Here is a 57671-nt window from a genome sequence, read left to right as displayed (position 1 = left end):
GAAGAAGACCGCCTTGATTTATTTGCACTCATTAAACATGAAGCTGATGTGTTTTCATGGGAGATGGGCATACGTTGGGAGTCAACAGATTCTAGTATTACCGATACCAATGAAGGCGTTACTGCAAAAAATGACTATGACTTTTTCTTACCTTCAGCTCACTTTCGTTACAGCGTCAGTGATAATGGACGAGTAAGCGCCTCTATTGCACGTAGCTTACGTCGCCCTGACTTTGACTACATTACACCCGCCCTACTTGAAGAAGAGCTTGCTGATAATGACTTTTTAGGTAACCCAAACCTTAAGCCAGAATCTTCTTGGGGTATCGATTTAGGTTATGAATATCGTTTAGGTAAAAGTGGTGTTGTCGGTGTGAACGTATTTTACCGTGATGTTAGCGACCTAATCGAAATTGCCAGCACAGGCGTTGAAGGCTCAGAAGGTGAAGGCACATTTGTACTGCAGCCTCAAAATACCGGCGATGGCACAGTTCAAGGTATTGAATTTGATTTATCAACCCCGCTTAGCGCCTTGAACATGCCTAATACAGGTATCTTCTTGAATTACTCTTGGCTCGACAGTGAAGTTGAAGACAGTTTTGGCAAACGTAAATTTAACGACCAATCTGATTATGTTTATAACATTGGCTTTATCCAAGATTTACCAATACTGCGTGCATCATTTGGTGCAACTTACCGTAACCAAGGTGATGCATACGGACGCTTTGTAGGTGAAGAAGTTACAACCTCTTACGGTGCTGATTTAGAGCTTTTCGTTGAAAAGCGCTGGGATGACGTAACCCTTCGCCTAGTTGGTTCAAACTTACTTGATGCCAGTAAAGATGAGGTATTTAACAAGTTTGATTCACTTGATGACCAAAAAAATCGTGACTTTGATGAGTACGAACTGGAATCTGAAGAAGCCGGTCCTGTTATTCAAGTCATGTTGCGTTACGCATTTTAATAGCAGGCATAATCATATTAGGCACGTAATCGCTTGCTATTACGTGCCTTTTGGAGTTAGAACATGTTTAAATTGTCTTTCATAATGGCCGCCCTACTAAGCTCATCAGCACTCAGTGCTGACGAGTCTGTTATTTATAAAGATGAGCTTTATCAACAGCAAAAAATAGCTAAGTTAAATACGCTACCTGATAGCCTTAACTTTATGGTAATTGGTGATTGGGGACACAATGGCCACTTTTATCAAAAAGAAGTGGCTCACCAATTAGAAATAGCCATGTACCAAACTGATGCGGACTTTATCGTCTCAACTGGCGATAACTTTTACCCAAATGGTGTGGCAAGCGTGAACGATCCGCTTTGGCAATCAGCCTTTGAGAACATATATCATGGCCCGCATACTTTTGAAGACTGGTATGTTGTGTTAGGTAATCACGATTACTTGGGTAATGCCCAAGCACAAATTGACTACACAGAAAAAAGCCAGCGTTGGCAGTTACCTGCAAGGTACTACAGTAAAACATTTGCGCTTGAAAACAACGAGCAAGTGTTAATGGTTTTTTTAGATACCAATCCGATCCAGCCTGAATATAAAGACCGTGATAAATACCGTTCAACCCAGGGGCAAGGCTATAAAGCCCAGCTTACTTGGCTTGAAACCCAACTTGCAGGCAGTAAAGCAAAATGGAAAATTGTGGTAGGCCATCACCCGCTTTATTCAAGTGGTAAACGCTTTGGCCGTAACCAAGGGCTTCGCGACATTTTAGAACCTATTTTGGAGCGTCATAACGTGCACGCTTATATCGCTGGACACGAGCACGACTTGCAATACAACCAACCAAAAAATAGCAAAGTGGCTCACTTTGTCTCTGGTGGAGGCAGTGAAGCACGGTTTGTAAAACAACGTGAATTTACCCGCTACGCAGAAGCAACACCTGGTTTTTTAAGTGTATCTATCAGTGGCGAAACACTCAGTGTAAGTGCGATTAATCACCTTGGTGAAGTACGCTTTAGCACTGAAAAGCACATAGATAAGTAAAGGATAAAATAATGAACTTTAAACTAAATACAATTTCAGCGGTGCTTGGCAGTGCACTCCTAATAACTGCAATAAGCGGTTGTACAAGTAATGACGATAAGCAAAATAATACAGCCATTGCAAAGCCATATATTAAAAAAACAGATATTAAGACTAAATTATTCGGCCCACAACAAAACATGCAAGGCTCACAAGCTGCTGCACTTGGCAATAATCAATGGTTAATGGCGAGCGAAAGCCAAGGTTTATTAATTGCCGATAACGAGCAAAGCAGTGTGCTGTTACCCGGTCACTTTGAGTCAATTTCACTAAAACAATTATCAGCGCAGCAATTTTTACTCTCAAGCATTGATAAAAGCCAAGACAACGTCGTCATCTTTGAACTTGAAAAAAATGGTCAAACTTGGCAGCTAAATGAACTATCGCGTATAACCCCGCCTCAAGCTCAGCCTGATGCCGTGTGTTTATATAAAAGCACTGATAACGAGACTATCTCAGCGTTTGTGCCAGATGTTAGAGGTTTGATCAGCGAAACCATCATTTATGATTTAGCCACTAAGCAAGCTAAAAATATTGCAGTGCGTGAGTTCTCTGCAGTCACTGAGGCTTCAGGCTGTGCTGTTAATGATGAAACTAAAACTTTGTATGTGGGTGAAGCTGAGCTAGGTGTTTGGTCCATTAATGCTGATGCCGAATCAGGTGCTAATAAACAACCTGTGGCTTTAGTACAACCATACGGTGAATTAAACAGTGAAATTGGCGCATTATCAGTATCACAAGATGGTACTTTATGGCTTACTGCCACTGATGGCAATATGATCTATGCTTACCATGAAAATACTGAAAAACTAAGTCAGTGGTCACTTTTTGGCGATCATACAATTGAATCTGTTGCAGCGAGTTTGATCAATGACAATGAAGCGCAGCTGGTTTTAATTGATGATGAAACAGGTGCCTATATTCAAGCAAACGTTAACTACACTGCGCAGCCTGCGCCTTCAAAAAATAAAGTTGCCATGACGCATATTCACGCCAATGCACAAACAACACCGGTTGCAGCATTTGGTGATGCAGCAGATGACCCTGCAATTTGGATAAACGAACAAGACGCTAAAAGCAGCTTAATTTTAGGCACAGATAAACGCCGCGGCTTGATGGTTTATGATCTTGATGGCAACAAAATACAATCACTTAATGTTGGGCGTTTAAATAATGTTGATGTACGCCAGCATCAAAGTATAAACAACGAAACCCATACTTGGATCACAGCCAGCAACCGCACGCTTAACAGTATTAGCGTGTTTACTGTCGATAGCGAGAACAAAGTAAACCATATAACAGAAGTAGCGACTAACCTGACTGAGATTTACGGTATGTGTATGTATTCGTCCGAATCAGGTCAATACGTGTTTGTTAATGATAAATCAGGTTTATTCCAGCAATATAAACTCACCGGTGAGCAAGATAACCTAAGCGGTGAACTGGTTAGAGAGTTTAGCCTACCAAGCCAGCCTGAAGGCTGTAGCGCTGATGATAAACTAGGACAATTATTTGCCGGCGAAGAAGATCAAGGCATTTGGTATATCGGTGCTGAACCCAGTGCTGGTAACAAAGCGCTCATGCTACAAGGTGTAAATGAGCAACTTGTTGCTGATGTTGAAGGCATGGAAATTTATCATGCTGATGATGCTCGTTATTTAGTGGTATCAAGCCAAGGCGATAATAGCTACGTGCTTTACAAAATCTCAGATGATACACAACCTAGTCTAAGCTTTGCAGGTAAGTTTAATGTGATTGCTAATCTAGATAAAGGCATTGATGGCGCAGGTGAAACAGACGGCTTAACCGTTACAGCAAAACCTTTACCAGGCTACCCTGAAGGTATACTTATAGTACAAGACGGCTATAACCGTATGCCGCTACAACCCCAAAACTTTAAAATTGTTGACTGGCGTGAAGTTAAAAAAGCGATTAAGTAATAACCTACTAAATGTAAACACAATAAGGCTCTTACGAGCCTTTTTGCTATATGTATTTAAATAAACCTATTAAATTTAGAGTTATTAAAGCTATATACTACAATATAAGCTTATAAATTAATTGAGGTTATTATGCGTTTATTACTTACTTTGTTGATCATTACTATAAGCGGATACGCTTTTGCTGAGGAAGAGCAAGCAGAATTGCCCCCCCTCAACCCTAAATACAATGCTGAGCACGCTATGGCTTTAGTTAACAAAGGTTCGGGAATTTATGCACTAAATTTACCAAGCTATAAACTGCCACATGATGTGCAAGTGGTTTATAGAATCAAAAATCCAAACGTTGCTTTTTTAGAGTTTGTACGCAACGCTGAGCTTATAACCTTAAAGCCTCAACCTTTTAATATTCAACGTTTAATGCGCGGTGAAGAAATAACAATTACCGCAGATGTTTTTGAAGGCGATTACAGAAAAGATGGATCTTTAATTTATTCAAATATTGCAATAGAAATGAGTAAACAGCTTTATGCACGACAATTAAAAGACTTAACAGAGCCAACTCAATGGCAAGAATACGACATGATTGATTTAGGCAGCACTGAACGTATTTATATTCATAAAATTGAGCAAGCCCCTAGTTATAATCACTTAATTTTTGTTGATTTAGTTAATGCGTGCATGCAAAAATTTAGATCGTTTAAGCTTATTCCTACACAAAATGAGCTTACTTATAAATTTATAAACTGCGGTACATTAAAGCCATTATTTTATGATGCTGAGAGCTTTAAAAAGTAACCTAATAAACGTTTTTGGCTATTAATGAGAGCCCTGTTTGCATTGTCTCTATTGATTGCCCTGCAAAACCTAACCGTGAATAACTAAAACGTTTAGGTTTTAAACTTCGTACTGAACCTGAAAAATAAAATTCATGCTCTACTTGTAGATAAATACTTTTATTTTGCAATATTGGTTTTAGGCCTGCTGTATTTATATTTAAATTAACCCACATAGCCATACCACCATCAGGCTTTACATATTCTATTGGTAAGCCCTTTGATTGCATAAGGTTTAACTCGTTGTCCATTGCCTCAAATCTTTGCTTGTAGAGCTTGGTCATTCGTTTTAAGTGCGCCTCAAAACTCCCTTCCTTCATAAAGTGCGCTACAGCTAATTGCATAACCACATCGTTTTTATGATTCATTAACTGTTTCCAGGCACTTAGCTGTGCAATAACCTCTTCCGGTGCACATATGTAGCCTATGCGGGCTGCCGAAAACATAATTTTAGAGAAAGTAGAAAGGTAAATTACAATACCGGCTGGGTCATCTGCTGCCATAGGCTGAAGTGGCTGGCACTTATAGTGAAACTCGTGATCGTAATCATCTTCAATGATCATCACGCCATACTTATAACACAGCTGATAAATTTGCATACGCCGTGTAGGCGATAAAGTTACGGTTGTCGGGTATTGATGCAGTGGAGTTAAGTATAGCATTTTAATTGAGTAGCGACTAAGTTGCGCCTTTAAATCGTCAACACAAAGACCATACTCATCTTGTTTTATATCTACTAATTGTGCACCGCATGCCGCAAAAGCTTTACGAGCAGGCGGATAACCTAACGTCTCAACAGCGACAAAATCACCTTTATTTATAAAAACCTTTGAAATTAAAAATAATGCTTCCTGAGAGCCATTACATATTAGTAAATCAGTTACTTTAAGGTTGCGTGCTTTGTGTAAATAGCTGCTTATTTGCTGCTTTAACTCACTGACTCCGCTTATATCACCATAGTGAAACTTACTGGTATCTACATTATTAAATACATAACTTAAAGAGCGTTTAAATTGTTTATATGGGAAGCAATTAAGATCAGGAAGCCCTCCTGCAAAGTTATATTTGAAATCATTTAGGTTCATAGCAGGCGCAGGCACTGCTAACTCCTTGGCAAATTTGTAGGGTTTAGGCGTTACAACAGGTACTTGCTTAGTATTAGCACTGCTTTGAATTGGTAGGGTTTGAGTTACCTTATATCCTGAGCGCTCATGAGACTCAACCCAGCCTTCAGCTACTAATAGTTGTAAAGCATTCATTATTGTATGACGGTTTAACTGGTAAGTTTGCGCCATTTCTCTGGCTGAGCTGAGCTTAGTGCCTACCGCAATATCGCCTTTAATAATTGCGCTACGAAGTGCTTGCGCTAGCTGCAAATACTTTGCTTTGCGTTGCTCATTAAACTCAATATAAAGCGGCTGCATATGTTTCCTTAATCTGGTATAGGTAAAAGTTGCATTCTGGTTGTTTTTACCAGCCCAAATAAGCGTACATTTGTTGCTCACAAATAGCAAAAATGGAGCCATTAATGTTTACTCTGCAAACACATAAAACAAACAAGGTCATTTTAGAGCCATTAAACCATAAGCACCTAAATGGATTATATAAGGCGGGCCAGCACCCTAATGTATGGCAGTGGGTATTAAGCAATTACACTAAAAGCCCTGAAATACTAAACGAATGGTTTTTAACTCAGGCGCAATTTAATAAAAACGAACAAGTTGTTTTTGCCATTATTGATAAAAATACGCAGCAAGTAGTGGGCACAACACGGTTATTTAAGTTAGATACACATAATTTAAGCGCTGAAATTGGTCATACATTTATTAGTAATGACTGGCAGCGTACTTACATAAATTCACATGCTAAATACTTATTACTTAATTACGCATTTGAAAAGCTAGGTTTAGTGCGTATTTCATTTAATACTCACGAAAATAATAAAAAATCACGTAATGCAATAACGCGTTTAGGCGCTCGTTTTGAAGGTGTGGCCCATAAAGATAGATTACTAAGTGATGGCAATTTTAGAAGCACAGCAAAATTTAGCATAGTCGATGATCAGTGGCCGGATATAAAATTACAACTAGAGGGGAGGCTTTAATGTACCCACCGATGCATTTTCAAGAGCATAATATTGAACGTTTGCAGGCTTTAGTTGAGCAATTTCCTCTAGCGAGTATTTTAACGCCATGCTTGCAAAGTGACTTAAATAATATATGCCAAGTACCTGTATTATATGAGCCCTCACGTAATGTATTTATTGCACACGTAGCAAAAAATAATCCGTTAACGCAATGTGATAAACGCTCTGTAAAATTACACTTTACTGGTGACAGCTGTTATCTATCTCCGTCGTATAGTAAGAATAAAACACTCCCGAGCTGGCTTTACTCATCTGTACAAGTTACTGCAAAGGTAGTGATTATTAAAAGCGGCATCGAGAAAGAAAAAATAATGAGTCAATTAACAACCCATTTTGAGCAAACCTTTAAGCCAATGTGGAATATTAATGGCGTGCCCATACACAGTCGCCAAGTAATGTATCAACAATTAAGCTTTATAGAGTTTACTCCCACTCATTGGAGTGGAAACTTTAAGCTAAGCCAAAATAAATCACCTGATGTAAGAGCGCTTATAAAACAAAGCCTAGAACTTGCCAATAAGCGCTCTATTGCAAAGTTATTTTAGGCATAAAAAAAGGCTCTTTCGAGCCTTTGGATTAACTTTGGAAAGCTAAATTAATTAAACTATATAAGTGCAAATAGCTGTGGTGCTGCACTGTGGTAGTCAACTGCCATGGCAATACTTAAAGCTGTAATATTAACAATTGAAAAGGCAAACACTTGGCGAGCCCAGCCTGTTAAATCAATATTACGACGATAACCTCGAAGCGCCATTAACAGCCACCAAAAGCTGGCAATACACGCCACAGCCATAAACGCTGCACCCGTATAGCCACTAATTGGTAAAAGCATGACGACTAAAGCGTACACAGCAATATAAAGGACAATATGGCGCTTGGCTTTATCTATGCCTTGTGCAACGGGTAGTACAGGAATACCTGCTGCTTGGTAATCTTTAAAGCGAAAAATAGCAATGGCATATGAGTGCGGCATTTGCCATAAGCTAAACATGACCAGCAGTATTAATGCGCCCATATCGAACTGCCCTGTTACGGCGCAGTAACCTACTACTGGCGGTACAGCGCCAGAAAGGCTTCCTACAAATGTGCCATAAACAGAGTTGCGTTTCATGTAGAGGCTATAAACCCCTACATAAATTACATAGCCAAACGCTGCAAAAAATACCGCGGCTTGAGTGGTGTAAGCAATGAGTAAACCAAAGCCAACAACACCCAATAAAACACCGTGACTCAGTGCAGCAAAGGCCGACATTTCGCCCGTTACTGTAACCCGCGTACGAGTACGTGCCATGGCTACATCTATATCTCTATCAATAACATTGTTGATAGCACAGCCCGATGCAACCACAAGCGACAAGCCAATTAAAGTAGCAATCATTAACCAAGGATCTACATCTCCTCGTGAGGCAAGTAAAAACCCACCTGCAACGCTAATAAGATTACCCATAATAATGCCTGGCTTAGTCACTAATAAATAACGACGAAACATTTTAAACTCCTAGTACATCATCATTGCGTTAGATTCGTAAATAATCCAAACAGATAGCCCAACAACCATTACGATGATCAGGGCACTGAATAGGAATGAGAACGTACTTGCACGGCCATCTTCTGTCGTAAAATTAAGATGTAAAAAGTATTTCAAATGCACCCAAATTTGTACAATAGCTAAAGTAACAATGCTCCAAAGCGTAGTTACTTTAGAAAAGTCGCCTTCCATTACCATGTAAAACGGTATGGCGGTTAAAATTATTGATAGCACAAAGCCTATTAAGTAAGTTTTAACGCTGCCATGAGATTCATCATGGTGATCACTTTGCATTTGCTTTAACGCATGTGTTTCGCTGTGGCTCATTACATTGCTCCCATTAAATAAACAACGGTAAATACACAAATCCAAACAATGTCTAAGAAGTGCCAAAATAGGCTTAGGCAGCTTAAGCGCGTTACGGTTGGTTTACCTAAACCACGTTTAGCCACTTCTATCATCATAATTGTCATCCAAATTAAACCCGCCGTTACATGTAAACCATGTAGGCCAACTAACGAGAAGAACGACGTTAAAAAGGCACTTTGTTGTGGGCTATTACCATGCACAATTAGGTGATGAAATTCGTATATTTCCATACCAATAAACGCAGCACCTAAACAAAAGGTAATAAATAACCAAGTAAGTGTAAGTGCCTTTTTTTGCCCTTGAGCAGCAATCATGGCAAAGCCAAAGGTAATACTACTAATAAGTAGCGCAGCGGTTTCTACTGCAACAAAGTCGAGTTCGAAAATATCTTTACCCGATACACCACCGGCAGTGTTCATAAACAGCACTGCGTAGGTGGCAAAAAACGAGGCAAATAATAGGCAATCGGTCATTAGGTATAACCAAAAGCCAAATATCGTATCGCCCGAGGTGTCGTGATGATCATGCGCGTGGGCATGATCATCGTGCGATACAGAGTCTAAATTTGCAGATTCTAGATTTGCAGAAAGTGTACTCACGCGTTTAGCTCCTTATTTCCACTTGAATTATACGCAGCTTCAGTGCGTGCAATTTCATCTGGCTGTATGTAGTAATCAACATCATTGGTGTAACAACGCTTAATAAATATGGCAATTCCACCCACTAGCCCTACTACAGCTAACCACCAGATGTGCCAGATCATTGCAAAACAAAATACCGTTAGGCTGGCTGCCATAAATACACCCGCAGAGGTATTTTTAGGCATATGAATTGGGCTATAACTTGCTTTTGTTTGATAAGCTTGGCCTTTTTCTTTCGCTTCGGTCCATGCATCAATGTCATCAACGTGAGGAATAGTTGCAAAGTTATACACTTGTGGAGGTGAGCTAGTTGCCCATTCAAGTGTATGGCCGTTCCACGGATCGCCGGTTGTATCGTCAAGTGCTTCACGGTCTCTAAAGCTTACAAATAGTTGAATTGCTTGACTGATAATACCAAACATAATAATTACAGCACCGCCTGCGGCAATGTATAACCACATGTTCCAATCTGGATTATTGGTATGGTTTAAACGACGTGTCATACCTAAGAAACCAAGCACATACAACGGCATAAAGGCAACGAAGAAACCGATAATCCAACACCAAAATGATGCTTTACCCCATTTTTCGTTAAGCTTAAAGCCCATTGCTTTAGGGAACCAAAATACAAAACCAGCAAGGTAGCCAAATACTGCGCCACCAATAATAGTGTTATGAAAATGCGCAATTAAGAATAAGCTGTTATGCAATACGTAATCGGCACCCGGAATCGCAAGTAATACACCGGTCATACCGCCTACTGTAAAGGTAATCATAAAACCAAGCGTCCAAAGCACCGGAACGCTAATACGTAAACGGCCTCGGTAAATGGTAAATAACCAGTTAAATAACTTAACCCCAGTTGGTACGGCAATAACCATGGTCATTACCCCAAAGAACGCATTAACGTTTGCACTGGACCCCATGGTGAAAAAGTGATGTAGCCAAACAATAAAACCTAAAATTGAGATAGCACCGCTGGCATAAACCATCGACTTGTAACCAAATAAGCGCTTACCAGCAAACGTTGAGATAATTTCAGAAAAAATACCAAAAGCAGGTAGTACTAAAATATAAACCTCAGGATGACCCCAAGCCCAAAACAGGTTGATGTACATCATGGCGTTGCCGCCCGCTGCATTGGTAAAAAAGTGAAAGTCAAGGTAGCGGTCAAGCGTAAGCATGGCCAGCACAGCAGTTAAAATTGGGAAAGAGGCTGCAATTAAGATATTTGCCCACGTACATGCCCATGTAAAAATTGGCATTTTCATTAGGGTCATGCCTGGAGCACGCATTTTAAATACAGTAACTAAAAAGTTTACTGCCGTTAAAAGCGTACCGAGCCCGGATATTTGTAGCGCCCAGATATAATAATCGACCCCCACCCCAGGGCTAAAGGTCAGCTCCGAAAGCGGCGGATATGCCACCCAACCTGTTTTTGCAAACTCACCAAATACAAGCGATAAATTAATTAAGATGGCGCCGCTGGCGGTAAACCAAAAACTTAAATTATTTAGAAATGGGAATGCAACATCACGTGCACCAATTTGTAGAGGCAACACAATGTTCATTAAACCAATCATAAATGGCATCGCCATAAATATGATCATAATTACGCCGTGAGCGGTAAATATTTGGTCGTAATGCTCTGGTGGCAAATAACCCGGCGCACCACTGGTAGCAAGTGCTAACTGCGCTCGCATCATTATGGCATCAGAAAAACCACGAAACAGCATTATTAACGCTAAAAGGATATACATCACGCCTAAGCGTTTGTGATCGACAGAAGTGATCCAGTCGCGCCAAAGCACGCCCCATTTTTTATACTTTGTAATAAGCCCGGCAATAATAAGCCCAGCTATCGCAATAACCGACATCGTGAACACAAGAATTGGCTCATGAAACGGAATTGCGTCGAGTGAAAGATTACCTAAAAACGACATTATTATTCCTCGCCTTGGCTGTGAGATGAAGGCATTGAGTGCTCAACCATTTCATGATGCTTTTTGCTCATTTGCCCATGTTCGCCCATTGCATGGTGCTTTTTGTTCATATCGCCATGCGCTTGCATATACTTCATAACAATGGTATGAAATAAGCCGTCATCAACTTTACCGTAATAAGAAACGGGGTTATTTTCGCTTGCTTTTGCAAGCTCAACATAATTTGCATGAGTAAGGTTATTAGCATTAGCTTTAACGCTAATTACCCACTTATCAAAATCTGCTTGGGTAGGAGTAGCAATGGCATTGAATTTCATACCAGTAAAACCTGCGCCACTGTAATTAGCCGAAAACCCTTTAAAAGTACCCGGTTCATTTGCAATTAAGTGAAGCTTGGTTTCCATGCCAGCCATTGAGTATATTTGGCTGCCAAGCTGAGGAATAAAAAACGAGTTCATTGTACTTTCTGACGTGATTTTATATTCAACAGGTACATTAGCTGGAAATACCAATTCGTTTACCGTAGCAATACCTTGCTCTGGGTAAATAAATAACCATTTCCAATTTAATGACACTACTTCAACAGTTAGATGATCACCTTTACCTTCAATCGGCTTATAAGGGTCTAGCTCTTGGGTAGATTCCCAGGTAATAACACCTAAGATAATCACAATAACAATAGGAACAGCCCAAACTGCAGCTTCAATTTTATTTGAATGAGCCCATTTTGGCGCATAAATTTCTTGGTTTTGAGTATCTCTGTATTTCCAAGCGAAATACAAAGTCATCACAATAACGGGAACGACTACAAGCAACATAAGCACGGTTGCGATGATGATTAAATTTTTCTCATCAATGCCTATTTGCCCTTTTGGATCGAGTATCCCGCCTTTACAGCCTGACAACGCCAGCACTGTACTAGCTAAAGCAATATTACAAAGGTTACGAATTAACAAGGGAGTATCCTACAAACCTAGAGTTTTAATTTGCTGCTTAAATGAAAACCAAAGCAACGATTTTTCAATAAAAACCCAAGTTAACTAGAATTAAATTATAAAATAAGGGGGCTATTCAAAAGTTAAAGCTCATGCCAATTATGACCTAGCAACAAACCCAGCTTTCTAAACGCATTTATATAACGTAATAAAAGTTAACTTGGGTGAGTGTTGGTTGGCTGAATGTGTTTAAAAACACAGAGCTACTTTGTATACGCTAACTTTAATTATTTACAGCAAGAACAAATAATTAAAACCAGCAACAAAATGCAGCCTTACAGACAACCTGTAAAGCTAGGTGGAGCACGACAACCGTGTGAAGAGATCACAGGTTGCTGAACTTTAGCCTCGCCAAAAGCAAAGGCTGCTTTACGGAGGGTTATTCCAGCACGACGCGCTGGAAAAATATGGAACAATAACCAACAAAGGCCGATTAGTAACTGACTTGATATGATCGGATGAGCTAAAAATTGCGCAAGACTAAGTAACAGTGGCTCTACAATAAACCCATCACTTAATAGCGCTTCAAGCTTAAAAGCATCCTCTAGTGCACCGCTTAGCAACATTACAGTATTAAACACTAATAAAGTTATAGCTACACACACTCCCTTGCCTGCTTTATTCAAGCGCACATACGTCTGCGGCTCGCCAGAGGCAAGTTCCGTATTTGTATGTTGCAAAGAAAGTGTGTTCAAAGACATTAACCTACTAAAATGACTATAACAAAACGAGAGTTATACAGTTTGCAATGGAAAAACTTAAAAGACATTGCAGTTGTAAGCCCTAAAACCGGGTGCTAAATACAATCAAATCCGCCTAGCACAAATTGACCTAGTGGAAATTGATCCGTATCAATTAAACTTTCAAAACTTACTGAAAGTTCGAATGTGAGTATAACAAAGAGAATATTCTGTTCAACTAAAAAACATATTTTTTGAGTTAAGCTTTAGAAGCTATTTTGTTAATAAAAAATAACACAATAAAAAATAAAGGTTTAGCTTATAGATATTTGATATTTAAGAGGCTTGAGGAGTAGAGATAAGGATATTAATGAGGTTAAAAATAAAGGAGTACAAATAAAAACAGCCCAAATTCAGTCACCACCGAAATTGAGCCGCCTTTCACACTGACAACATCTTCACACACAATATAAAGATTCTTGGTTTACACTGCGTGGCAATTGTAGGGAATAAAAACAACTCAAGCTAAGTCACCACCGAACTTGAGTTGCCTTTCACACTGACAACATCTTCACACACAATATAAAGATTCTTGGTTTACACTGCGTGGCAATTGTAGGGAATAAAAACAACTCAAGCTAAGTCACCACCGAACTTGAGTTGCCTTTCACACTGACAACATCTTCACACACAATATAAAGATTCTTGGTTTACACTGCGCGGCAATTGTAGGGAATAAAAACAACTCAAGCTAAGTCACCACCGAACTTGAGTTGCCTTTCACACTGACAACATCTTCACACACAATATAAAGATTCTTGGTTTACACTGCGCGGCAATTGTAGGGAATAAAAACAACCCAAGCTAAGTCACCACCGAACTTGAGTTGCCTTTCACACTGACAACATCTTCACACACAATATAAAGATTCTTTTAAGCGAGGCCAACTTATGCCTCAAGCTTATGACTAGAGCCTTGCTCTGTGTCTATGGTTAAACTTTAGAGTGTTAGCTCCAATTTGACAAACGAGAAAAATAAACCTAATGGATGAAAAAAACTAACTTATAGACTTTGGTCTAATACATTAAGGTTGTGTTTATTTAGAAGCTAAATGCATACACAAATAGCAGGCACAAAAAAAGCGCTTTAAAAGCGCTTTTAATAAAATTGATATGGTTATTTTACAAATTTAAATAATTTGATTTTCTTTCCAGGCTTGCTCTTTAGCCATGCGGTTTTTACGTTTATCGCATGGGTCATCACAATCACAGGCTTTATCAATACCTACAGAGCCTAGACCACCACAGCTACTTGCCATCGATTTTTTTTGCACGATCATACCAACGGCCATCGCCGAAACTATTAAAATTAGTAAGCCAAAAGTAAGAAGAAAAAGTGACATTGCTTAGCCCCTATTGATCAGCAATAAATTATGCTCAAGCATTCTTGAGCGACTGCTAAATTATACACTAAAATACAATTTAGATGCGAGTAAAGTCTATTCTAAAAATTAGGTTAGAATATTACTCTAAACTTAAACCAACCTAAATTAAGATTAATTATATTACAAGTATGGCTTAAATGCAGGGCTTGAATACGTTATTAGCCCTTCTTGTGATTTAGCTATTAGATAAACGGGTAAATCATGTTGCTCAGCATATGCTTGTGCTTTATCCATTCCCATTACAGTAAGCGCTGTTGCTAGACCATCAGCAGTCATTGCACTTGGGTGTAATACAGTAACCGATACTAAATCGTGTTTAATTGGCATACCTGTTACCGGATCAATTAGATGGGTATAAATCTCACCATCCATCTCATAAAAAATACGATAATCACCCGATGTAGCAATACCGTTTGTGCCAGGCGATAGAACACGGTGCACTTTACGCTCGCCAGGCTTTGCATCTGGTTGCTCAATAGCAATTTTCCAATCTTGGTTATTAGGTTTTTCGCCACTAATACGAAGCTCACCGCCAATCTCAACCATATAATTAGTAATACTGTGGCTTTCTAATAGCTGCGCTACTTTATCAATACCATAGCCTTTAGCAGTAGCCGAAAATGACAGTTCTAATCCATCAACAGTTTTACTTAAGCCTTGCTCATTTAAAATAAGTTTATCAACACCTATTTTTTCGACCATTTTTGTAAGTTCAGTGTCGCTTGGGCGATTAGTCGGTTTTTTATCAGGGCCAAAACCCCATAAATCAATAAGTGGGCCCATTGTTACATCAAGCGTGTTGGTTGATTTACCTAAGCGAATTGATTCACTTATTACAGCTCTAAAGTCTTCACTGATAGGCATAACTTGATTTGCAGGAAGCCTGTTAAATGTGTTTATTTCAGAGTCGTCAATATAAGTAGACATTGACTGGTTTACATTTTTTAGCACGTCGTCTATTTGTGTTTGTAATACTTTAGATGATAACTGCGCTTGCTCATCATAAAACTTAATATGATAAGTAGTGCCCATTGTTCTACCCTCTAAAAAAACACCTTCTGGAACTGGCTTTTCGCCACAACCAGTGAGTAATAAAGTCAATGTAATTAAAAATAAAGCTATAAAGCTTTGAAATGTACCCACTCGATTCATGAAAGCCTACTTATAAAATAAAGAATAAAAAAAGCCTCGTAACACTAAGTGCAACGAGGCTGGTATTTTAACCAAAACTAATGTGTTTTGGTATGGGTGTTAGCCACCGAAATCATCTAATAAGATATTTTCGTCTTCTACACCTAAATCTTTAAGCATTGTGATAACTGCCGCGTTCATCATTGGAGGACCACACATGTAGTACTCACAATCTTCTGGCGCTTCGTGATCTTTAAGATAGTTCTCAAATAACACGTTATGGATAAAGCCTGTATAGCCTTCCCAGTTATCTTCAGGCTGTGGATCTGAAAGTGCAGTATGCCATACGAAGTTAGGGTTTTCAGCCGCTAGGCCGTCAAAATCTTCAACGTAGAACATTTCACGTTCAGAACGTGCACCATACCAAAAGCTCATCTTACGTTTAGAGTTCAAACGTTTGAGTTGGTCAAAGATATGTGAACGCATTGGAGCCATACCAGCACCACCACCAACAAAAATCATTTCTGCGTCAGTTTCTTTAGCGAAGAACTCACCAAACGGACCAGAAATAGTTACCTTGTCGCCTTTTGTTAGTGACCAAATGTACGATGACATTTTACCACAAGGCAAGCTAAGGTTTCTTGGTGGAGGCGTAGCGATACGCACGTTAAGCATGATTATGCCTTCTTCTTCCGGGTAGTTAGCCATTGAGTAAGCACGAATAGTCTCTTCGTCTACTTTTGACTCCAGGTCGAAGAAACCAAAGTGGTTCCAATCGCCACGATACTCTTCAGGAATTTCAAATTCAGAGTATTTAACGTGGTGAGCAGGTGCTTCTATTTGGATGTAACCACCCGCACGGAAAGGCACTGACTCGCCATCTGGAATTTGCAGCTTAAGTTCTTTAATGAACGTTGCTTTGTTATCATTAGAGATAACTTCACAATCCCACTTCTTAACACCGAAAATTGACTCTTCAAGTTCAATTTCCATGTCGTTTTTAACATTTACCTGACACGCTAAACGACAGCCTTCACGGGCTTCACCTTTAGAAATGTGATCAAGTTCAGTTGGTAAGATATCGCCGCCACCTTCTTTAATGTGAACACGACACTGACCACAAGAGCCACCGCCGCCACATGCAGATGATACGAAAATACCTGACTCAGATAGCGCGCCTAAAAGCTTACTACCTGCTGATGTTTTAATGGCTTTGTCTGGGTCGCCATTAATGCTGATGATGATGTCACCGCTCGCAACTAACTTAGATTTAGCACCAATGATCACTAAAACTAGTAGTACAACGATAGCGATGAAAACACCAACGCCTAAGAAAATCTGATAATCCATGATTTATCCTCGCTACCTTTACAGTGAAATACCAGAGAATGACATAAAGCCAAGTCCCATTAAACCAACAGTGATGAAGGTAATACCTAAACCACGTAGGCCGTCTGGCACGTCTGAATATTTCATTTTCTCACGGATACCTGCAAGTAAAGTAATTGCAAGCGCCCAACCAACACCAGCGCCAATACCATAAACAACAGACTCGCCGAAGTTATAGTTACGCTCAACCATGAATGATACCGCACCAAATATTGCACAGTTAACTGTGATAAGTGGTAAGAAGATACCTAATGCGTTGTATAGTGCAGGGAAAAACTTATCTAATGCCATTTCCAAAATTTGCACAAGTGCTGCAATAACACCGATGAAAGTTAAGAAACGTAAAAAGCTAAGGTCTGCATCTGGGTAACCTAACCAAGCTAGTGAGCCTGGTGCAAGTACCGCATGGTAAACCAAGTTGTTAACTGGTACTGAAATACCTAATACAACTATAACCGCTATACCTAGGCCAATTGATGTAGTTACTTTTTTAGATACTGCTAAAAAAGTACACATGCCTAAGAAGAATGACAACGCTAAGTTCTCAATAAAAACGGCTTTTACAAATAAACTAATATAATGTTCCACTGTTTGCCCCTTACGCTTTAGCTTCTACTTGGTCTTTCTTAAAGGTACGAAGTACCCAAATGAATAAACCAATGATGAAGAATGCACTCGGTGGTAAAATCAATAGACCCATAGGCTGATACCAACCGCCATCTTGTACTAATGGGATAATATCAACACCGAATAGTGAACCCTTACCAAATAGCTCACGAATAAAGCCAACAGTAAGAAGTACTACAGAGTAGCCTAAGCCATTACCAATACCGTCAAGGAATGACATAAGTGGTGGCGATTTCATCGCGTATGCTTCAGCACGACCCATTACGATACAGTTAGTAATAATTAGACCAACGAATACAGAAAGCTCTTTTGCCGTAGCGTAAGAGAATGCTTGTAATACTTGGTCAACAACGATTACCAATGATGCAATAATTGTCATTTGTACGATGATACGTACAGATGATGGGATCTGATTACGAATAAGCGAGATAAAGAAGCTCGAAAATGCAGTTACTAATGTCAATGCGATTGACATGATTAACGCATTTTTTAAGCTAGACGTTACCGCTAGCGCAGAACAAATACCAAGTACTTGTAGTGCGATTGGGTTGTTAGCTAAAACCGGACCAAACAGGACCGCCTTCATTTCTTTAGTATCAGCCATTATTTCAATGCTCCTTTACGTACTTTTGCAAGGAAAGGGCCAAAGCCATTTTCACCAGTCCAAAAGTCAACTGCATTGTCAACACCGTTAGACGTTAATGTAGCACCTGAAAGACCATCGATCTTATGCTCATCACCGCCTGCAGTACCTTTAACAATTTGAATTGGCAGTTCTTTGCCTTCCCATGTAGCAGTCCACTGTGGGTTTTGAATTTCGCCACCAAGACCAGGGGTTTCATTATGCTTGTAAAAGATAATACCTTTAACAGTTTCACCATCGCTTTCAAGCGAGATAAAACCATACATTAAGCCCCATAAGCCGTAGCCTTGGATAGGAAGAATGATTGCATCAACTGAACCATCTTCTTTTTTAGAGATATACACCGGCGACTCTTTAGTCACACGTTGAATACCAGCAATGTCTGTTACGCCTTTCTCTTTAAGAGAAACGCTTAATTCAGCATCATATTTGCTTTTTTCAAAATCGAAGATTGTTGGGTCTGTATCTACAAACTCACCCGTAGTCATGTTTACAACACGTGCTTCGATTTTAGCGTCAAATGTTTCTAACACATTTTCAACTTTATCGATGCCCGCAGCAGCTAAGATATTGCTTTGAATATCTTTGTTTTTATTAGCTTGCTGTAAAGGACGAAGCTGTACAGAAGCAAACGATACAATGATTGCACACACTAAACATAGTGCTACAACAACCGTTAACGTTTTGCCGATTGATTCGTTATTACTAGACATTACGTGCCAACCTCCGCTTAATATTAGCTTGCACTACAAAGTGATCGAACAATGGAGCGAATAAGTTAGCAAATAAGATTGCTAGCATCATACCTTCTGGGAAAGCAGGGTTCACAACACGGATCATAACTACCATAAAGCCAATAAGCGCGCCGTAAGCGAACTTACCTTTATCGGTAAATGCAGCAGAAACAGGGTCAGTAGCCATAAAGAACATACCGAACGCAAATCCACCTAGTACTAAATGCCAATGCCAAGGCATTGCAAATACTGGGTTATTTTCTGAGCCAACAGCATTTAATAAAAATGCAGTTGCTACCATACCTAGGAATACACCTAGTACGATGCGCCAAGAAGCGATACGAACGTATATTAAGAACAAACCACCTACTAATAATGCAAGTGTAGATGTTTCACCTACAGAACCTTGAATGAAACCGTAAAACGCATTCCACCATAATTCCATGTTTGCATAATCAAGTGTGCCAGCAAACGCTTGGCCTAGCATAGTTGCACCAGAGAAAGAATCTACTGCTGTCCATACTGTGTCACCTGAAATTTGAGCTGGGTATGCGAAGAATAAAAATGCACGGCCCGCTAAAGCAGGGTTTAAGAAGTTACGGCCAGTACCACCAAAGATTTCTTTAGCGATTACAACACCAAACGTAATACCTAACGCAACTTGCCATAAAGGAATTGTTGCAGGCAGTATTAGTGCAAATAAAACAGACGTTACGAAGAAACCTTCGTTAATTTCATGTTTACGCACTGAAGCAAATATAACTTCCCAAAAACCACCTACCGCAAACGTTACTGCGTAGATAGGTAAGAAGAAACATGCTCCGTAGAACATTTTAGCGCCCCAGCCTGATTCAGCAGTTAATTCACCACCAAATAACTGGAACAGACCAACCTGCCAAGAATTTGCTAGTTCAAAACCTTGTGCTAAAGCACCTGCGGCCTGATGACCGATATTGAACATACCAAAAAACATAGCTGGGAACGTCGCCATCCACACTAAAATCATCATGCGTTTTAGGTCGATGTTATCGCGTACGTGTGTCGCGCCTTTATTTACATAGCCTGGTGTATAAAAAATTGTTGCTGCTGCTTCATACAGAGCGTAGAACTTTTCATATTTACCACCGGCTTCAAAATTCGGCTCGATATCTTCTAGATATTTTTTTAAACCCATCTCTCTAGCCTTCCTTCTCGATCGTAGTTAAGCAATCGCGCAGGATAGAACCATACTCGTATTTGCCTGGACAAACGAAGGTACATAACGCTAAATCTTCTTCATCAAGTTCAAGCGCGCCTAATGAAATTGCACTGTCTAAGTCACGTGCGATTAAGTCACGTAATAATAGAGTTGGCAAAATATCTAACGGCATTACGCGCTCGTAGCTACCAATTGGTACCATGGCACGTTTTGAACCACCTGTAGACGTTGTCATTTTAAATAAACGACTCGGTGCAAGGTGAGAAAGGAATGTACGCGTTACAGAGAATTTATTACTACCTGGTGCAATCCAGCCAAACAATTCTTTTTCGCGACCTTCAAGTAAAACTGATACTTGAACGTGGTAACGACCTAAGAATGCATGAACACCGTTTGAAATAGAACCCGATAAAACAGAACCAGAAATAACGCGGTTATCTCCGTCTTCTAATTCACCAGCTACTAAGTCATCCAATGAAGCACCTAGTTGTGTTTTCACTAAACGTGGGTTTTTAACGCGAGGACCTGCAAGCGAAATAACACGGTCTGCGTTAATTTCACCAGTAAGGAACAAGTGACCAAACGCAATAACGTCTTGGTAACCAATGTGCCACACTTTTTTGCTAACAGATACAGCATCAAGATGATGGATATGAGTGCCAACGAGGCCAGCCGGATGCACACCACCAAACTCATGTACTTCTACTTGAGCGATAGATGAGCTAGGAACTTGGCTGCCTGCTTTTTTACACACAAATACTTTACCATCGGTCAAACGCGAAACAACAGCAAGACCCGCTTCAAATGCAGCTGCATTTTCGGCAATAATCACTGCAGGATCTGCAGCTAATGGGTTTGTGTCGATTGCGGTCACAAAAATAGAACTAGGATTTTCATCCACAGCCGCTACTTTGCTAAATGGGCGAACACGAAGTGCCGTCCACTGACCTGACTGGATAAGTACTTCTTTGGCTTTTTCACGATCTAAGCTCGAAAGCTCATCTGCACTGAAAGAGTCAAAGGTGATTTGCTCACTGCCTGCTACTTCAATAACAACAGATTGCAGCACACGTTTAGCACCACGATTTATTTCTTTTACTGTGCCAGAAGCTGGAGCAGTAAATAGGACGCCTGGGTTCTTTTTATCTTCAAAAAGAACTTGGCCTTTTTTGACTTGGTCATCCACACGAACATGCATGGTTGGACGCATACCGATAAACTCTTCGCCAAGCACAGCTACACGTTTGACAGCAGAACCGTCATGTATAACTTGCTGTGGCGCGCCCTCTAAGGGTAAATCCAGACCTTTTTTTATGTTGATCATACGCACTTGCATTACATTAAAGGAAAGAAACTGAAAAATCGTATCAACCACGTCGCCATTTGAGTTATTCCAAGTTATATCAAGGTGCAAAAGAGCAGCTTGCTCGGTTTATCAAACAAGCAACGTAGTAAAACTCATCACATATTGCCCAGATTTTAACATCATTTTGGACGACTATGCGAGTGTATTTATGAAAATTATACGACAGAAACACTTATTTGGTTTTGTTAAGTGATTTTAATAAAAATCAAGTTAGACCAAAGTGGTAGCCTGAGCAAGTATAGTCCATTATTTAACTGCTCAATTAACAAACCATCGCATACAAAAAAAGCCGCGAATGCGACTTTTTATAATTACAAAGTATGATTAATCAACCATATTTGCGATTGGCTTAACTGAGTCTACGTCTTGATCGTAATCAACACCGTCAAAACCAAAACCAAATAAGCGTAAAAACTCGTTATGGTAACCAACATAGTCAGTTAGCTCATCAATTGAGCTTGTATCTACACTATCCCATACAGCTTGAACACGCGCTTGCACATCGTCCTCTAGCTCTTTGTAATTTTGGAATAAGTGACCGCACTCATCAAAGCGCGGCGTTTCACCATAAAGGTTTTCACTAAATAATGAGTGAATTTGCTCAATAGTTCCTTCGTAAGTGCCATCAGCTTTCATTACTTTAAATAAAGCTGAAATATATAAAGGCATAATAGGAATAGCAGAACTTGCTTGAGTTACTACTGCATTAAGTGATGAAACATACGCTTCACCATTTAACGCTTTAGTTGACGCTTTTATAGCCGCGGTAGCACGATCTAAGTCTTCTTTTGCTTTACCAATCGTAGCGTGTCCGTAAATTGGCCACGTTAACTCTTTACCTATATAAGTATAAGCAGTCGTTTTAAAGTTATCAGCAAGTACATCTGCTTCTTTTAAAGCGTCAATCCACATTTCCCAATCTTCACCACCCATTACTTTAATGGTGTTGTCGATATCTTCTTGGTTTGCTGCTTCTACCGTAATTTCATCAATTTCACGCTTTGATGTATTTAGGTTTTTAGTAGTAACGGCACTGCCAATTGGTTTAAGGGTAGAAGAAAACACTTCCCCCGTGTTTGGATCCTTACGACGAGGTGATGCAAGGCTGTAAATAATGCAGTCTATTTTACCTAAATCAGCTTTGATGGTGTCGATTGCTTTTTGCTTAATTTCGTTAGAGAACGCATCGCCATTAATATTTTTTGACCAAAGGCCTGCTTCATCAGCAGCGTTTTGGAATGCCGCTGTATTATACCAACCAGCAGAACCTGTTTTACGCTCTGTACCCTCTTTTTCAAAGAAGATACCTAATGTTTTAGCACCACCACCAAACGCAGCTGTAATACGCGATGCCAAGCCGTAGCCTGTTGATGCGCCAATAACTAGTACATTTTTTGGTGCACTTTTTAATGCGCCTTGTTGTTTTACATAGTTAATTTGTTCTTGAACATGCTCTGCACAACCTGCTGGGTGTGCGTTAGTGCAGATAAATCCACGAATTTTTGGCTTAATGACCATTGATCATCCTATATCTTTTACTATAAAAATTAGCGCTAGTTTAAAGGCTAATACTAAAAACACTGATCTGATCAGTTAAATACCGACCAAAGACCCTATTTATTATAATTAATTTACATTTTTCTTAGTCAAGCTTTGAGCCGCCTAAACAATTAGGAGAGTCAGGGGCTTCGCCGCCGTGCTCTGTAAATTCATCAGGTGTGTAGGTATGAATAGCGAGTGCATGTATATGATTCGCTAATTCATCTTTTAATATTTCATTAATTTGGCGATGGCGTTGTAACAAACGCTTACCTGCAAAATCTTCACTCACTACTATTACTTTAAAGTGTGATTCAGTACCTTTGCTGTGCATATGGCTTTCGTTTATTACATTTAAATGCTTACACGCGATAGCACTGCTGATTTTTTCTTGAATTTGTTGCTGCATAGACATAAAAGACCATTTTATATAGCTAGTTTATTAACTCACTATAACAACTTAATTTAGCTAACTAAATTGCTTTTGCTTAATGTGCTCAATAAATCGATAAGTTAAACTAATTCGTGGATGTGCAAGTGTTGTTTGCTTTGGTATCGCGTGTTGATAATCGCGCTGACTATGTCCACTCATCACTAAGCAACTGCCACTATGAAGCTTTAAATCGGTCACTTTATTAGTCGCTTTTTGTTTGAGCTTTAATATTCGCTCAGCACCAAGCGATATACAAACAATAGTAGGCTCTGAGCCAAGTTCTATTTCGTCATCGCTATGCCAGCCCATTGTATCGTTTCCATCTCTGTAATAATTAACTAATAACGAGTTAAGTGGCTTATTTAAATGACGCTCTAGGCGTTTGCGCATATTTAAAAGTATGTCATTCCATGGTTCTACTATTTGTTTACTATGCGAATAGCCGTATTCAATATTTAAATCGCTCATAAAACATTGCAACCGAGGGATAGGCCCTGTTTTACCGTAAACAGTTACATTCGGTTGCTGCCAGTGTAAATTTTTTTGAAGATAATAAAACAGATCGAGGCTTTTTTGTTCACTAAGTGCCCTACTTTGATAAGAAAAGCCATTTGGTAACTGTTGGGGGTTGGCGTTTTGCCGTTGCATGTTAGAATTTACCTACATTAGATTACTGATCAACAAACCATTATGACGACGCAAGCCCAGCTAGGCGATAAAACCTTTACTCTTGAACGCTTCCCTTTGGATCAAAAAAACCGCAGTTTACAAGCGTGGGATTCTGCCGATGAGTACCTTATCAATTATGTTAACGAACATCACCCTGAATGTCGCTCTTTGCTTATTTTGAATGATAGCTTTGGCGCGCTTGCTTGTTATTTTAATCAATTAACGGTTTGTTCAGTTAACGATTCTTATATTAGCCACCAAGCTGCGGCTTACAATTTAAAAGAAAACAAACTATCTACAGCAGAATTTACACAGCTTGATAGCTTGTCTGCTTTGCCAGAAGGTGTTGATTTAGTACTTATTAAAATTCCTCGTAATGTTGGATTTTTACAGTTTCAGCTTAGTGAATTAAGCGAAGTGCTAACGCCAGGTACACCTGTTATTGCTGCAGGTAAAACAAAAGAAATTCATAATTCAACAATAAAGGCTTTTGAGCAATATATTGGTGAAACGAAAACAAGTTTGGCGGTTAAAAAGTCACGCCTAATCTTAAGCACTGCTAAAGGTGGTTATAAAGCGGCTGATTTCCCTGTAACGTGGGAACTTGAAGGCACAGAATTTAATATAACGAACCATGCCAATGTGTTTTCGCGTGATTCGTTAGATATAGGTGCGCGATTCTTTTTTAATTATTTGCCACAAACCCCCAAAGCTAAAAGCATTATTGACTTAGGCTGTGGTAATGGTGTGGTTGGTTTAATGACACTATCTCGTTGCCCTAACGCATCGGTTACGTTTGTTGATGAGTCATACATGGCTGTGGAATCTGCAAGGTTAAATGTAGAGCTTAACCAAGGTGATAAATTTGATAACTGCGAATTTATTGAAAATGACTGTTTAACCGGTTTTGAAAGAGACAGTGTGGATATGGTTTTATGTAATCCTCCATTTCATCAAGCTCAAGCTGTTACCGATCACATAGCTTGGCAAATGTTTAAACAAGCAAAAGACACGCTAAAAGAAGGTGGTGAGCTGCGTATTATTGGTAATCGTCATTTAGATTATCATGACAAGTTAAACCGCATGTTTGGTAACTGTAAGTTATTAGGTTCAAACAAAAAGTTTGTCGTTTTAAGTGCAACTAAAAATAGTGGAATGCTATAAATGAAATTAACACACACTATAGTCACGTGCTGCGCACTACTTATACTTGCCGGTTGCGCAAAGCAACCAGGCCAAGTAATACTTAACCCTGTGTATAAAAATGGCCAAATTAGTACTATAGATAGCAGCTTAAGTACTAGTGTAATTGATTTACGTGGCGATACATCAACACTTAAACTCATTGAATCTGACAAAACTAAAACCTTTGCAAGCCAAGGTTTAACTGACTCAGTTAAAAGTGTTTTAGATAGCGCCCTTAATCGAAACGGTGCAAGTATATCTAACTTAGCCACAGTGCGCTTTGAAGTCGACATTCATGCGCTGCAAGCCGTTGTAACTGAAAAATTAATGAGCCATACCAGTGAAGCGACTATAGAGCTTGGTGTACGTGTGATCCGCTCTACTAGCAATTTTAGTAAGGTATATCGAGGAAGTGCAAACCTTGAAGGCCCACTTAGTCACGAGCGTGCAAAAATTGAAGGTCAGCTCAATAAGTTGACTGAACAGATTATTACCCGCATTGTATCTGACCCTGAATTAATAGAATTTTTAGAAGGTTAACTATGAAACGACTTTTTTTAATCTGCTTAAGCCTATTTGTAAGTGTAAGTAGCTATGCAGCCCAAGAAGGCCGCTTTGTGCAAAAAGATAACATTTTTCCGCGCGTTGAAATTGTCACTTCAATGGGCAGCATAGTGGTTGAACTTGATCGCTCTAGAGCACCTATTACGGTAAATAACTTTTTAACGTACGTATCTGATAAAAGCTACCAAGGGAGTGTTTTTCATCGTATAGAGCGCGATGTAGAAAACGACCGTGACTTTGTTATTCAAGGTGGTGGCTATGACAAAGATTACGACGGTCTTCACGAAAACGACCCTATATTTAACGAAAGCGGTAACGGCATGAAAAACGATATGTATAGCATTGCTATGGCGTATCAAGATCGCGAACCTCACTCAGGCACTCGTCAGTTCTTTTTTAACATGGACAATAACGATCACTTAAACCCTGGCAAAGATTGGGGTTTTGCAGTTTTTGGTAATGTTATGGAAGGCTACGAAACTCTTGATAAAATTATGGCAGTTGAAACTGATTTTAATGAAAAAATTGGTTACGATTTTGTGCCTAAAAAACCTGTTGTTATTTTAAATATTAAAGTGCTTGAGCAAGTACCATTATAATTAATGAGGTGCAGCCAACCGCCAATGAAGGCCTTATGAGCAAATCTCTCTCTGTTAGCGAATACTTTTCTTATTTTAAAGATAAGCGCTTAATCAATATTTTTATATTTGGTATGAGTAGTGGTTTCCCGTGGGTTTTAATTGGCTCTGTTATGTCGGCGTGGCTAAAAGATGAAGGCTTGAGCCGCAGTATGATTGGCCTATTTGGTATTGTTTTTGGCGCTTACAGCATCAACTTTTTATGGTCACCTCTAATAGACCGCTCAAAACTCCCCTTTTTATATAAATGGTTAGGTCAAAGGCGCAGTTGGATTCTATTTTGCCAAAGCTTTATGTTCATTGGCACGGTGATGTTAGCTGGCCTTGATTTAAAAGCTAATTTAGCAATTGCGGCGGGCATATGTTTACTAATCGCAGTAGCCTCAGCGACCCAAGACATCGCCATTGATGCATTTAGAATAGATACCCTAAACGAAAACGAATCGCACAAAGCCACTGCTGCTGCAGCCATGGCTACATCGGGTTGGTGGACAGGCTACGCGTTATTAGGTGCCATTCCTTTTTATATGGCCGATATTCCCTCTTTAGATTGGCCACAAGTGTATTATTTTTTAGCAGTTGTAATGTTGCTACTAATGAGCGGGGTGCTATTTGCTAAAGAGCCAAAATCAAACCGAGAAGCCGTTCATGCAGAGCTTGAACGTGTATACATAGAAAAACTCGCCAATATAAAACAAACACCTTTTACCAAAGTTATTGCTTGGCTTGGCGTAACAGTAATAGACCCATTTAAAACCTTTTTTGCTAAAAATGGGGTTAAAACAGCCCTCGCGCTACTGGCGTTTATATTCTTATTTAAAATTGGCGAAGCGTTCTTAGGGCGCATGTCTATTGTTTTTTATAAAGAAATAGGCTTTAGCAATAGTGATATAGCTACTTTTTCGAAAGTAGGCACGGCAGTTTTAACCATCGCCTTTACGTTTGTAGGCAGCTTGTTTAATCAAAAATATGGCATTGTTAAGGGGCTATTTATAAGTGGCATTGCTATGGCGGCCTCTAATTTAGCATTTTCAGCTATTGCGCTTGTAGGGCCAAATCTAGGACTATATGCATTTGCTATAGTGATTGACGGTTTTACGCAGGCTTGGTCACTAGTTGCTATGGTCGCGTTTATATCAATGCTGTGCGATCGTGCTTTTAGTGCAACACACTATGCATTATTAGCTTCACTTGGTAATTTAGGCCGCACGCTGCTTTCTAGTTACAGTGGTGTGGTTATTGATGATTGGCTATTAGGAAATTGGGCGCTGTTTTTTGTTTTAACAGCTTTAATGGTTATACCGTCGTTGATATTTTTATATCTTATTAGGCATAAATTGTACGAGCTTGAGAAGAATTATCATAAAAATATTTAATGCATCCCTGCATTAACATATTGCTTAGCACTTTCAAGTGCCCCTTAAAGTGTACTAAGCAATGATTCAGTTAATCTACTTTTAATAAGCTTAAAGCTTCATGTGGATCAACTTCTAAGGCAGTACAATAGCGAACAAACTCAATAACATCTAAACGGCGCTCTTGGTTTTCAATTTTGCCGATAAACGAGTGAGGCGTTCCAAGCACTTGCGCTAGGCTTCGCATTGTATGACCTTTTTCGTGGCGCTTACTTTTAAGCCACTTTGTTAGCTTTGCATTTTCTTCAGAAGAAACTGTTTTGCCCATCATTTTACATCTCCTACTAGATGATTTGACTTACCCGTTAAAGCAGTAGTCTATCAATAGCTGTAGGCAAGTAAGCAGCCGCACTTATTTTTACTTCAATAGCAAGCTATCGCTTTATAAAGCACTTGTTGCTACTCCCACCCACATAGCTAAAAACACTACGCTACAAACGTGGTACATATTTTTATTAGGAATGAAATTTTGCCCGTCTCATTCTTGGATACATTATATACTATTAACACTTTGGTTAAATAACTAATTACATACTCGGTACAGATTTAACCACTAACCAATATTTATAAACGCTGAATATTAACTCTAAGTATGCAAAAATATTAATAAATTTACTTTTTATATTAAAAAAATAAAAATATTTTTTATAACAATTTTATCGTTACATGTTTATGATTAAGCAATAATTAGCGTTAATAAAGGTTAAATAATGTTCAGACTTTTGTTTTTATTACCTATTGTACTGTGTTTAGGATGGTACTTTTTCCTACGACAAAACGGCGTACCTATTAAACAAGGTAAAAAAGGGTTCATGTATATATTAGGTTTTTCGGCTTTTGTACTGGCTTTTTTTATATTCATAATGCAAATCACCGAATACAGCCCGAGTGAATTGTAGGCATTAAAAAAGCCGCAAATGCGGCTTTAATATAAGCGTGTAGTTAATTAAACGCTAAAGCTTGCACCACAACCACAGGTTGTTGTTGCATTGGGGTTAGATACAAAAAAGCGTGCGCCTTCTAACCCTTCAGTGTAATCAACTTCACCATCTACTAAGTACTGTATACTCATAGGGTCAATAACCAGCGTTACACCATTTTTAACAATTTCTAAATCGCCAGGGTTCGCTTTTTCATCAAAGGTAAAACCATATTGAAAACCTGAACAACCACCACCTGTTACATAAACACGTAGTTTTAGCTCTGGATTTTCTTCTTCGTCGATTAACTGTTTTACACGTACAGCAGCTGCATCGCTGAACTTAATTGGTAATTCTTCAGACATTTTAAAACCCTCAATATCGCAATGGCGTGATTATCTAATACCCGAGTGTTTTAATCAAGTATAGTAAAACAACTCTTTCATCTAAGTTATACAGTTTAACAAGCTAAATTTTTTGTATATTTCGAAACTATTTTGCTTTTGCTAAGTGTAAGACCATACACAGTAATGATTGTTAATATAAGTTACAAAAATTTCAAAATCACAAGGACTTAGCTGAACTCTTTTGCTAAAATGTTCGCTGAAAAAATGTGGCGGAGAATACAGCATGTGGCTTGAGCGGCTCAGGCGTCGATTAGCAAAACCAAAAACATCCGTACAATTATGCCTATTAGGCGTAAGTGCCGGATTAATTGCTGCATTTTTTATCATTTTATTTCGCTTAACTATTCTGTTTTTTCAAAGCTTATTTTTAGAAACCCCAGACAACTTTACAACCTTACCTACGCTTGAACGTGTATTAATGCCTTTAATTGCAGCGCTACTTATTGCTATATTTGCAGCACTTACAGGTTTTAAGCATTACCGTTTAGGTATTCCGTTTGTTATTCACCGTATTAAACGTCACTACGGGCAAATGCCGCTATACAACACGGTAAACCAATTTGTTGGTGGCGCGCTTGCACTTATTAGTGGTTTTTCAGTGGGCCGCGAAGGCCCCTCTGTACACATGGGTGCTACTGGCGCGAGCATATTGGCCGATAAACTTCATTTACCGCATAACGCCATGCGCACTTTAAGTGGCTGTGGTGTTGCAGCAGGAATAGCAGCTTCATTTAATACTCCCCTTGCAGCCGTTATTTTTGTTATGGAGGTAGTACTTCGTGAATATAAGGTGCATATATTCGTACCTATTATGTTAGCAGCCGTAACAGGCGCACTAGCTACACAGTTTGTGTTTGGCGAAGGCTCAGAGCTTGCGCTTATTACAATAGCACCGCTAAGTGGCTGGCATTATCCATACTTAATTTTATGCGGAATGGCCCTAGGTGCTATTGCGTTTAGCTTTAATCAAAATTTAATGTTAATTATTAAAACATTTAAACCTTTAAGCATGTTCCCTCGTTTATTAATTGCAGGTTGCATTGCGAGCTTAATAGCATACGCAGTACCTCACGCTATGGGCTCTGGTATGAGTGCAATTACCATTGCAGTTGAATCTCCTGATAACGTAAAGCTGCTAACGACTATTTTAATCGCTAAATTATTGGCCACACTATTTGCTATTGGCTTGGGTATTCCTGGCGGCTTAATTGGCCCAGTAATTGGGCTTGGGGTACTCATTGGTACACTAATGGCGTTTTTAGCTCAGTATATAAGCCCAGGTACTGATATTGCTGGTACGTATGGTGTTTTAGGTATGGCTGGTTTATTAGCCGCGACACTGCACGCTCCCCTTGCGGCTTTAACGACAGTAATGGAACTTACCTCTTCGCCTGAAATAATAGTCCCAGCAATGATAGTGATTACGACTGCTTATGTAACTGCCCTGCAATTTTTTGGTAATCGCTCTATATTTTTACAGCAATTGGATTTTCAGGGATTGCCCTATCATGTATCCCCAGCTACTGAAGCACTTCAAAAAGTAGGCATAATGGATGATATGGATGAAGACTTTAAGCTGCTGTACTCAGACGATAAAGAACAGATAAAAAACACTCTAGATGCTATGGACAGCCAAACACCACTAATAGTGTTTGACGAAGAAAATGGCTACCGACTTGCTGAGTATGATTTAACGCTTATGTCTGACCAAACCATAAATATTAACTACATTAGCCTGCAAGGTATAAGTAGCCAAGCAACCCTAGCTGATGCCTTTGATATTTTAAAAGACAAGCGTAGCGGTGCACTTTACGTCTACAACTTATTAGATAACCAACAAATCATGGGCTTATTACGCTGGGATCAAATAAATAATATTTTAACCATTCGTAACAGCTTACTTTAAACAGTTAGGAATTTTATGAGCGCTTTATTAATTTATAAAACACTGCACATTTTTTTTATGATTGCCTGGTTTGCCGGTATTTTTTATTTACCACGGCTATTTGTGTACCACGCAATGAGCGAAGAAAAAGCCTGTAACTCTATGCTTAAAGTGATGGAGCGTCGGTTACTCTTTTTTGTAACGCCATTTGCCATTTTAACGGCCGTTTTTGGTGTGCTCACCATTGTAGAATATGGCCGAGAATGGTTTAGATACAGCATGTGGCTGCACTATAAACTAGTCCTCGTTATCATTTTATATATTTATCATGGTTACTGTTTTAAATTACTAAGCGACTTTAAACACGATAGAAATACTAAAACAGATCGGTTTTATCGTATTTTTAACGAGCTCCCGGTTATCGCGCTACTTATTATTGTTGCTCTTGCCGTAATAAAACCTAATTTATAAGCGTTTCGGTGCATGGTAAACTGCGCCGCAATTTACAATATTTGTTATAACACGCGCGATTGCGTGCCCCATTTTTTTGGATTATCGCGCCCTTTTGATTGATTAGGAATAACCCCATGTTAAGTTTCCAAGGTGAGCATATACTGTCGGTAAATCAACTAGACAGAGACTGCATTGAACGTATTTTTGCAGTAGCAAAAAAAATGGAGCCTTATGCTAAAAAGCAAAAGCAAACAACAGTGCTTGAAGGCGCTATTTTAGCGAATTTGTTTTTTGAACCAAGCACGCGAACACGCGTAAGTTTCGGCACCGCCTTTAATTTACTTGGTGGTGGTGTACGCGAAACAACCGGCATGCAAAGCTCTGCACTTGCAAAAGGTGAATCGCTTTACGACACAGCTCGCGTTATTTCAGCATACGCTGATGCCGTCGCTATGCGCCACCCTGATGCAGGCTCTGTTAGCGAGTTTGCAGACGGTTGTACCGTACCAGTAATTAATGGTGGTGATGGTCCTAACGAGCACCCTACTCAAGCTTTGCTCGACTTACTAACTATTGAGCGTGAGCTAAATCGCTTTGATCAAAATATTGATGGCATGCATATAGCCCTTGTGGGCGATTTAAAATATGGCCGTACAGTGCATTCATTATCAAAACTATTGTGCCATTACAAAAACGTAAAGTTTTCGATGGTAGCGCCAGACGGCTTGCAAATGCCAACGAGTATTTTAGATGCCGTAGAAAATGCAGGCCACAAAATTGAGCTAGTAAACAAAATGGAAGGCAATCTAGCAGCCGATATCGTTTACCAAACACGTATTCAAGAAGAGCGTTTTCCTTCACAAGAGGAGGCAAATAAATACCGTGGTGGTTTTAGAATAAGCCAATCTATTTATAATTCGCACTGTAAGCCAAACTCTGTACTGATGCATCCGCTGCCACGTGATAGCCGTTTAGAAGCTAACGAGCTTGATAACGACTTAAATAGTAACGACAATTTAGCAATATTCCGCCAAGTACAAAATGGCGTATTAATTCGTATGGCACTGTTTGCTTTAACACTCGGCGTAGAAAACAAAGTCGAGCAATATGAAGTAGACGTACCTTGGTTTAGCCGCAAACGCGACAGCTAAACACTTTTACCAAGCGACAATTTATAGGATTTTTCATGACAATTAGCCAAGATTTATTTAATCGTGCACAAACTTCAATTCCTGGTGGCGTAAATTCACCTGTACGTGCATTTAACGGTGTAGGCGGCACGCCACTATTTATCACTAAAGCCGAAGGTGCCTTTACTTTTGATGCCGATGGTAACCGTTATATCGATTATGTAGGTTCGTGGGGCCCAATGATCATGGGTCATAACCACCCAGCTATAAAACAAGCTGTACACGAAGCTGTAGAAAACGGCTTAAGCTACGGTGCACCTACCGAAGCTGAAATTTTAATGGCTGAAAAAGTAAAAGAGCTTGTCCCATCAATCGAAAAAGTACGTATGGTAAGTTCGGGTACCGAAGCCACTATGAGCGCAATTCGTTTAGCGCGTGGTTTTACTAATCGTGACAAAATCCTAAAATTTGAAGGTTGTTACCACGGCCATGCTGACTCATTATTAGTAAAAGCGGGCTCAGGTGCTTTAACAATGGGCGTGCCAAATTCACCAGGTATTCCTGAAGACTTTGCTAAGCACACGCTAACAGTATCGTTTAATAACCTTGATGAAGTAAAAGCTATTTTTGAGAAATACGCAGACGAAATTGCCTGTATTATTGTTGAGCCAGTAGCGGGCAACATGAACTGTATTCCACCTGTTGAGGGTTTTTTAGAAGGCCTACGCGCAGTATGTGATGAATACAAGTCAGTGCTTATTTTTGACGAAGTAATGACGGGCTTTCGTGTTGCATTAGGTGGCGCACAAGCGTATTACAACATAAAACCTGACTTAACATGTTTAGGTAAAGTCATTGGCGGCGGCATGCCTGTTGGCGCATTTGGCGGTAAAACCGAAATAATGGATTACATTGCGCCGGTAGGCCCTGTTTACCAGGCGGGTACTCTTTCTGGTAATCCTATCGCAATGGCTGCTGGTTTAAAATCACTTGAGCTATTAAGTGAGCCTGGCTTACACGATAAGCTTGAAGCAATTTCTAAAGCAATTTGTGAAGGCTTTGAAGCAGGGGCTAAAAAAGCGGGTATTCCATTAACAACTAACTATGCTGGCGGCATGTATGGCTTTTTCTTCACTGATGCTGAAAAAGTGACAACTTACCAGCAAGCAACAGAATGTGATTTAGAACGATTTAAGCGCTTTTTCCACTTAATGCTTGAAGAAGGTGTTTACCTAGCACCTTCTGCATTTGAAGCAGGCTTTGTGTGTGCAGCGCATACAGAGCAAGAAGTACAAGCAACCATTGAAGCAGCTGAACGCTCATTTGCTAAACTTTAGGATAATATAAATATTAAACGCTTGTTTTACCTATAATATTAAGACTAAAGATTGAAAAAAGCCCGAAAGGGCTTTTTTTATTTGTAAAGTAATATAAATGAATGATAATTAAACGTAACAAGGTCTATATATCTTCATCCCCCTTTACAAAAAATAAGAGAGTCTTATGTCAGGATTACGCCAATTTGCCTCCGCTGCAATTCAGCTTATGGCAAATTTAAAATATAAAACAAAAATAAGCCTGATGTTTGGAATACTATTACTACCTCTTGCCTTAAGCCTATTTTTTTTAGTGTCGTTATTAAGTGAAAGTATTGCCGTTTCAAAAATGCAGCAACAAGGCTTAAAAGGCTACAGAGCAATACTTTCAAACCAGATGCAAGCCGATACCATTAAAAATATTAAAGTAGCGCGCGCCCTAGGCTTTAACATAAATGACGACCAAGCTGATGAAGTACTTGCACTTGTATCTATTCAATCTAACTTAGCGCTTGATAACCAACTTGCAAGTGCATATGTAAATCGCTCCTTAGTAACACCAATTCCTGCACTTATAATGCAAATAAATGCGACAGCAAAAAGTGCAAATACGGTATTGGCAAGTAATCGCTTTACGCCAGATACGTTTATCGCCCTTTCTAATTTAAGTAAATCTTTACCTTTATACGAGCTGCAGCTTGATAAAATATTGAGTGTGGCAACGAATGCAGATAAATCGGTTAATAAAGCACTAACGCCCTCACTCACTAATTTACACAGTGCAGTTGAGGCATTCAAAACAGCTATTGATAAAAAACTACTTGAGCCTGACGATATACTGCTAACGCAAGCCGAATTCACTCAATTAACAAACCAAGTGCACAACAGTATTAGCAAACTTGTTGATAAAAGTATTCCTACCCTTGAAACCCTTATTGAAAATAAACTTCAAACACAACAATGGATCAGAAACCTTGTACTAGCAGCATCTGTCGTAAGTTTACTCTTTGCGTTTTACTTGATGATAGGTTTTTACTTTGCAGTGGTCGATACCATTAATCGCTTTGCCGAAGCTGCTCAAAGAGCAGCAAATGGCGACTTAAATGCTGTTATCAACTCAAGTACTAATGATGAAATGGATATTATCGCAGCACGATATAATGCACTCCTTAATGCCTTTTCAAAACTTTTAGAGAATGTAAAAGCAAGTACTGTGGAACTATGTGGCGCCACTAAATCGCTTTCTCAGGCAAGTAGCCAAACGAGTAACGATGTTGAAAAGCAGCAAGTACGCGTAAACGCGATTCATGATGCACTGAGTAATATGGAGCAAAGTGCGCTAAGTGTTGAAGACTCTGCTAATCAAGCAATGTTAACAGCACAAGATGCAGCGCAGCATGTAAAGCAAGGCTCTAACAACACCATGGAACTTGCCAAATACATGCAAGACCTTCAAGTTGAGTTTACCGAAAGCCAACAAGCCTTAGATAGACTCGCTCAAGATAGCCAAGAAATTAGTAAAGTAAGTAAAGGCATTAGCGAAATAGCCGATCAAACTAATTTATTAGCCCTAAACGCAGCAATAGAGGCCGCACGAGCCGGTGAACATGGCCGTGGTTTTGCCGTGGTAGCTGATGAAGTAAGAACCCTTGCACAGCGTACACAAACCCAAACGCAAGAAATTCACCAAATTATTAGCTCACTCCAACAAGCTTCTGACGATACACAACAAAAAATGCGCTCAAGTGTCCAGAAGATGGAGCAATCGGTAAAAGCCGCCACCGAAACAAACGATGTTTTACAAAGTGCAGAGCAAAGCATGGGCGATATAAAACACCAAGGCGAGGAAATAGCGCTTCGCGTTAAAGAGCAATCTAACGCAACCACACAAGCATTAAGCGATTCGCAAGAAGTAAGTAACTTAGCAGATCAAACTCTTCTCTCTGCGCAATCTACACTGCAAGACGCACAGCAACTCAGTCAGCTATCTGATGACTTAACTAAATCAATGCAGTTTTTTAAATCTTAATCTAATTAGTACCCCATAAAAAAGCCGCTAAACAGCGGCTTTAATATTTTATATAGCTTTATAAGCTAGCGTATACATTGCGGTCTTGGTTCAAACTCACTGGCTCTCAGTGGTAACTGAATGACCTTGCCACACCCTGGAGGGGCTTGCTTAGCGGTTTGTTCGTTCACAAATGCCCAGCGTATTGAAGGTGGGCGTGTATCTGCTATTGCTTGCGGGTTAAGAGGTTTTAAATAACGAATATACGCTTCTAGTGCCCCTACACTGCCTGTTAAACCAGTGCTCTTGTTATCATCTCGGCCTAGCCACGCTACCGTAACTGTATTTTGATCAAACCCTGCAAACCAGCTATCACGTAAATCATTACTGGTGCCAGTTTTTCCTGCTAACTGGATTGATGGAAAGTGTAAATTTAAGCGTTTTGCAGTGCCGTCTTTAGTTACTCGCTTCATCGCATATTTAGTCATATACATTGCTGCAGTGTCAAAACGAGGCTCGGCTTTTACCTCATGCTTATAAAGTACTTTACCCACTGAGTCAGTTAAGGCTGAAATTGCAGTAAGCTCTTTGTACTTACCATCACCAGCTATTGTTGTATAAAGCTGAGCCACTTCAAAGCTCGACATTTCTAAAGCGCCTAGTAATAACGATGGGTACTCGCCAATTCTCCCTTTTGCACCAAGGTCTCTTAGGGTATTTGCTACCTTATCAACCCCAACATCAAGACCTAAATTAACAGCAGGAATATTTATACTTTTACTAAATGCTTTATAGAGCGGCATTGCGCCACGATATTGGTGATCAAAGTTCTCTGGTTGCCATATTTTACCTTGCTCATTAGTTACTTGTACTGGGGAGTCATCCAGCAAAGTTGCTAAATTATAATGCGGTAGCTGTAATGCCGTTAAATAAACGGCAGGTTTAACCAATGAACCTATATTACGCTTAGTATCTAATACTCGGTTAAAGCCTGAGTAACGTACATCGCGCCCTGCAACTAAAGCCGATACACCGCCTTTTTCGACGTTTACTGAAATCATCGCCGCTTCAAGCTCTTTTGTATTTGGGCGTTTTTCTAAATACGGCAAACTTTTTTGAATCGATTCTTCCATTGCAGTTTGCTTTTGCAAGTCAAAATAAGTAAACACACGTACACCCGCGTCAAGAGTTTGCTGATCAGGCAATAGCTTGTTGAGCTCTCTGTTAACGAGTTCTAAATAACCAGGGTAAGATTTTTGTAAGCTTGCTTTCATCGGCGCAATATCAATTGGGCGTTTAAGCGATGCACGGTACTCTTTAGTACTTAAAAGCTTGTTTTCGACCATTAAGCGCAGTACTAAATCGCGGCGCTCCATAGTGCGCTCTTTGTAACGACGAGGATTGTAGTAAGACGGCCCTTTAACCATAGCCACCAGCAATGCAATTTGATCGTATTCTAGTTCATCAACTGGTTTTGAAAAATAAAATTCAGACGCAAGGCCCATGCCGTGCACACCTTGGTTATAAGATTGACCTAAATAAACCTCATTTAAGTAAGCTTCTAAAATCTGATCTTTTGAATAACGGTAATCTAAAATAAGCGCTATAAACGCTTCATTTATTTTGCGAACTAAAGAGCGTTCACGCGTAAGATATATATTTTTTGCAAGCTGCTGCGTTAAGGTACTCCCCCCCTGAACGGTGCGCCCTGCTTTAATATTTGAATAGAGCGCGCGCAAAATAGAAAATACCGACACACCATGATGTTGATAAAAATCACGATCCTCTACCACCAGTAGCGTATCTTTCAACATGGATGGGAATTTATCGAGCGGTACAAATTCTCTATCTTGTTTTGAATCATTACCTATACGTGCTATTTGCACAGGCTCTAAGCGAGCACTGTTTAGGCGCCTACCAAATTTATCTTTAATGGTTGCTACTTTTTGCCCTGCAAAACGCAGTTCAATAATATGTGATTCTTCAAGACCATCGTAAAATTCAAAATCACGGCGATAAATTTTTATACTGTCGGCTGTTTTTACATACTGTCCTGTGCGGCTTAGCCTATTAACTGACGAATAATTGAGGCGTTCAAGCTCCCATACAACCTCTTGGCTAGATAAAAACTGCCCTGGGTAAAACTCCATAGACCGAGCGTATACTTGAGCTGGTAACTGCCATTTATTGCCTTCGAATATACGTGTTGTTTTTGAATCTAAATAAATAAAGTACATCGCCATAGCAATAAAAACAGCTAAGCTCAACTTCCAAAAAATAGACCATGTTTTTCTCATAAATGAGCGTTTAACAACAGTGTTTGAAGTTTTTTTAGTCGTTTTTGATTTAGCTTTACGCGGCGAGCTGGTTGCTTTAGATGCACGCTTAGGAGTGGTTTTACTACTGGGTGTTTTTTTGTTATCAGCCATTTAAGTGTAATTTATTCCAAGGTTTATTCACGAGTGTGAGCTTAGCATATTGGGTGTAGCCTAACACCTGAAAAGTTAACCCTTCCTGAAACGAAAAAAAGCCCTACCGAGGTAGGGCTTTGCAGAACACATAATGATATAAATTTTTTGAATTAGTTACTGCGAACAGATACAAATTCTGGGTAAGCATCAACACCACAATCGTGTTGGTCCATACCGCTTAACTCCTCTTCTTCGGTTACGCGGATACCCATAGTTTGCTTTAAAATAGCCCATACAATAAATGAAGCTACAAAAACAAAGGCTAAGATAGTCACTAAACCAATAAGCTGTGTTACAAAGTTAGCATCGCCGTTAGATACAGGTACTAACATAATACCTAGCGCGCCACACACACCGTGTACAGAGATTGCACCCACTGGGTCATCAATTTTAGCTTTATCAAGAGCAACAATGCTAAATACAACCAGTGAACCACCTAAAATACCTAGTAAACAAGCCATTAATGGAGATGGTGAAAGTGGGTCTGCTGTAATAACCACTAAACCTGCTAATGCGCCGTTTAGTACCATAGTTAAATCAGCTTTACCCCATAACACTTTACATACAAACAGTGCAGCAATTGCACCCATTGCAGCAGCAGCGTTAGTATTAAGTAAAATTTGACCTACAGCCGTTGCATTTTCTTTATCTGAAAGAAGTAATTGCGAACCACCGTTAAAACCAAACCAACCCATCCATAAAATAAACGTACCTAATGTAGCAAGTGGTAAGTTAGAACCTGGAATTGGGTAAATTTCACCGTTTTTACCGTATTTACCTTTACGAGCACCTAACAGAATTACACCCGCTAAAGCAGCTGCAGCACCAGCACCATGAACAATTGCAGAGCCTGCAAAGTCAACAAAGCCCATTTCTGATAAGAAACCGCCGCCCCATGTCCAGTAACCTTCCATTGGGTAAATAAAACCAGTTAAAACAACTGCAAATGCTAAGAAAGCAAATAACTTCATACGTTCAGCAACCGCACCCGATACAATCGACATAGCCGTTGCAACAAATACTACTTGGAAGAAAAAGTCAGATTCTAATGAATGGTCAGCATCGGCCGCTTCTGTGCCAATTAATGCGCCTATCGAAGGGATAATGCCGCCTTCGCCGTTGTCTACATACATAATGTTGTAGCCAACTAATAAAAACATGGTACATGCGATAGAGTATAGCGCCACGTTTTTAGTTAAAATTTCAGTGGTGTTTTTAGAGCGGACTAAACCCGCTTCTAACATGGCAAAACCTGCTGCCATCCACATTACTAATATTCCCGATATCAAAAAGTAAAAGGTATCGAGTGAAAATTTGAGTTCTACAATTGTGTTTTCCATTAATCAGCCCCCTTAAATTGCTTCTTCATCAAGTTCGCCAGTACGGATACGAACAATTTGATCTAAGTCGTACACGAAAATTTTGCCGTCACCAATTTTACCTGTTGAAGCAATTTTAGTGATTGCTTCAACAACGCGTTGGCAATTTTCAGTACGAGTTGCAATTTCAAGTTTGATCTTAGGAATAAAATCGACTTGGTATTCTGCACCACGATATAACTCTGTATGACCTCGTTGACGTCCAAAACCCTTAACATCAACTACTGTCATCCCCTCAATTCCTAAATCAGCGAGTGCTTCACGCACGTCATCTAATTTAAATGGTTTTATGATTGCACTAATCATTTTCATAGCGGCCCCCTCGGACTCTTTATTGTTATCCTGTTGGCTTAAACAATCCAACCTTTGTGCCACTATTAAAAATTATTAAATTTCATAAACTTAAATAGAAATGAGTAACTAAAAACAAAAAAAACGCACCAACACGGTGCGCTTTTTTTACAACTCAGCTACATTGGTGCACCATTTAGTGCTGCACCGATGTCGGGGCTTTAAAGGTGCTAAACAACACAATTTCTGCCTTGTTTTTTAGCTTCGTACAAGGCTTTATCCGCTGTGCGCATTGCATCAGTTAAACTTGTATTTTGAAAATCAGCTAAGCCTATACTGGTCGTAATTTTCAGTGCTTTATCACTGATTGAGAAATCATAATTCGCCATTTTCTTTCTGAAAGCTTCAAAGTATTCACGCCCTCGTGAAAGCTCTATTTCAGGTAAAATAATGGCAAACTCTTCTCCACCCACACGGGCTACTGTAAATTTAGCAAATGTTGTACGTATTAACGCCCCCACTTGTTTTAAGGCTTGATCGCCCCCTTCATGGCCGAATGTATCGTTAATATTTTTGAAAAAGTCGATATCGAGTAACGCGAGAGTATTGTTTTGGTTTTTATTTTTTAGTAGCTTTTCAGCATATTGATAAAAATAGCGTCGATTGTGTAAGCCTGTTAAATGATCTCTGTGCGCGCTCTCTTTTATGTCAGCAATTAATGACAACTGCTCCATAGTTTGCAGCACACGACAATGAAACTCTTCGTTCATAAATGGCTTTGTTAAAAAGTCATTTGCGCCATATTTAATAAACCGCGCCGATAAACCATGTTTGCCAGCTCCAGATAGGCCAATAATCCCTAAATCATCGCGGCCTCTAAAGTTACGTACTGCTTTAACCAGCTCAAAGCCATCCATTGAGGGCATTGCATAGTCTGTCATCAGCAGTTTAATGTCTGGGTTTGCTTTTAATATTTCAAGTGCTTGCTGCCCATCGTGTGCATCGGTTACATCAAACAGTTGCTTTTCAAGCATTTGCTTCATTAACGAGCGACTTAGTAGTGAATCATCTGCAATTAAGGCTTTGCATCCTTGGTTTCTTAAAAGCTGTGCAACTAATTTAACGGCATAATGGTATGAGTCGCGGTTATCTTTAATAACGTAATCGATCACACCTAGCTCTAGCATTTGCTGGCGCTTGTATTCATCTATTTTCGAAGTGAGCACAACAGTGGGGATTTTATGAGACAAAGTGTACTTTGCAACTTCACCATTGGGAGCATCAGGTAAGGTTAAATCAACCAACGCTAATGTATAGTCGTGTTTATCTACAAACGCTTCGCATTCAGCTAAAGACCAAGCAAAATCAACTGCAACATCGAGATACTGCGCAGTTAAGTGGCGTAATACCTGCTGTACTACTTTACTGTCTTCAACCACTAATACTCTTTGCATAAAGCTTCTCTTACCTTTAATAAATTTGTAGCCGTGCTACAAATACAACACTTAAACTATTCAGCCTGATTACTAAATAGCTTTAATTTAAACATCCGGTGTGAGTGCTATGAAATGCTAAAAAGAAAAATCCATTTACTTTTTAAAATGACTCGTATTTATTATCATACAGACGATGTGTAATGTAACCGATTTTTGCAATAACCTAAATATTACAAGCAGCCGTGGGGCCTCAAGATATATTATACGTTCTTTTGGGCCATGTAGACTCACCAATGCTCAATTTGTTCAACCTAGCGAAGAGCATATTTTACTTAACCAGTATTATCGGCCACTTGTCTCAATACTTTTGTTATTTATGTCATTAATGTTTTTAATGGTGTATCAACAATAATAAGGACCTTTCATGAAGCTTAGTCGTATTATAAGTTTACCAATAACTATCATTGCCATAATTATAACTACCTCGTCATTTGCAGACAACCAACGCCGTATTGACGTAGACAGTAAAGTTGTTACCCAGCATAAAGCCAAAATTAATGGCGAGCGCTTCTCATACACTGCAACTACAGGCACACAGCCAGTGTGGGATGATAAAGGCGATGCGGTTGCTACACTACAATACACTTACTATACTCGCGATAAGGTAGACGATAGAGCAAGTCGTCCGTTACTTATTTCATTTAACGGCGGGCCAGGTTCGGCTTCTGTTTGGATGCACTTGGCTTATACTGGCCCAAGAGTGTTAAAAATCGATGACGAAGGCTACCCTATTCAGCCCTACGGCGTAAAAGATAACCCTTATTCTGTTCTGGATATTGCCGACATTGTGTATGTAAACCCAGTAAATACAGGCTACTCACGCGTGCTAGAAAATGATAAAGGCGAGCTTTTATCAAAGACTCAGCAAAAAGAAATGTTTTTTGGCGTAAAAGCCGACATTAAATATTTAGCTGAGTGGCTAAATACATTTGTAAATAGAGCTGAGCGTTGGCGCTCTCCTAAATTTTTAATTGGTGAAAGCTATGGTACTACGCGCGTATCAGGGCTTGCTCATGAGCTTCAAAACAGCCAATGGATGTACATTAATGGGGTTGTATTAGTTTCGCCAACCGATATTGGTATAAAACGCGACGGCCCAATCAAAGCGGCTAATCGCTTGCCTTACTTTGCCGCGACTGCTTGGTATCACAAAGCACTTAGTGCAGACCTACAAGCTAAAGACTTAGATGACTTATTACCTGAAGTAGAACAATTTACAGTCAATGAATTAATTCCTGCGCTCGCTAAAGGCGGCTTTATTGAAGCTGATGAAAAACGTCGTATTATTAAAAAAATGGCGCACTATGCAGGTTTATCAGAAAAATTTGTTGAGCAAAATAACTTAGATATTCCAACTCAATTTTTTTGGAAAGAATTATTACGTGAAAGAGGACAAACAGTAGGCCGTTTAGATTCTCGTTATTTAGGTATAGATAAGCGCGATGCAGGTGAGTCACCTGATTACTGGGCTGAGCTTACTTCTTGGTTACACTCTTTCACTCCTGCAATTAATCACTATTTACGTGAAGAACTAAACTATAAAACAGATGTAAAATATAACCTGTTTGGAAATGTCCATCCGTGGGATAGAACAGGTAATAATACCGGTGAAAATTTACGTTTAGCTATGGCGCAAAACCCATACCTTAATGTGATGATTCAATCAGGTTATTTTGACGGCGCAACTAATTACTTTGATGCAAAATATACTCTATGGCAATTAGACCCAAGCGGAAAAATGAAAAACCGTTTAAGTTTTAAAGGTTATCGCAGTGGCCATATGATGTACCTTCGCCATGCCGATTTAAAAAGCTCTAATAACGACCTACGTGATTTTATTGAGCAATCACTTCCTAAAAACGGTAAAGCTGCTAAATATTAAACACTTTTATAATACGCAAAAAATGGCTCAAGTTGAGCCATTTTTTATGTCTGTTTTTCATACCTTAAGCAATAGCTTTTAAGTTGAGTAACCACCTCGTTAAACGATACTTCTAGGTTTTGCATGTGTTCAATATTAATTGAATTACCTTCTGCAAGTGATTCAATTTTTTGACATATATCTGCTAATTTAATAGCTCCTACTGATTTAGAAGACGATTTTAATGCGTGAGTTTGAAACGCTAAATCTGTGAAATTGTTATTTTTAGCATATGCCCCTGCAAGCTTTACCTGCTCACCCGCAGTTTGTAAAAAAGCATTAAACACCATGCAATGTACCATCGGGTCATCACCCAGCATTGATCTAAGCAAAGGAAGATCTAATTGATCAAATGCGCTTGATTTTACACCTGCTAATTTGCTTTGCTGAGGCTGTGTATTCATCATGGTTTGAGAGTGTTCCATGAGCAGAGATTTAAGCTTAACAAGCTCAATAGGTTTAGTTAAAAACCCATTCATACCTGCATTATAACAATTATCTATATTGTTTTTAGTAATGTTAGCTGTGATGGCTATTATAACTAATTCATTAAATTGGCGATCATTACGTATTTTTTTAGCAAGCCCAAGCCCATCAAGTAAAGGCATTTGAATATCTGTTAATAAAATATCAAACGAGCTGTTTTGCAATGCTTGCCATGCTTGTTCTCCATTACTTACAAAGGTTGAACTTACACCTAACATAGTGAGCTGCTGCTTTAATACTTGCTGATTAGTAACCTGATCCTCAGCAACCAATACTTCAAGCGTAGGGAGGCTTACTGTGCTTAGGTTTTGCTTTGTTACTTCACGTGTATGATCTGCTAAAGGCTGATTTTCTTGTTCAAAATAGTTAAATGTTAAAGTAAAACACGATCCTTTGTTTTGCTCGCTCACAGCTCTAAGCGCGCCTTGCATTCGTTCTACTAATTGCTTAGTTATCACTAAGCCTATTCCGGTGCCATGCACCTTGCTGGTTTCGGCTCCTAAGCGGTCAAAAGGTTTAAATAACCGGTTAATATCGCCTGGCGCAAAACCACATCCGGTATCTACAACGTCTATTTCACATTGTTTATTACTTAATACTCTGCAGTTAATATTAATACTGCCATCAGGCTTATTATATTTTATGGCATTAGATAGCAAGTTAAGCATAACTTGTTTAAAGCGTCGTTGGTCTACGTAGATGCTTAACCCTTCAAGCTCGTCAAAACCTTGAGTATGGATTGAGATTGACTGGCCTTTGGCAAGCTCACTAACAAGCTCTACTGAGCTCTCTAAAATGCTTTTTAATGGGGCATAATCAAAGGTGAACTGCATATTACCCGACTCTATTGCCGTTAAATCAAGTACATCATCTATTAGTAATAATAAATGCTCACCTGCTTGATAAATGCTTTGACCGTTTTCCTTATGTATTTTATTCGCTTGCTCATCATATTCATATAGCTGTGCAAGCCCTAAAATAGCATTAAGCGGTGTTCTTAATTCGTGGCTCATACTGGCCATAAAGTCAGACTTCGCCTTACTTGCTGACTCAGCTTGAATACGTAAACTGTTTAGCTTTTGATGATTGCTTGCAACTTCGTTAACCATATTATTAAAAGCACTGATCACACTGCCTACTTCATTTTTTTGCTTTTTTTCAATATGGCAATCAAAATCGCCTTTTGCTAAACGTGCAAATGACTGCTTTAACTCTCTAAGTGGCGATGTAACCCTATAATCAACAAGCCAGGCTACAGCTATAAATACAATAGCTAAAATCATTAACAGTATAGAGATCAGCGTGTAGTGGAGCTTTGAAGACTGATCAATTTCGTTTTTAAAATTAACGACTAAGCTAATATAGGCAAGTGGTTTATCTAAAAATTCAACCTGCTGGGTAAGTAGCATATCGCCATGATTGGCGGTGCCTATCCAATCATCAAGCGGGTATAGTTGGTTTCCTGTTTGCGCATCAATAATTCTAATGCCTTTCCAATTTGGGTGTATTTGCAGTTGACTGTCTAGCTCTTCGTATAACTCTGCATATTGTCTGGTAAGTAATGGTGTAGTAATTGATGTTGATAGCTGAACAAGCGATCGCTGCGCCGACTTTGATAAATCATCATTTACCCAGCGAGCTTGCTCTGGCAATGCATAAAATATAAATAGGCTGGCCATCAGCAAACCACAAAGCAATACAACAATAAAGCTTTGCGCCCTTAAACTTCTAAACCCTCTAATTTTCAACATAAAACTCACGTAATCCCCAACGGGATAACTGCTGATATTCAGCTAAAGTAGCAGCTTCAGGGATATTAATAGGGATACCCTCAAGTAAATGTTTGTAGCTAGGGTTTTTACCTATTTGTAAAATAGCCTGCTGTACTTTTAGCTGTACTTGCTCTTTTACTCGAGGGTGGCCAACAATTGGATGGCGGCTTATTTCACGCGTTTTATAAATAATTTTAAGCTTACTTTGTAAGCTTTTAGATTGTTGCTTTAATGTACCTAGCACCCCACCGCCCGCTTTGGTAGAGTTAAGAGCAACGTTTAGATATACAGAGGAGTGAGTTTGTACATAAACTGGTTTTATTTTTAAGCCATAAAGTAAAGCTAAGTCGGCACGCATTAATAAAGATGCGCCTAATGCATTAGGCGCGGGAAAGGCAATTTCAGCGCCCTCTAATTCATTAACATTATCAATTCCACTATTTTCGTTAACAACTAACACACCTTGTAGCTTTCTGCTTGCGTCTTTTATTAGAGGTAAATAGCCCTGTTTTTCAAAAGCAATTACGCTGTGCCATGGGTTCATGTATGCAAAGTCGTACTCCCCATTAGCAAACGCTTGTTCAAACACTGGGATAGACTCAACGGTTACTAATCTAATTTTTATGCCTGTTTGTTTGGATACTTGCTCAAGCAAGGGTTGCCAAATAGCATTTAGCTTTTGAGATTCATACTGAGGTACTACACCAAATGTGTATTCTTTGGCAAATAAGCATGAACAATGTAATAAGCATAATAACGTAACTACAAACTTCATCAGCACTCCTAAATATAGTTACTAAGTTTCTTATAATTAATAGCTTAGTTAACGAACACTAAACTCACCATAAAATTATTATTCAACCTTACATTTTTTAGGGCGTGTTGAACTTTGGTGGGTGAATTTGCAGCAGCATGTTTGGTTTTTAAGCAAGGCGGAGCCTATGAAGTGTGGTTACTCCCCATAAATAGGCGATAACGCAGCATAAATGCCAAACATGCGCTGCCCTTCGGGTTCTGCCTAGTGGCGATAAACTCTTTGTTGCCTACATGGATGTAGGTAAGGGGCGTGAGCAGGACGCGGAAGCTTTACTCGGTTTTTACTTAGCCCACTAGGTTACAAACCTCGCGCCGCGATTTAATCGCCCCTAGATTGAACAAATTTCAATCCGCAAAGATCAACACGCCCTAGTTACATTTTCCTGCTTGTATAACAGGTAATGTGGCGGCGTAACTTTTTTGGATAAGTATATTTCGTAGATTAATTAAAGTTTTGTAGGTACTTTTTAGACCCACTTTATTATTAAGCCACGTAGGAATAGCTCCACTAGGTAGCGCATATATTTGATACTCAATATGTAAAGCGCTCGCTTGCTGAGTGAGTAGCCAAGTTGCATTTAATGTACGTACTCTTACAGCATTTTCTTTTTCAGAAAGAGCATTAGGGCGTGCCGCAATAAGTAATTTACTTTGTTGAGCATTTATTTTTGAGTAACAAGAGTAAGTAATACTATCTCTATTGGCTACTGGCCAAGGGGAGTCAAAGTAGCTATATACAAGGTTTTCATGGGGGCTTATGTGCTTAATAACCTCTACTAGAGATACATTTTCGAGCCATTGAGGTGCGGCATCGGTATCGCTAAGTAGCTCTAAAAAATCATTGGTGGATACATGTTCCACGCTCATCTGCGCTTTTACTTCAAAAGTATTATTACTATGGCTTTGATAGTATACGCTTACGCCATTTTTGCTTTTATATAAGTGCCAGAATGTTTCAGCTTTTATATTAAAACTTACTGCTAACGCTGTATATAAAAAGCACTTTTGTAATTTAATGATTTTACAAAAGTGCTTATTCATTATTGCCAGTAAGGCTCTATATCAAATGAAGCTAAACGGCTTTGCTCCATAGCACTTACTAAATACTCAGATTTTTGCTCAAGCCAAGATTGAATTTTAGCTAATTGCTCGTCCTCTTGTCCTGCGCAAAGCTGCTTTAGATACTCAAGAGTACTAAGCTCATATATACCATGAGAAATATCAAGCCAAGGTAATCTAAACTCTAAACGCTCTTCTTTATCAAATAATGAGCCTAAACAATTACCACTCAGTAAGCTATTTTCAAGCTGGGTTCGCAAGTTTAAATACGCAATTACATCAAGCATTTTTTCTTTAGGTAATAATTCGTGAAGGTTTTTCCAGTCTTTATTAAAAAGTCTTTTAGCGATAGACGCTACGCTTTGCTCTGCTGCTTGAAGCTCAACTTGCCCCCAATCTTTTCGCCAATGCTTGTCTATTAACCATGTAGTTAACGATAACAATAAGCGATTATATCGAGCGCTATGAAACAGTGCATTTATATCATCAATGCTTGGCTGTAATTCTTTTAAATCACCAATAACTTGAGCAAGTGCTGGCGCTGCATTAATTTTTTTATAAAAAGCATGGCGTTTAGACGTGTATGTTTTAAGTTGAATTGCATTTTCTACCCATGCTAATTCACTTAAAAGCCATTTAAGCTCTGTACGAAGATGATCGGTGCTTTCTTTGGAAACTATATCGTCGTAAAGCCAAAATGTATGACGAATTAAGCTAATGCCATCGGTAACACGCTTGAGCGTTTTTAAACTTGGCTTATCGAAATAACACTGCTCATGTTTTTGCACAAAACGAATACCAAAATTCATGGCTTCTATAAGTGCTTTCTCTTGGCTCGCAGAATTTGGTAATTTTACAAAACCAATAGATTTGCTTGGCATTAATGGATTTTCGTCCGCAAGGCGATAACCACGTGCCGCTTTAGAATACAAACCTAAGCGAATACAGTTTTGACTAACAAGCTTATCGGCTAAAGCAAATAGCTCACTGCGGCTACCTTCAACCAATTCAATTTCAAGCTCGCTGATAATTTCAATTTTACCTGCTGCTGCAATTTCGCCTTTATCAAGTACCACTTCAATTTTAGCGCCACTTTCGGTTTCTATTAACCAGGTGCGGCGGATAAAGTTAGTACTAAATATTGGATACAAGTTTTTAGAAATAGCACTTACTTGCATACCGTGCGGCCAAATAGAGGCATCAAACGCCATTAAATTAGGACGGTTAGAATCAATAGGTAAATTATACTCAGGTCGCTGATGCAAACCACCGACTACTTCACCTGCAAGCTTTATAGTTTGCTCACATTGGCTGTCGGCACACCGGGTTCTAAAGCCAATATCAAGCGCTCTTAACTCACGGCTTGGTGTATCGTAGTATGCGTTTTGTAAGCTGCGTGACGGTTTATTATTAACCGTTTTTGCAAATTGAGTAATTAACGAGGGGATCAGTGGAATTACGGCATCTGATACCAAAAACTTCAGTTCTATCTCAGTATCCATTCGGTCTGCGGATTACCTTTAAAATAAATAAGTGCCCAAAATAAACAAAGCGCCTTAACAATGCAAATTTTTTAGCCTTATTTTAAGACCTGAGCCTTAGCTGGGTTACAATATCAACCTTGCTATTGCGCTATTAAATCCATACTATCTGACTACTTATGTGAAATAAAAATCACGACAATAACGGACTCGGTAAGACCAACAAGGTAGATAAATGCTAAAACACTGTTTATTTGGGCTACTTTTAACAGCCACCACATTTATGAGCCATGCAGAAGAAGCTCAACCAGCAAATTCAACAAATGCAAACACCGCTTATATTATCGACAATTTATATACATTTATGCGCTCGGGTGCAGGTAAAAATTATCGGTTATTGGGTTCTGTAGATGCAGGTACACAGTTAACTTTATTATCAAGCGAAGAAAACGGCTTTATTAAAGTAAAAGACGATAAAGATCGTGAAGGCTGGGTAGAAGCTAAGTTTATTTCACAAACCGCAGGCTTACATCAGCAATACAAAACGCTAAGCAGTGAAATGAGTACCATGCAAGAAAAGCTACGCCAAGCACAAATAGAGCTTCCACAGTTGCAAGAACAAACTCAAACACTGACAGATCAAAACCAGCAGTTATCTGCACAAATTACTAAGCTTAAAACGACTCTTGAACAAGAGCGTGTTCAAAAGCAAGCTGCAAGCTCTAAAGAAAAACGCCAACTACTCACTTACGGTGGTGCAATTGCGTTTTTAGGTCTGTTTTTAGGTATTATACTAACAATTGTGTTATCGCGTCGTAAACGTTACGAAGGCTGGGCATAAGCCCTACTCTGCACAATAAAAAAGCCGCTTTATAGCGGCTTTTCTGTATTTTCATGAAGTTCAAGTTTTGGGGCGCTCATACCTTTGAGTAACCGCCCAAATATATCAGCACCAGTAATAATGCGTTTCTCATCGCCCCACACCAATACTACGTCGTGATCAATTGCTCCATCAAACGACTTATCTAAAGAATGACTTGCGCGTATTTTTAAAATAACGTCGCTTAAACGCATTGTTTCGTCAGCCACTATAATAGGCCTGTGGCAATAGTGATATGGGTCAAACGTGTCAGGCTCAAAAAGCGCTGAACGTAAGAAGCCATCAGCATCAACAACAAGTAAAGGCCAACCCTCATCATTAGTTATAATTACCCAGTTATAGCCTGATTTATGTAACTTACGTAAAAAGTCGTTATCGGCGCTTAAAGTAAGCTCAGGGAATATTGGTAAATCTAATTTAGTTGGCAGTGCAATAATTGAATCAGGGTCTATAACTTCCCCTTCCTTTGTGACACTTATTTCATCAAGGCTAAAAAAGTTAAGTGCGCCAATACCTTCTACATGTTGAACATCAGCCTCTTCTGCTTCTATATGTTTGCGAATAATGCCTCTTAATTCACTCTCAGCAAAGTAGGTAATACCTTCTTTACCTAGCCATGCATCAAGAACCAGCGCAGTAGGTTTAGCTACAATATAAAACAGTATTTGATAAAACTTAATAAGCGGCGAAAGCAAGCTTGCCATTTTAAGCGCATTACGCGAAAAATAGGCTTGTGGTGTTATTTCACCAATAATAGTAATAGCAATTGTAGAAAATAAAAACGAACTTGCGCCCATAAGTACCGAATCAGAAAGCAATGTAAGTAATACGTTTATACCTACATTGCCCCATAAAATAGTCGATAGTAAAAAGTTAGAGTCGTTACGAAGCGCCATCACTTTAATTGCTGCTTCATTACCTTTTGCACTTTCCATCTCGAGCTGTAATCTACTTAGTGAAAAAAACGCTAAGTTTAGGCCCGAAAATATTGCTGATTGTGAAATACACAGCGCAATAGCACACCAAATCATGACATCAAAAGTCATTATATTTTCCTGATCAAAAAGCTCATAAAAGCAACAAACTGCCTAAGCCTAAAAAGGTTACAAATCCAACAATATCAGTAACGGTGGTTAAAATTACCGAACCCGATAACGCAGGATCTATTTTCATTTTGTCTAAAATCGACGGTATAACTACACCCGCTAATGACGCAGCAACTAAGTTTAATAAAATAGCCACCGTAATAGTTATGCTCAGCATTATGTCGTTAAACCACAGGTAAGTAAGCGCACCTATCACAAATGCCCAAACCAACCCATTTACAGCACCTACTCGTAGCTCTTTTTTAAGTAAAGCATTACGGTTAGAGTCAGTAACCTGCCCAAGCGCTAAACCACGTACAATGACGGTAAGGGTTTGGCTACCTGCAATTCCCCCCATAGAGGCAACTACCGGCATTAATACCGCAAGTGCAACTACTTGCTCTATCGTTGCGCCAAATAAACCGATAAACCACGATGCTAAAAAAGCAGTCGCTAAATTTATACCTAACCAAATACCGCGGTTTTTAGCACTTTTGCGAACACTTGCAAATAGGTCTTCGTCTTCACGTAAACCACCGGCTTTAGCAGCTGCTTCGTCGGTTATTTCTTGGCGTAACTCGTATGCTGAGGCAATCGTCAAACGCCCTAATAGTTTATTATCTGCGTTAACTACCGGCATTGCCATTTGCTCTGAGTGAATAACCACTTCAGCAGCTTCATATAAATCATCATCAGCATGCAATGATGAAAAGTCATGATTGGCAAGCGTCATTAAATTATCGCCATCATTGGCTTTAATTAAATCGTTTACAGCCACCTCACCTATTAAGCTCCCTTTACGGCTAACTAAATAAATAACTTCACTGTATTGAGGTAAGCCTTTATGTAATAACTTTTTAGCACCACCGGCGGTTAGTTTTTCCGACACTTTTAAAAAGTCAAAACCTAGCCAGTGACCCAATTGCTCTGGCGGATATTGCTGCGCTAAGTCGTATTGCTTTGTTTGTGCTTCATCGAGTTGCTTTTTTGCATACTCAACAAAACGCTCTGGGATAACTTCTTCAAGCTCTAGCAGTTCCTCTACGTTAACTTCGTCGAGTAACTTAAACGCATCGGTGTCATCGAGTGTTTGCAATAGCCATAAACAGCTATCCTCACTTAAATTAACAAAAATTTCGTGTTGCGTGTCTTCATCTAATAACTGCCATATTTCAAGACGCTGCTCTTTAGGTATCGCTTCAAACAGTAATGATAAGTGCTCTGTTGAGAGCGTTAACTGTGCATCTGCTAAGAGTTTATTTTTTCGCTCTGTTGTTTCACATTGCATCAAGTCGTTTATGAGTTGTGGGAGCTGGTCTACCGGATACTCAATCATCTTAAAACCTTAAAATTTAAAAATGCACATTGCTTATAGTTTACTTGAACAATAAAAAATTGCAGAGAAAACGTGAACTTAATAAACATGCACAGGCTATTTTTGCGCATTGTATGGGCAAACTAAACGTTGTACTAATGTTTATTTTCAAATATTAGAAAAACAGTCAAAGGGATTATTTTTACACTTATATTTTTTAAACTGAGTAATACCAATCTGCTTATATATGAGGTCTATTTAACGTTAAAAAAATTACGCTAGAACTAGGCAAAAATTTTTGTATCTAGTTGTTCTAAATAAAAAATTTTAACGACGTTATAGTGCAATTTAATTCGTTAAATTGATAAAATAGTTATGCAGGTTGGTATAAGCTAAATAGATTGGTTTAAGCAAAAAAAGCCCATATTAGCGAGCTAACATGGGCAAAATCACACAATGAAATCGGTGTTTTTAAATTACAGTTTGTGGTTTAACTTAAAGTCTGTCGGTAATATTGCGTACTAAATCAGAATCTACAAATTGAGTAATGAGTGCTGCACCCCAAGCATAACCCCGCTGAATTGGGTAGCCTTTGAATATCCAGCGTTTACGCACATGATTAAAACGCGTTAAGTAATTTTGCTTGGCATCTGGTAATGGCTTATCACTGAGTTTATTCCATGCTTTATACACACCCGACATATCAGAGCCACGCATAAAGCGTTGTAGCCAGCGCGGAAAGCGCGAAAAACTCATTGTTGACTGAAAATCAATGATGTAAGGCTTGCCATCACTGCCGCACAAAATGTTTCCCATATTTCGCAAATCTAAATGCACAATGCCTTGGCGGTGCATTTTTGCAACTTGGTGTTCAAGGTCTTTAAAAAAGTTAACTGGCAGTGTTTTACCTTCATGTATTAGGCTTCTAAGCGGTGTACCTTTTATGTAGTCATATGCCACTGCTATTGGCGATAAACGACTATAACGATTAACCACTGCATCTAACTGCGCCAATCGGCTTAAACCTTTATATTCTTGATTAACAGATAATCGAGCAAATGTTTTACGAATTAACCACGGGCTTTGACTGAAGTCTTTTACTATTAAATCAAATTTGTCATCTTTATATCTATATACAATCGCATTAGCAAAACGCCCCTTATGAACAACACTTAAGTGATGTTGCACAAATGAATGCTCAGGAAATTTCTGCTGTAATTGTGCTAACAAATTATTTTCAATCATAACAAACCTAACAAGATGATAACTTTAATTGCCTAGGCAACTATATTATCAAGATTGAGATTTCTACACAATCAGATCAGGTAATTAGCAGGCTAACTTTTTGTTGAAACAGTATCGCTATTTTATTGATAATCTATTTTTGAGGCGCATTTGGCAGTGTGTCTAGGTTGTTTATGGCTTTAAATAATAAATCAATTATTTGATTTTTTTCAGGCTCAGAAAAACCATTTAATGCTTGTGTATACACTTCGTTAACTAAGGGCATAATTTCAGGGCAAAGCGCTTTACCCTTGTCGCTCAAACATAAAATAGTTGAACGCTTATCAAATTCACATTGTGTTTTATTAACCAGGCCTTTTTCTTCAAGGCGGTTTAACAACCGGCTCATAGCACCACGATCATAAACCATATATTCACAAAGCCCGGCCAGTGTATTTACAGACTCTCTTGCAAGTAATACCACGACAATATACTGCGCTGAGGTTAAATCCATAGGGAGTAGTTTTGCATCAACATGAGTTGCAAGTCTTGAACGTAAAAAAGACACTAAACGCCCTAAATCTTGTTCTGGTGAAAGCTGATCTCGAGTACAACGTTTAATTGATGGCATATTAGGCATGACTATTTCACTATGTAGATATATTTGCATGCAGATAGACCTTAGCGCATACAAAAAATTCAATAATTTTTATAAAAACTAAGTAGCTAAAACTAAGCCACAAAAATAAAGCCGCAATAAGCGGCTTTAGCTAAAACGTTTACATTATTTAAATTTTAAACTGACCAACCAACTGGCCTAAATTTTCACCCCGTCCAGCTAAGTGAAGCCCAACTGATGAGGTTGTTTTACTTGATATAGTAAGCTCATTTACTATTTCCTGAATAGCAAATACGTTACGGTTTATCTCCTCCGTAACACTACTTTGCTCCATTGCTGCGGTGGCAATTTGTGTACTCATATCGTTTATGCTTCTTACTGAGCTGGTAACCGCACCTAAGCTTTCGGAAATAGCACGAGATGACTCTACAGAGCGATTACAGCTTTGTTGACTTGCTTGCATTGCCTCTACTGCAGCCGATACTAAGTTGTGCAGCTCGCTAAGCATTTCACTAATTTCAAGGGTGCTTACTTGAGTACGACTCGCAAGGCTTCTTACCTCATCTGCAACTACCGCAAAACCTCGTCCTTGCTCACCTGCACGTGCAGCTTCAATTGCGGCATTTAATGCAAGTAAGTTTGTTTGCTCTGCAATACCGCCAATAACGCTTAATACACTATTAATTTTTTTAGATTGATCGCTTAGTGAGTCAACCTGTTCGGCTGCTACATTTATCTCACCCATTAAATGGCTTACCTCACTAAGTGAAATATCAACACACTCCTGCGCTTTAGCTACTTCTTGCGTTGCCGCTTGGGTAGACTCAGCTACTTGTGTCGTATTTTGTGCTACTTCATGAGATGTTGCTGACATTTCGGTTATAGCAGTTGCAACAAGATCCGTCTCGTGGTTATGATTAAGTAGCTTACTTTCAATTAGTTGCGTTTGTGTATTTATATCCCCAGAAGCGGTTTTTACATCATGTGTTACATCGACAACATTAACAATTATACCGTGAAGCTTACTTACAAACATATTAAATGCTTCGCCAAGTTGACCAATTTCATCATTAGTATCAATGTCTAAACGTTTGGTTAAATCGCCCTCACCTTTGGCAATATCATCAAGGCTTTGCACCATACGCTGTATAGGTTTAACCATGGTATTTGCAGCGATTAATGCACATGCAATTGTTAAAACAAGCCAAAATAGCGCAATTAGTAATAGCGTCGTCACTTTATCATTCATGTGCTGTGTCATGGTATTACGATATTTAGCTAGCTCAGCATCAATGTCATCCATGTACTCGCCTGTACCAATCATCCAGTTTGTTCCTGGGATCATGGCTGCATAGCCCATTTTTTCAATTAACCCTGCCGTACCGGGTTTTTGAAAATGATAGTTAAATGCACCGCCCCCTTTACGAGCTTGCTCAAGTAACCCAACAATAATTTTTTTACCGTTTGGGTCGGTCATGCCTATCTTGTTTTGACCTTCAATTGCATCACCTAACAAAGCATGGAACACGCTCACACCGTTAGTATCGTAAATAAAAAAGTAACCACCTTGCCCAAAGGTTAAGTCTCTTAAGGCTTTTTTTGCATCTTCTTGTGAGCCATTGGCTAATTGATAACGAACAACCTTACTAGCAATTTCTATCTCAGTGCGTAAAAGAGTTTGCTTATCGCTTATAAGCTTGGTTTTAAATGCATCAAAATTTTGTTGCTGATTTTTATTCTCTAAATAATAAGAGCTCAGCATTAAACTAATCAAAAGTAGTGTTAGTGGCAAAATAGCTAATAACAACAATTTGTTTTTTAAGCTTAAATTACTCATTATTTCTCCGAACGCAGCAACAATAGTCATAAACAATAAAATACATTTTTACTGTTACGCTAATTTGCAAATAGTTAAATTACGATTGTTTACATTGTTTTATTAATGCTTGAGTAAACTTAATAAAAACAAACAAGATAGGATTGAACATACATTTAGCACGATCTGTTGGCTTATATTATAGCCGTAAGAATGCCTTAATGACATATAAAAAATTAAGACCTTAGTCTCAATAAAGCAGCTTGGGGTTTAGCTAATAAACCTCTAGCCAAAATAAATGTTATGCTTAATAAACAATCACTTTTTTAGAGGTGTTAAATTATAAGCAATTTTTGTTGAAACTATTTAATTTACACCAAATAAAAGCCTCTTAGTTCCCTTTAATCTTGATGAGTTAATCTGGAGCGCATGTTAGTATAAGAAATAGGTGCAAGTGTTAACGCACCAGTAGATATTGATAATTTATTAACATATAATAATCCTATCTTACTAATACCAAATAGCTAGCATTAAAACGGAACGCATTACTTTGAGTCACAGTTATAATTTATTAAAAACGAATTACTAATGAAGTATTTTTTATATCTTGTGCTTTTAGTATCAGTCCATGTATTTGCAAAACCTGCAAACAATAGTATCGCATTTTACTATTCATCCCCTATGCCACTGGCGGAAATGACCTTTTACTCTCGAGTTGTAGTGCAACCTGAGTTAGTAACTGAGCATGAGCTTGCATGGTTTAAAAAACGTAACATAGCTGTTTATGCCTATTTAAGTGTGGGTGAATCATTTAATAAAAGTGAATCATCACTCTCATTAAACCCCAACTGGAATAGCCACATTGCTGATTTAACCTCAGAGCATTGGCAACAACATATGCAAAACAGCGCGGCTTTATTAAAAGCCCGAGGTTTTACTGGTTTGTTTTTAGACACCTTAGATAGCTACCAACTTTTAGATGCTAAACATAGTAAGCCAGAGCAACAAGCGGGCTTAGTAGACATCATAAAAAACTTATCGAATACATTTAATAAACACCTTATTCTTAATCGCGGATTTGAGGTATTGCCTAAATTGGCGGGCTTCGCCAGCGATTTAGTAGCTGAAGGTCTATATAGCCATTATAACCCAAGCGATAACAGCTATAAGTTAACCACAAAGGATGATCAAACATGGCTAATTGCACAGCTTAACAAAGCACAAACCTTAGGTTTTAATGTACAAGTTATCGATTATGCAAAGCCAAATAACCGCCTTGCAATGGCAATTAAAATAAAACAGGCAGGTTTTACTCCATGGGTTACCGATGGGCACCTACAAACATGGG

At 39.0% G+C, this 57671-nt stretch carries 52 protein-coding genes (2 of these 52 cut by a window edge); 19 read left to right on the top strand and 33 right to left on the bottom strand.

Annotation, left to right across the window (positions count from 1 at the left end; translation table 11 throughout):
• The 4 genes from ATS74_RS02115 to ATS74_RS02100 all read left to right on the top strand — a co-directional run.
• A protein-coding gene (locus ATS74_RS02115; protein ID WP_058547281.1) for a TonB-dependent receptor plug domain-containing protein crosses the window boundary here: on the top strand, nt 1-963 show its final stretch. It extends 1344 nt beyond the left edge of the window; 963 of the gene's 2307 nt are visible here — the last part of the coding sequence; its start codon lies off the left edge, out of view; the stop codon is at nt 961-963.
• A 63-nt stretch (nt 964-1026) separates the two neighbouring features.
• The gene (locus ATS74_RS02110; RefSeq protein ID WP_058547280.1) at nt 1027-2001 is read left to right on the top strand and encodes a metallophosphoesterase; all 975 of its coding nucleotides are present in this window, start codon (nt 1027-1029) and stop codon (nt 1999-2001) included.
• 11 nt (nt 2002-2012) lie between these two features.
• The gene (locus ATS74_RS02105; RefSeq protein ID WP_058547279.1) at nt 2013-3980 is read left to right on the top strand and encodes a phytase; all 1968 of its coding nucleotides are present in this window, start codon (nt 2013-2015) and stop codon (nt 3978-3980) included.
• A gap of 132 nt (nt 3981-4112) precedes the next feature.
• Nucleotides 4113-4778, top strand: a complete 666-nt coding sequence (locus tag ATS74_RS02100; protein ID WP_058547278.1) for a hypothetical protein — start codon at nt 4113-4115, stop codon at nt 4776-4778.
• Between the two features lies 1 nt (nt 4779).
• Here the strand turns inward: ATS74_RS02100 and pdxR are convergent, their stop codons facing one another.
• Nucleotides 4780-6240, bottom strand: coding sequence for a MocR-like pyridoxine biosynthesis transcription factor PdxR (pdxR, locus tag ATS74_RS02095; RefSeq protein ID WP_058547277.1), 1461 nt, complete (start codon nt 6238-6240; stop codon nt 4780-4782).
• Nucleotides 6241-6344: 104 nt separating this feature from the next.
• Here pdxR and ATS74_RS02090 point away from each other — a divergent pair, with 104 nt between their 5' ends.
• Both ATS74_RS02090 and ATS74_RS02085 read left to right on the top strand, forming a co-directional pair.
• Nucleotides 6345-6920, top strand: a complete 576-nt coding sequence (locus ATS74_RS02090) for a GNAT family N-acetyltransferase (RefSeq protein WP_058547526.1) — start codon at nt 6345-6347, stop codon at nt 6918-6920.
• On the top strand, nt 6920-7507 hold the full coding sequence (locus tag ATS74_RS02085) for an FMN-binding negative transcriptional regulator (RefSeq protein ID WP_058547276.1): 588 nt from the start codon (nt 6920-6922) through the stop codon (nt 7505-7507). Before ATS74_RS02090 ends, ATS74_RS02085 begins: the two co-directional genes overlap by 1 nt.
• Before the next feature lie 59 nt (nt 7508-7566).
• Here the strand turns inward: ATS74_RS02085 and cyoE are convergent, their stop codons facing one another.
• The 17 genes from cyoE to ATS74_RS02000 all read right to left on the bottom strand — a co-directional run bounded on the left by cyoE (nt 7567) and on the right by ATS74_RS02000 (nt 24270).
• Entirely contained in the window at nt 7567-8451 is an 885-nt protein-coding gene (gene cyoE, locus ATS74_RS02080; RefSeq protein WP_058547275.1) for a heme o synthase, read from the bottom strand.
• Between the two features lie 9 nt (nt 8452-8460).
• Nucleotides 8461-8817, bottom strand: coding sequence for a cytochrome o ubiquinol oxidase subunit IV (gene cyoD, locus ATS74_RS02075; protein ID WP_058547274.1), 357 nt, complete (start codon nt 8815-8817; stop codon nt 8461-8463).
• Nucleotides 8817-9458: a cytochrome o ubiquinol oxidase subunit III gene (gene cyoC / locus ATS74_RS02070; RefSeq protein ID WP_058547273.1), complete on the bottom strand. Its 642-nt coding sequence runs from the start codon at nt 9456-9458 to the stop codon at nt 8817-8819. The genes cyoD and cyoC overlap by 1 nt, the downstream gene beginning before the upstream one ends.
• A complete protein-coding gene (gene cyoB / locus ATS74_RS02065) occupies nt 9455-11443 on the bottom strand; it encodes a cytochrome o ubiquinol oxidase subunit I (protein ID WP_058547272.1) in 1989 nt (662 codons plus the stop codon). Before cyoB ends, cyoC begins: the two co-directional genes overlap by 4 nt.
• Nucleotides 11444-11445: 2 nt before the next feature.
• On the bottom strand, nt 11446-12399 hold the full coding sequence (cyoA, locus tag ATS74_RS02060) for a ubiquinol oxidase subunit II (RefSeq protein ID WP_058547271.1): 954 nt from the start codon (nt 12397-12399) through the stop codon (nt 11446-11448).
• 314 nt (nt 12400-12713) lie between these two features.
• Nucleotides 12714-13133: a hypothetical protein gene (locus ATS74_RS02055; protein ID WP_058547525.1), complete on the bottom strand. Its 420-nt coding sequence runs from the start codon at nt 13131-13133 to the stop codon at nt 12714-12716.
• Between the two features lie 1174 nt (nt 13134-14307).
• Complete coding sequence (nqrM, locus tag ATS74_RS02050) at nt 14308-14520, bottom strand: (Na+)-NQR maturation NqrM (RefSeq protein ID WP_058547270.1); 213 nt, start codon at nt 14518-14520, stop codon at nt 14308-14310.
• Between the two features lie 162 nt (nt 14521-14682).
• A complete protein-coding gene (locus ATS74_RS02045) occupies nt 14683-15714 on the bottom strand; it encodes an FAD:protein FMN transferase (protein WP_058547269.1) in 1032 nt (343 codons plus the stop codon).
• Between the two features lie 99 nt (nt 15715-15813).
• Complete coding sequence (gene nqrF, locus ATS74_RS02040; protein WP_058547268.1) at nt 15814-17043, bottom strand: NADH:ubiquinone reductase (Na(+)-transporting) subunit F; 1230 nt, start codon at nt 17041-17043, stop codon at nt 15814-15816.
• 18 nt (nt 17044-17061) lie between these two features.
• Complete coding sequence (nqrE, locus tag ATS74_RS02035; RefSeq protein WP_058547267.1) at nt 17062-17670, bottom strand: NADH:ubiquinone reductase (Na(+)-transporting) subunit E; 609 nt, start codon at nt 17668-17670, stop codon at nt 17062-17064.
• A 10-nt stretch (nt 17671-17680) separates the two neighbouring features.
• Nucleotides 17681-18313 carry an NADH:ubiquinone reductase (Na(+)-transporting) subunit D gene (locus tag ATS74_RS02030; RefSeq protein WP_058547266.1) on the bottom strand — a complete coding sequence of 211 codons (633 nt, stop codon included), beginning with the start codon at nt 18311-18313 and terminating at the stop codon, nt 17681-17683.
• The gene (locus tag ATS74_RS02025) at nt 18313-19065 is read right to left on the bottom strand and encodes a Na(+)-translocating NADH-quinone reductase subunit C (protein WP_058547265.1); all 753 of its coding nucleotides are present in this window, start codon (nt 19063-19065) and stop codon (nt 18313-18315) included. Before ATS74_RS02025 ends, ATS74_RS02030 begins: the two co-directional genes overlap by 1 nt.
• Nucleotides 19058-20260, bottom strand: a complete 1203-nt coding sequence (locus ATS74_RS02020) for an NADH:ubiquinone reductase (Na(+)-transporting) subunit B (RefSeq protein WP_058547264.1) — start codon at nt 20258-20260, stop codon at nt 19058-19060. Before ATS74_RS02020 ends, ATS74_RS02025 begins: the two co-directional genes overlap by 8 nt.
• Nucleotides 20261-20264: 4 nt before the next feature.
• The gene (locus ATS74_RS02015; RefSeq protein ID WP_058547263.1) at nt 20265-21608 is read right to left on the bottom strand and encodes a Na(+)-translocating NADH-quinone reductase subunit A; all 1344 of its coding nucleotides are present in this window, start codon (nt 21606-21608) and stop codon (nt 20265-20267) included.
• Between the two features lie 366 nt (nt 21609-21974).
• Entirely contained in the window at nt 21975-23168 is a 1194-nt protein-coding gene (gene fabV / locus ATS74_RS02010; RefSeq protein ID WP_058547262.1) for an enoyl-ACP reductase FabV, read from the bottom strand.
• A gap of 124 nt (nt 23169-23292) precedes the next feature.
• A complete protein-coding gene (locus tag ATS74_RS02005; protein WP_058547261.1) occupies nt 23293-23604 on the bottom strand; it encodes a BolA family protein in 312 nt (103 codons plus the stop codon).
• Nucleotides 23605-23658: 54 nt separating this feature from the next.
• Nucleotides 23659-24270, bottom strand: a complete 612-nt coding sequence (locus ATS74_RS02000) for an alpha-ketoglutarate-dependent dioxygenase AlkB family protein (RefSeq protein WP_058547260.1) — start codon at nt 24268-24270, stop codon at nt 23659-23661.
• A gap of 42 nt (nt 24271-24312) precedes the next feature.
• Between ATS74_RS02000 and ATS74_RS01995 the strand changes: the two genes are divergently transcribed.
• The 4 genes from ATS74_RS01995 to ATS74_RS01980 are packed head-to-tail and all read left to right on the top strand — an operon-like array spanning nt 24313 to nt 28054.
• Nucleotides 24313-25455: a methyltransferase gene (locus ATS74_RS01995; RefSeq protein WP_058547259.1), complete on the top strand. Its 1143-nt coding sequence runs from the start codon at nt 24313-24315 to the stop codon at nt 25453-25455.
• On the top strand, nt 25456-26016 hold the full coding sequence (locus ATS74_RS01990) for a YajG family lipoprotein (protein ID WP_058547258.1): 561 nt from the start codon (nt 25456-25458) through the stop codon (nt 26014-26016).
• A gap of 2 nt (nt 26017-26018) precedes the next feature.
• Nucleotides 26019-26639, top strand: a complete 621-nt coding sequence (locus ATS74_RS01985; protein ID WP_058547257.1) for a peptidylprolyl isomerase — start codon at nt 26019-26021, stop codon at nt 26637-26639.
• 35 nt (nt 26640-26674) lie between these two features.
• The gene (locus tag ATS74_RS01980) at nt 26675-28054 is read left to right on the top strand and encodes an AmpG family muropeptide MFS transporter (RefSeq protein ID WP_058547524.1); all 1380 of its coding nucleotides are present in this window, start codon (nt 26675-26677) and stop codon (nt 28052-28054) included.
• 70 nt (nt 28055-28124) lie between these two features.
• Here ATS74_RS01980 and ATS74_RS01975 read toward each other — a convergent pair whose 3' ends face one another.
• Nucleotides 28125-28364, bottom strand: coding sequence for a helix-turn-helix domain-containing protein (locus ATS74_RS01975; RefSeq protein ID WP_007584874.1), 240 nt, complete (start codon nt 28362-28364; stop codon nt 28125-28127).
• 439 nt (nt 28365-28803) lie between these two features.
• On the opposite strand from ATS74_RS01975, the gene ATS74_RS20065 reads away from it, so the two are divergent.
• Nucleotides 28804-28992, top strand: a complete 189-nt coding sequence (locus ATS74_RS20065) for a hypothetical protein (RefSeq protein ID WP_058547256.1) — start codon at nt 28804-28806, stop codon at nt 28990-28992.
• A 47-nt stretch (nt 28993-29039) separates the two neighbouring features.
• On the opposite strand, the gene erpA is transcribed toward ATS74_RS20065, so the two are convergent.
• Nucleotides 29040-29378 (bottom strand): iron-sulfur cluster insertion protein ErpA, encoded by a 339-nt coding sequence (erpA, locus tag ATS74_RS01965; protein WP_008169708.1) that lies wholly within the window; start codon nt 29376-29378, stop codon nt 29040-29042.
• 265 nt (nt 29379-29643) lie between these two features.
• Between erpA and ATS74_RS01960 the strand changes: the two genes are divergently transcribed.
• From ATS74_RS01960 to ATS74_RS01940, 5 genes are all read left to right on the top strand, one after another.
• Nucleotides 29644-31326 carry a chloride channel protein gene (locus ATS74_RS01960; protein ID WP_058547255.1) on the top strand — a complete coding sequence of 561 codons (1683 nt, stop codon included), beginning with the start codon at nt 29644-29646 and terminating at the stop codon, nt 31324-31326.
• A gap of 15 nt (nt 31327-31341) precedes the next feature.
• Nucleotides 31342-31776, top strand: coding sequence for a CopD family protein (locus tag ATS74_RS01955; protein ID WP_058547254.1), 435 nt, complete (start codon nt 31342-31344; stop codon nt 31774-31776).
• 116 nt (nt 31777-31892) lie between these two features.
• Nucleotides 31893-32909, top strand: a complete 1017-nt coding sequence (locus ATS74_RS01950) for an aspartate carbamoyltransferase (RefSeq protein WP_058547253.1) — start codon at nt 31893-31895, stop codon at nt 32907-32909.
• 35 nt (nt 32910-32944) lie between these two features.
• The gene (gene hemL / locus ATS74_RS01945) at nt 32945-34225 is read left to right on the top strand and encodes a glutamate-1-semialdehyde 2,1-aminomutase (protein ID WP_058547252.1); all 1281 of its coding nucleotides are present in this window, start codon (nt 32945-32947) and stop codon (nt 34223-34225) included.
• A gap of 166 nt (nt 34226-34391) precedes the next feature.
• Nucleotides 34392-36233, top strand: a complete 1842-nt coding sequence (locus ATS74_RS01940; RefSeq protein ID WP_058547251.1) for a methyl-accepting chemotaxis protein — start codon at nt 34392-34394, stop codon at nt 36231-36233.
• Between the two features lie 65 nt (nt 36234-36298).
• On the opposite strand, the gene mrcB is transcribed toward ATS74_RS01940, so the two are convergent.
• From mrcB to ATS74_RS01920, 4 genes are all read right to left on the bottom strand, one after another.
• Nucleotides 36299-38641: a penicillin-binding protein 1B gene (mrcB, locus tag ATS74_RS01935; RefSeq protein WP_058547250.1), complete on the bottom strand. Its 2343-nt coding sequence runs from the start codon at nt 38639-38641 to the stop codon at nt 36299-36301.
• Between the two features lie 152 nt (nt 38642-38793).
• Nucleotides 38794-40023 carry an ammonium transporter gene (locus ATS74_RS01930; protein ID WP_058547249.1) on the bottom strand — a complete coding sequence of 410 codons (1230 nt, stop codon included), beginning with the start codon at nt 40021-40023 and terminating at the stop codon, nt 38794-38796.
• A gap of 12 nt (nt 40024-40035) precedes the next feature.
• Nucleotides 40036-40374 carry a P-II family nitrogen regulator gene (locus ATS74_RS01925; protein ID WP_004587162.1) on the bottom strand — a complete coding sequence of 113 codons (339 nt, stop codon included), beginning with the start codon at nt 40372-40374 and terminating at the stop codon, nt 40036-40038.
• A gap of 209 nt (nt 40375-40583) precedes the next feature.
• The gene (locus ATS74_RS01920) at nt 40584-41807 is read right to left on the bottom strand and encodes a response regulator (protein ID WP_058547248.1); all 1224 of its coding nucleotides are present in this window, start codon (nt 41805-41807) and stop codon (nt 40584-40586) included.
• A gap of 406 nt (nt 41808-42213) precedes the next feature.
• Here ATS74_RS01920 and ATS74_RS01915 point away from each other — a divergent pair, with 406 nt between their 5' ends.
• Nucleotides 42214-43731, top strand: coding sequence for a S10 family peptidase (locus ATS74_RS01915; protein WP_058547247.1), 1518 nt, complete (start codon nt 42214-42216; stop codon nt 43729-43731).
• Nucleotides 43732-43775: 44 nt separating this feature from the next.
• Here the strand turns inward: ATS74_RS01915 and ATS74_RS01910 are convergent, their stop codons facing one another.
• From ATS74_RS01910 to ATS74_RS01895, 4 genes are all read right to left on the bottom strand, one after another.
• Nucleotides 43776-46007 (bottom strand): ATP-binding protein, encoded by a 2232-nt coding sequence (locus tag ATS74_RS01910; protein WP_058547246.1) that lies wholly within the window; start codon nt 46005-46007, stop codon nt 43776-43778.
• The gene (locus tag ATS74_RS01905) at nt 45994-46803 is read right to left on the bottom strand and encodes a phosphate/phosphite/phosphonate ABC transporter substrate-binding protein (RefSeq protein WP_058547245.1); all 810 of its coding nucleotides are present in this window, start codon (nt 46801-46803) and stop codon (nt 45994-45996) included. Before ATS74_RS01905 ends, ATS74_RS01910 begins: the two co-directional genes overlap by 14 nt.
• A gap of 410 nt (nt 46804-47213) precedes the next feature.
• The gene (locus ATS74_RS01900) at nt 47214-47885 is read right to left on the bottom strand and encodes an START domain-containing protein (protein WP_058547244.1); all 672 of its coding nucleotides are present in this window, start codon (nt 47883-47885) and stop codon (nt 47214-47216) included.
• Complete coding sequence (locus ATS74_RS01895) at nt 47885-49405, bottom strand: CYTH and CHAD domain-containing protein (protein ID WP_058547243.1); 1521 nt, start codon at nt 49403-49405, stop codon at nt 47885-47887. The genes ATS74_RS01900 and ATS74_RS01895 overlap by 1 nt, the downstream gene beginning before the upstream one ends.
• A 214-nt stretch (nt 49406-49619) precedes the next feature.
• On the opposite strand from ATS74_RS01895, the gene ATS74_RS01890 reads away from it, so the two are divergent.
• Nucleotides 49620-50225 (top strand): TIGR04211 family SH3 domain-containing protein, encoded by a 606-nt coding sequence (locus ATS74_RS01890; RefSeq protein WP_058547242.1) that lies wholly within the window; start codon nt 49620-49622, stop codon nt 50223-50225.
• A gap of 29 nt (nt 50226-50254) precedes the next feature.
• On the opposite strand, the gene ATS74_RS01885 is transcribed toward ATS74_RS01890, so the two are convergent.
• The 5 genes from ATS74_RS01885 to ATS74_RS01865 all read right to left on the bottom strand — a co-directional run bounded on the left by ATS74_RS01885 (nt 50255) and on the right by ATS74_RS01865 (nt 56344).
• Nucleotides 50255-51310, bottom strand: a complete 1056-nt coding sequence (locus ATS74_RS01885; protein ID WP_058547241.1) for a DUF21 domain-containing protein — start codon at nt 51308-51310, stop codon at nt 50255-50257.
• Between the two features lie 22 nt (nt 51311-51332).
• Entirely contained in the window at nt 51333-52685 is a 1353-nt protein-coding gene (locus ATS74_RS01880) for a magnesium transporter (RefSeq protein WP_058547240.1), read from the bottom strand.
• Nucleotides 52686-53159: 474 nt separating this feature from the next.
• Nucleotides 53160-53909 carry an RIO1 family regulatory kinase/ATPase domain-containing protein gene (locus tag ATS74_RS01875; protein WP_058547239.1) on the bottom strand — a complete coding sequence of 250 codons (750 nt, stop codon included), beginning with the start codon at nt 53907-53909 and terminating at the stop codon, nt 53160-53162.
• Nucleotides 53910-54042: 133 nt separating this feature from the next.
• Nucleotides 54043-54558 carry a MarR family winged helix-turn-helix transcriptional regulator gene (locus tag ATS74_RS01870; protein WP_227006915.1) on the bottom strand — a complete coding sequence of 172 codons (516 nt, stop codon included), beginning with the start codon at nt 54556-54558 and terminating at the stop codon, nt 54043-54045.
• Between the two features lie 118 nt (nt 54559-54676).
• Nucleotides 54677-56344, bottom strand: coding sequence for a methyl-accepting chemotaxis protein (locus ATS74_RS01865; protein ID WP_058547522.1), 1668 nt, complete (start codon nt 56342-56344; stop codon nt 54677-54679).
• Between the two features lie 567 nt (nt 56345-56911).
• On the opposite strand from ATS74_RS01865, the gene ATS74_RS01860 reads away from it, so the two are divergent.
• Nucleotides 56912-57671, top strand: the beginning of a protein-coding gene (locus tag ATS74_RS01860) for an endo alpha-1,4 polygalactosaminidase (RefSeq protein WP_058547238.1). 1949 nt of this gene lie beyond the right edge of the window; only the first 760 of its 2709 coding nucleotides appear in the window; its start codon is at nt 56912-56914; its stop codon lies beyond the right edge, outside the window.

It is taken from the genome of Pseudoalteromonas sp. H103 (assembly GCF_001469205.1).
In the GTDB taxonomy this organism is placed as follows: domain Bacteria; phylum Pseudomonadota; class Gammaproteobacteria; order Enterobacterales; family Alteromonadaceae; genus Pseudoalteromonas; species Pseudoalteromonas carrageenovora.
Note: the sequence above shows the minus strand (reverse complement) of the source record. Positions and strands in the feature narration are given on the sequence as shown.

Coding starts and splice junctions, on each gene's coding strand:
- nqrM (WP_058547270.1), bottom strand. CDS start 14,520: ATGTCACTTTTTCTTCTTACTTTTGGCTTACTAATTTTAATAGTTTCG.
- ATS74_RS01995 (WP_058547259.1), top strand. CDS start 24,313: ATGACGACGCAAGCCCAGCTAGGCGATAAAACCTTTACTCTTGAACGC.
- ATS74_RS01885 (WP_058547241.1), bottom strand. CDS start 51,310: ATGACTTTTGATGTCATGATTTGGTGTGCTATTGCGCTGTGTATTTCA.
- cyoB (WP_058547272.1), bottom strand. CDS start 11,443: ATGTCGTTTTTAGGTAATCTTTCACTCGACGCAATTCCGTTTCATGAG.
- ATS74_RS02015 (WP_058547263.1), bottom strand. CDS start 21,608: ATGATCAACATAAAAAAAGGTCTGGATTTACCCTTAGAGGGCGCGCCA.
- ATS74_RS02085 (WP_058547276.1), top strand. CDS start 6,920: ATGTACCCACCGATGCATTTTCAAGAGCATAATATTGAACGTTTGCAG.
- ATS74_RS01955 (WP_058547254.1), top strand. CDS start 31,342: ATGAGCGCTTTATTAATTTATAAAACACTGCACATTTTTTTTATGATT.
- ATS74_RS01940 (WP_058547251.1), top strand. CDS start 34,392: ATGTCAGGATTACGCCAATTTGCCTCCGCTGCAATTCAGCTTATGGCA.
- fabV (WP_058547262.1), bottom strand. CDS start 23,168: ATGGTCATTAAGCCAAAAATTCGTGGATTTATCTGCACTAACGCACAC.
- ATS74_RS01870 (WP_227006915.1), bottom strand. CDS start 54,558: ATGCAAATATATCTACATAGTGAAATAGTCATGCCTAATATGCCATCA.
- hemL (WP_058547252.1), top strand. CDS start 32,945: ATGACAATTAGCCAAGATTTATTTAATCGTGCACAAACTTCAATTCCT.
- ATS74_RS01900 (WP_058547244.1), bottom strand. CDS start 47,885: ATGAATAAGCACTTTTGTAAAATCATTAAATTACAAAAGTGCTTTTTA.
- ATS74_RS02110 (WP_058547280.1), top strand. CDS start 1,027: ATGTTTAAATTGTCTTTCATAATGGCCGCCCTACTAAGCTCATCAGCA.
- ATS74_RS02025 (WP_058547265.1), bottom strand. CDS start 19,065: ATGTCTAGTAATAACGAATCAATCGGCAAAACGTTAACGGTTGTTGTA.
- ATS74_RS02045 (WP_058547269.1), bottom strand. CDS start 15,714: ATGAATCGAGTGGGTACATTTCAAAGCTTTATAGCTTTATTTTTAATT.
- erpA (WP_008169708.1), bottom strand. CDS start 29,378: ATGTCTGAAGAATTACCAATTAAGTTCAGCGATGCAGCTGCTGTACGT.
- ATS74_RS01990 (WP_058547258.1), top strand. CDS start 25,456: ATGAAATTAACACACACTATAGTCACGTGCTGCGCACTACTTATACTT.
- ATS74_RS20065 (WP_058547256.1), top strand. CDS start 28,804: ATGTTCAGACTTTTGTTTTTATTACCTATTGTACTGTGTTTAGGATGG.
- ATS74_RS01975 (WP_007584874.1), bottom strand. CDS start 28,364: ATGATGGGCAAAACAGTTTCTTCTGAAGAAAATGCAAAGCTAACAAAG.
- ATS74_RS01920 (WP_058547248.1), bottom strand. CDS start 41,807: ATGCAAAGAGTATTAGTGGTTGAAGACAGTAAAGTAGTACAGCAGGTA.
- ATS74_RS01895 (WP_058547243.1), bottom strand. CDS start 49,405: ATGGATACTGAGATAGAACTGAAGTTTTTGGTATCAGATGCCGTAATT.
- ATS74_RS01925 (WP_004587162.1), bottom strand. CDS start 40,374: ATGAAAATGATTAGTGCAATCATAAAACCATTTAAATTAGATGACGTG.
- ATS74_RS01980 (WP_058547524.1), top strand. CDS start 26,675: ATGAGCAAATCTCTCTCTGTTAGCGAATACTTTTCTTATTTTAAAGAT.
- nqrF (WP_058547268.1), bottom strand. CDS start 17,043: ATGGATTATCAGATTTTCTTAGGCGTTGGTGTTTTCATCGCTATCGTT.
- ATS74_RS02105 (WP_058547279.1), top strand. CDS start 2,013: ATGAACTTTAAACTAAATACAATTTCAGCGGTGCTTGGCAGTGCACTC.
- ATS74_RS01985 (WP_058547257.1), top strand. CDS start 26,019: ATGAAACGACTTTTTTTAATCTGCTTAAGCCTATTTGTAAGTGTAAGT.
- ATS74_RS01910 (WP_058547246.1), bottom strand. CDS start 46,007: ATGTTGAAAATTAGAGGGTTTAGAAGTTTAAGGGCGCAAAGCTTTATT.
- ATS74_RS01930 (WP_058547249.1), bottom strand. CDS start 40,023: ATGGAAAACACAATTGTAGAACTCAAATTTTCACTCGATACCTTTTAC.
- ATS74_RS02090 (WP_058547526.1), top strand. CDS start 6,345: ATGTTTACTCTGCAAACACATAAAACAAACAAGGTCATTTTAGAGCCA.
- ATS74_RS01960 (WP_058547255.1), top strand. CDS start 29,644: ATGTGGCTTGAGCGGCTCAGGCGTCGATTAGCAAAACCAAAAACATCC.
- ATS74_RS01905 (WP_058547245.1), bottom strand. CDS start 46,803: ATGAAGTTTGTAGTTACGTTATTATGCTTATTACATTGTTCATGCTTA.
- cyoE (WP_058547275.1), bottom strand. CDS start 8,451: ATGTTTCGTCGTTATTTATTAGTGACTAAGCCAGGCATTATTATGGGT.
- ATS74_RS01875 (WP_058547239.1), bottom strand. CDS start 53,909: ATGATTGAAAATAATTTGTTAGCACAATTACAGCAGAAATTTCCTGAG.
- cyoD (WP_058547274.1), bottom strand. CDS start 8,817: ATGAGCCACAGCGAAACACATGCGTTAAAGCAAATGCAAAGTGATCAC.
- ATS74_RS02020 (WP_058547264.1), bottom strand. CDS start 20,260: ATGGGTTTAAAAAAATATCTAGAAGATATCGAGCCGAATTTTGAAGCC.
- mrcB (WP_058547250.1), bottom strand. CDS start 38,641: ATGGCTGATAACAAAAAAACACCCAGTAGTAAAACCACTCCTAAGCGT.
- ATS74_RS02000 (WP_058547260.1), bottom strand. CDS start 24,270: ATGCAACGGCAAAACGCCAACCCCCAACAGTTACCAAATGGCTTTTCT.
- ATS74_RS02030 (WP_058547266.1), bottom strand. CDS start 18,313: ATGGCTGATACTAAAGAAATGAAGGCGGTCCTGTTTGGTCCGGTTTTA.
- ATS74_RS01865 (WP_058547522.1), bottom strand. CDS start 56,344: ATGAGTAATTTAAGCTTAAAAAACAAATTGTTGTTATTAGCTATTTTG.
- ATS74_RS01880 (WP_058547240.1), bottom strand. CDS start 52,685: ATGATTGAGTATCCGGTAGACCAGCTCCCACAACTCATAAACGACTTG.
- ATS74_RS01915 (WP_058547247.1), top strand. CDS start 42,214: ATGAAGCTTAGTCGTATTATAAGTTTACCAATAACTATCATTGCCATA.
- ATS74_RS01950 (WP_058547253.1), top strand. CDS start 31,893: ATGTTAAGTTTCCAAGGTGAGCATATACTGTCGGTAAATCAACTAGAC.
- ATS74_RS02005 (WP_058547261.1), bottom strand. CDS start 23,604: ATGTCTATGCAGCAACAAATTCAAGAAAAAATCAGCAGTGCTATCGCG.
- pdxR (WP_058547277.1), bottom strand. CDS start 6,240: ATGCAGCCGCTTTATATTGAGTTTAATGAGCAACGCAAAGCAAAGTAT.
- ATS74_RS01890 (WP_058547242.1), top strand. CDS start 49,620: ATGCTAAAACACTGTTTATTTGGGCTACTTTTAACAGCCACCACATTT.
- ATS74_RS02100 (WP_058547278.1), top strand. CDS start 4,113: ATGCGTTTATTACTTACTTTGTTGATCATTACTATAAGCGGATACGCT.